A 56107-nucleotide genomic window follows, 5' to 3' on the forward strand; every position below is an offset into this window, starting at 1 on the left:
CATCCACCAACAACCCCTCCAGCGCCAACAGATCCGGCACCTTGGCCACCTGCTCGCCCACCTGCACCGCCGCCTGCTCCAGCGAACACAACGGCACATCAACGTAACTGAGCTGGCTATCGAGCTTGCAGGAGCGCGGAATCCCCTGCACCAACAGCGCGATGAATTTCAGCTCGGGGCGCCCACCGAGAGCATTGAGAATGACGATCCGCGCGCGTTCGCCGATGACGATTTTCTGCGCGCATGCCGACTCGAAACTCAGCAGCGGAATCTGCCGGTCGCGCCATGTCACCAGGCCCAGGTACCACGGCGGTGTGTCGAGGTCGAACGTCCCCGGCTGCTGGTAATCGATCAGCTCGGCAACGGCGACGTTGGGCAGGATCAGGTTGCGGTCGACCAACGGCAGCAGCAGGCCGGTCAGGTTGCTGGTGCGGTGCTCAAGCATGGGTCTTGCTCCACAAGGCAATGCTTTCGAGCAGCACCGATTCCTGGTACGGCTTGCCCAGGTAGTCGTTGACGCCGATGGCCATGGCGCGGTCGCGGTGTTTCTGGCCAGTGCGGGAGGTGATCATGATGATCGGCAGGTGTTGCAGGCGTTCGTCGTTGCGCACCTGGGTCGCGACTTCGAAGCCATCCATGCGCGGCATCTCGATGTCCAGCAGCATCAGGTCGGGCATGTGTTCCTCCAGCAGCAGCATCGCATCAACCCCGTCCTTGGCGGTCAGCACGTTCATGCCGTGGCGTTCGAGCAGGCGGCTGGTGACCTTGCGCACGGTGACCGAGTCGTCGACCACCATCACCAGCAGCGGCCGATGCGGTTCGGCCTCGATCTCTTGCCCCGCCGGACGCTGGGGGACACGGACCTGCATGGCGCGGATCGGCGCCAGCAAATCCAGAATCAGCACCACCCGGCCGTCCCCGAGAATCGTCGCCCCGGACACCCCTTGCACCGCCGCAAACTGCGGTCCCAGGCTCTTGACCACGATTTCGCGAGTGCCGGCCATGGCGTCCACCAGCACCGCGATGTGCCGTTCGTTGCACTGCACCAGCAACACCGGCAATGGCAGGCTCTGGCCTAACAGCTTCGGGCGCGGGCTGGTTTTCAGCAGCTCACCCAGGTAGCACAACTCGTAACGTTGTCCGGCGTATTCGTAGGTCGGCGAATCGAAACGGAAATACCCTTCGAGTTCATTGGGCAGGACGCGCACGATGCCGTCGATGGTATTGAGCGGGATCGCGTATTGGTCTTCACCGCACTGCACCATCAACGCCCGGTTGACCGATACGGTAAACGGCAGGCGAATGCGGAAATGCACGCCCTGCCCAGGCACCGAGTCGATGCTCATGGTGCCGCCCAGTTGCCGCACCTCTTCGTGCACCACGTCCATGCCGACGCCGCGCCCGGAGATCTGGGTGATTTTTTCGGCGGTGGAAAACCCCGGTTGCAGGATGAACTGCAACACGTCGTGATCACTGATGACGCTGTCCGGGGCGAGCAGGCCGCGCTTGATCGCCTTGCGCCGTACCGCGTCCAGCGGCACACCGGCACCGTCGTCGCGGATGTCGAAAATGATGTCGCCGCCTTCGCGCAGCAGATCGAGAGTGATCTTGCCCTTGGCCGGCTTCCCCGCCGCCAGCCGCACGTCAACGGACTCCAGGCCATGGTCGACGGCGTTGCGCAGCATGTGTTCCAGCGGCGCGGCCATGCGCTCGAGAACGTTGCGGTCCATCTCGCCTTCGGCGTTGTCGACGATGAAGTCCACGTCCTTGCCCAGTTCGCTGGACACCTGCCGGACGATGCGCTGCAAACGCGGGAGCATGCGTTCGAACGGCACCATGCGCGTGCGCATCAGGCCTTCCTGCAGTTCGGTATTGATGCGGCCCTGCTGTTGCAGCAGGTTTTCCGTGTCGTGATTGCGTCGCTCGAGGGTTTCCTTGAGGTCGAGCAAGTCAGAGGCCGATTCGAACAGCGCCCGGGACAATTGCTGCAATTGTGAGTGGCGATCCATTTCCAGCGGGTCGAACTCCTCGTAGCCCAGGCGTTCGGCGTCGACTTGCTGGCGGCTGAGGATCCGCCCCTGGGTTTCGGTATCGAGGCGGCGCAACTGGTCGCGCATCCGCTCGATGGTGGTCTCCATCTCATTCAGGGCGATTTGCGCATCGTTGACCTGCTGTTCGATCCGGCCACGGAAGATCGAGGTTTCACCGGCCAGGTTGACCAGATCGTCGAGCAGCTCCGCCGAGACCTTGACCATGTCCGCGCCGGCTTCGGACGGTGGCGCCAGCGGCTCGGCTTTGGGCGTGGCCGGCGTCGCAACCGGCGCGGGCGCTTCAGGCACGACCGGGTGGCTGAAGTTCTTGATCGCATCGATCAAACGGTCGGCCGGCGGCATCGGCTCGCCGGCGCGGGCCGCATCGAGCATCTGCGCCAGGCGGTCATGGCTGCGCTGCAACAGCGCGAACAACGGCTCCGTCGGTTGCAACACACCGGTGGACAGGCCTTCGTAAAGGAACTCCAGTTCGTGGGCCAGATCGCCAATCGCGGCGATTTCCACCATGCGCGCACCGCCCTTGAGGGTGTGCAGGTCGCGCAGCAGGGTTTCCACTTCCTGACGAATCGAAGGCTGGGCCTGCCAGCGCTCCAGCGCCGCCCCGGAGCTTTCGATGATGTCGAAACCTTCCTCGAGGAAGATCTCCAGCAATTCCGGATCGTGCGCAGCCGAGTCGTTGCCAGTTGCCTGCCGGGCCGCCTCGGCGATACCCGCATGCCCTTGACGGTAGGCACGAATGGCTTCGATCAGCTCACGGGCATCGTCCAGCGGCTGGTTGAGCTGCAACTGTTCGAGATACAACGCCAGTCGCTTATGGCTCTGTTGCAGCAGCAGCGCCAGTGAATCGCTGAAGGCATAACGACGGTCCACCAGGCCCTGGTAAAGGCATTCCAGTTCATGGGCCAGATCGCCGACCGGCCCGACCTCGGCCATGCGTGCGCCGCCTTCGAGGGTGTGCAAATCCCGTTGCAGGGATGACAGCGGCGCGGCGTTGTCCGAGTCGCGCAACCAGCGCTGCAAGGCCTGACCGGCGCTTTCGAGGATATCCACCGCTTCTTCAAGGAAGATCGCGACGATTTCATCGTCCAAGTCGACAACGCGGTCCTCTGTAGGAGCTGGCTTGCCAGCGAAGGACTCACCGGCGCCGCGTTTATCCAATGACAATGCGTCATCGTTAACGTCCATCGCGAGCGGGCTCGCTCCTACAGGGGGTAGCGTGTGCTCGAGTTCGGCGGTGGCTGCGCCCAGTTCACGGATGCTCAGGGTGCGGCTGCCATCGCTGCGGATCAGGCCCATGGCCGACGGATCAAGGCTCTCGTCGAGCAGCTCGCGCAAGGCCCTGATCCGTTGCGGTTGCGGGCTGACATCCTGGCCGGCGGCCAGTTCATCGAGCATGTTGATCAGTGCTTCGTGGGCACCCTGTGCTTCATGGAAAAACCGCTCGCTGACCGCCAGGCTGCTTTCCTCCACGGCACCGTACAGATCGAGCAATGCTTCACACAATTCATCCACCGGGTGCAGGTCGGCCAGATGGGCGCCTTCGCCGAGGGTGGTCAATTCGTCCAGCAGCGCGCTGAGCTCCTGACGTTCGCCGGGGTGTTGCTGCCAACGCTGCAACAGGCTTTCGGCGTCCAGCAGGATGTCCATGCCCTGGGCGAGGAAGTTGTTGATCAGTTGCGGGTCGCGTTTGATTCGCAGCCCGGTGTTCGGTGTGCTCAGGAGGTTTTCCAGGCGCTCGGCCAGCAGCGCCCTGGCACGTTCGGTCAAACCCCGGGCACCGGGAATTTCCTCCAGCGGATCTGTCTTGAGCTGACGCAAGCCAAGGCGAAACAGCCCTTCTGCTTCCAGCAGCAATTCGACTTCATCCAGATCCAGCGCGATCAGGTGTGCCTTGTATTCCCGGGCCAGTTGATCCAGCGGCGCGGCCAGTTCGGCAATCGGCAACACACCGGCCATATAAGCGCTGCCCTTGAGGGTGTGCAAGGCGCGCTGCAATTCGTCGCTGGCCTGCAACGGCATATGTTCGGCGGCCTGATCAAGGAAGCGATTGAGGCTGCCCAGGTGGGTTTCGGCTTCTTTGCGAAAGATCTCCAGCAACAGCGGGTCGAGGGCCGCGACATCTTGCGTATCCTCATCGGACACCGGTTCATCGCCCTTGGCCAGGGCATGGGCGCGGGCGGCCAACTGATCGACATCGTTGCGCTGACGCTGGGCATTGGCGGCGTATTCGGCCACCAGCTCCGGCAGCAGCTGCAGCACATCGCCGATCAGTTGCTGCACCGTAGCGCCCGGCTCCACGCTGTCTTCCAGTACGCGATTGAGCAGGTTTTCCACGGCCCAGGCCAGCTCGCCCAACACCAGGGCGCGCACCATCCGGCCACTGCCCTTGAGGGTATGGAAGGCGCGGCGCAACTCACTCAGGGCCGAGCGGTTGTCAGGGTCGGCTGACCAGCGCGGCAAGTACTCGCGCAGGATGTCCAGAACTTCGTCGGTCTCTTCGAGGAACACTTCGCGCAGCTCCTCGTCCACCGGCTCTTCGCCCGCGGGCGGCGGCAGCAGGCTGCCCGGGGTGTTCAGCGCGGGCGGGTTCAGCGTCGAAACCGGGCTGGCGAGCACATCGGCCAGGGTCTGGACGATCTGTGGATCATCCAGCTCCTGCATCATCTGCATGACCTGCGCTTCGCTCGGGTTGAGCACATCATCAAGCACGGGCACATGCTGCTCACTGGGGAAAAACCCGAGGCTCGCCAGGCTTTTTTCCGCGACATCGAGCAGGTTTTCACCCTGCGTTTGCGGGTCATCGCTGAGGCGCTCGAGGTAGTACTCGATGCTGGTGATCACGTCGGCCAGGCTGTCCAGTTCCTGCCAGCCCGGCTGACCCGGCTCGAGCAACAGGTGCTCGCGGATAAAGTGATTGCAGGTTTCGACCAGGCTCGCCACCCGGCTCAGCGGAATCATCGCCAGCGCCCCGCGCACCTGGGTCAGCAAGGCCGGCAGCGCCTGCAAATGCTGGCGGTCCCAATCGGCGTCGATGTAGTCGACGATCATGTCCTTGGCCTGCAGCAAACAGATGCGGGCTTCCTTGATCACGATCTGATGGATCTGCGTCAGGTCGGTAGTCGGCAGGCGGCTGTCGTCCTGGCTCTCCGGCTCCACGGTGCCGACCATGCCGGCCAGCGTCGCTTCGACGTACAACAAGGCTCCGGCAACGTCCATGAGGATCGCATCGTTGGGTTCGCGCTGGCCCTGAGCGAGGCTGAGCACCACCGCCAATTGATCGATGATCACCTTGCGCGGCTGGCCGAAACCCAGCACCGCCAAGGTGTCGGCGATTTGCCGCAGCGGCGCCAGCAGGCTGTCGAGGTCGGAGGTGTGCTGGCGGTCACTGCGCACGAACAGGTCCAGGCGTTCCTTGACCCGCACCAGCTCTTCGCACAGCGCAGCCAGCACCGAGCGCATGGCGTCGCGGTCGGGACCGGCAAGCCGCGCGCGTTCTTCATCGACCATCGCGCTGTCGGGCAGCGCGTCGTCCAGTGAGTAGCGTTCTTTCATGATCAGCATCTGCCCGGTGGGTTGTTCGGCCTTGGCAATGTAGAACAGCAAACTCTTGAGCAGCTCCGGCGGGGCCGGTTGATTGATACCGGGCATGCCTTGTTCGAGCAGGCGCTTGAGTTCCTTGTCGGCCTCCTTGAACAGGCTGCGCAAGGCCGGGCTGTTGGCGATAGCACCGCCCTGCATGCCTTCGACCAGCGCTGATGCCACCTGCCATAACGGGCTCAGGGGTGCGCTGGCGCAGAGTGCTTCGAGGTGGGTGAAGACCTTGGCCAGGTAATCGAGGGTGGTGTCGTGGTCCTGTTCACGCAGGAATCCGACCAGCGCCATTTGCAGCATCTGCCGCAGCTTGCGCAGCACACTGGGCAATTCGGCCGGTTCCAGCTGCGCCAGCGTTTCTGCGTCCAACGGCGGCAATTCGGGCAATTGCGGGCTGAACAGGCTGGTTTCCGACAGCAGGCTTTCGCCACGGGCGCTGCGCAGGTCGTTGATCAGTGGCAACACCACCAGTGGCAAGTCACGACGCGCACCTTGCACCCGGTCGAGGTAGATCGGCAGCTGCCCGAGTGCCTGCATCAACAGGTGCAACGCCTCGTCGCGATGGCTGACGCGGTTGCCCTGCAAGGCCATGGCCAGTTGTTCCATTTCTTCGGCGAGCAACGCCGCGCCGTAAAACTCGACCATCTGCAAACTGCCGTGGACCTGATGGATGCATGCCAGGCAATCATCCAGCGCATGCGTCGCCTGCGGGTCATCGAGCACGGTTTCGATCGCGTGATGAGCCTGCTTCAGCGTTTCGGCAATCTCGCCCTTGACCCACTCGAGGGCCACATAGTCGTGCCGATCACCCATAACCACTCCAATCACAATTCAGATACCCATGGGCGGTTCAAGCTTTGTCCACAACCTGCGCCTTGGCATCCGGCAAGGTGAAACCGGACACCGAACGACGCAACTGACTGGCCATTTTCGCCAGATTGCCGATGCTGTCAGCCGTGGCGGTGGAACCCGACGACGTCTGCGAGGTGATCTGCTGGATCACGTTCATCGTCAGGGAAATCTGACCGGCCGACGACGTCTGCTGTTGCGCTGCATTGGAAATGCTCTGGATCAACGCCGCAAGTGTCTTGGAAACGCCTTCGATTTCTTCCAGGGCCACACCGGCATCCTGCGCCAGACGAGCGCCACGCACCACTTCGGTCGTCGTCTGCTCCATGGAGATGACCGCTTCGTTGGTGTCGGTCTGGATCGCCCGCACCAGGGTTTCGATCTGCCGGGTAGCGGCGGACGAGCGCTCGGCCAGGCGCTGCACTTCATCGGCGACCACGGCGAAACCGCGACCGGCATCACCGGCCATGGACGCCTGGATGGCCGCATTGAGGGCCAGGATGTTGGTCTGGTCGGCAATGTCATCGATCAGGCTGACAATGTCGCCGATTTCCTGTGATGACTCGCCCAGGCGCTTGATGCGTTTGGCGGTGTCCTGAATCTGTTCGCGAATGTTGTCCATGCCGTGGATGGTGTTGTGCACCACCTCGTTGCCCTTGTTGGCGATCTCCACCGAGCGCTCGGCAACCGCCGAAGATTCCGCCGCGTTGGCCGATACCTGGTCGATGGACTCGGCCATGTCGTTGATCGCCATGGAGGCCTCGGAAATCTGCTGAGCCTGATGTTCCGACGCCTGGGCCAAGTGCATGGCGGTGGCCTGGGTTTCCTGCACGGCGGCGGCGACCTGGCCGGCGGTGAGGTTGATGGTCGCGACCAGATCGCGCAGTTGGTCGACGGAGTAATTGATCGAGTCGGCGATGGTGCCGGTAAAGTCTTCGGTCACCGAGGCCGTCACCGTGAGGTCGCCGTCGGCCAGGTCTTCGATTTCGTCGAGCAAGCGCATGATCGCGTTCTGGTTACGCTCGTTTTTCTCGGCGGTTTCTCGCAACTGACGATTGGTTTCGCGCACCATCACCATGCCGATCAGGATGATCGAAGCCAGCGCCAACAAGCCCAGCACATAACCGCCAATGGTGTCCGTGGTGCGCCCACCGACCATGTTTTCGAAACCGCTGGCCAGGTGTGAGGCTTCGTCGAGCAGGGTTTGCGACAGGCTGAAAATGTTCGAGGCCGATTCGCGGACCTTGAACAGCTCCGGCGAGGTTTCGAGGATCTCGTCCACCGAGCCCGAGACGAACTCGAACAGCTCGGAGATTTCCGCGAGTCGCGCACGGGCGTCACGGTCTTCGACCTGGCTGACCTTGAGCGCCGGGTCGCCCTGGAGCATGCCGTTGAGCACCTTGCCGAACTGCGTCGCGTCGCGTCCGAACGCATCGGCGGCCTGCTGTGAATTTTCGTCGCCGGCCAACACCGTGTTGACCGCGCCGAGGATCCGTTCGGCCAGCAGCGACTGGCGCTGGGCCATCGCCACCTGGGCCGCCGGGGCGCCCCGTTGCAGCAGGATCTCGACGACTTTCTCGTACTCGACCTGCAACTGCGGCACGGTTTCGGCCAGGGTCGCGGCGACCTGATGCAGCGACAGTACGGTTTGCTCGCTGGAAAGAATCGCATCGGTGTTTTTCAGCAGGCGTTCCCAGTCCTGTTGCACTGCACGCATCTCTGGACGCACGGTGGCGGGAGCTGGCGGCAGGCCGGTGACCGGGTCACCCTTCTTCAGATAACCCCAGCGCCGGGCAAAATCGTTGCGCGCATCGCTGAGCAACTTGAACGCGGCAGCCTTGCCGGCGGCGGCTTCGGTGGCGTTCTTGGCGATCCGCTGGGACAGCACGCGCAGCTCGCCGGCGTGGCCGATGTACTGTTTGTCGTAGAGAGCCTGGGTGTTGAGGTACGCGAAGTTGGCGAACAGCAGCATGATGAAGACGATCAGCGCGATGAACAGCACGATAATCTGCGACCGGCTGCGCGACCCTTCCAATGGCTTGCCTGCTTTTGCTTTTATCATCGGTCCTCGCCTGTTAACCCATTTCCGGTCCTGCCCGAGACCCTGTGGGAGCGGGCTTGCTCGCGAAAGCGGTAGATCAGCCAATATCAATGTTGAATGGACTGCCGCCTTCGCGAGCAAGTCGGATCGCCGCACCGCCGCTCCCACATTGGATCTCTGTTGTTGCGCTTACACCGCGACGTTCATGAACCCTTGGGACTGCGTCAACGCAAACGGGCTGAACACCTGCCAGCACTGCTCGCGCTGAAACCGGCCTTTGACGAACGCCGCCACCGGCCCCTTCAACTCGTCTGCCGGCACCGGCTCCAGGCTGTCCTGGGCAAAGTGCTGGAGGCCGAAGACTTCATCGACCAGCAACCCGGCAAACACCTCTTCATGTTCCACCACCAACACCCGTCGCTGCCGACGCGCCGCCGAAAGCTCGTGCCCGAAGAAGCCGCACAGGTCCATGACCGGCAGCAGACGCCCGCGCAGGTTGGCGACACCCTTGACCCAGGGCTTGACCCCCGGTAGCTGAGTGGAGCGCGGCTCATGCAAGACTTCGCTGACTTCGCTCATGGGCGCGACGTACCAGTGTTCGCCCAGGCGAAAACCGATACCGCTCCAGCTGTCCCGCCGGGCCGGCTGGGACGGCAAGTCCGCCGCCAGCAGACGACAGCGCTGGTCGATTTGCAGCAGCAGTTCGAAAGCCGTCAGCGACTCGTTCATGACCTGTCGATCAACCGGCCAGCACGTTGTTCAGGGTCTTGATCAGGGTGTCTTCATCGACCGGCTTGGTCAGGTAGTCCTTGGCGCCCTGGCGCGTGCCCCAGACCTTGTCGGTATCCTGATCCTTGGTGGTGATGATGATCACCGGGATGTGCCCGGTTTCCGGGTCCTTGGTCAACTGGCGGGTTGCCTGGAAGCCGTTGAGGCCGGGCATGACGATGTCCATCAGCACCGCATCGGGCTTTTCCTGGCGGGCCAGGGCCACGCCGTCGGCACCGTTTTCGGCTTTCAACACTTCATGACCGTGCTTTTCCAGCATGCCGGTCAGCTTGTACATTTCGGTCGGCGAATCATCGACGATCAGAATACGTGCCATGGTCTTCCCCATTCTTGTCGACGCCGGGCCCGATGGCCGAGCGTCACTGTGCGTGTCCTACTGCGGCAAAACGGCGGCGAAGCCAGGAACATGGGCCTGGATCGCATCAAGCAATTCTTCCTTGCTGAAAGGTTTGGTCAAAAACTGGTCGGAGCCGACGATGCGCCCCTTGGCCTTGTCGAACAGCCCGTCCTTGGACGACAGCATAATCACCGGCGTGGACTTGAACGCACTGTTGTTCTTGATCAGAGCGCAGGTCTGATAGCCATCCAGGCGCGGCATCATGATGTCGACAAAGATGATGCCGGGGTGGTTGTCGACAATCTTGGCCAGGGCATCAAAACCGTCGACGGCCGTGATGACCTCACAACCCACGTTCTTGAGCAGCGTTTCGGCGGTGCGACGGATCGTCTTCGAATCGTCGATTACCATGACCTTCAAGGCGCTGGGGTGCCGTTCCATAAAATGCTCTACCGTCGCCTTTGCGAAACAAATTGTCCGTTTGCCGGTTAACGCGGCTCGAAACCCTTGATGTTCAAGGGCCGGCACGACATGGCAGCCTTTTTAGCACAGTCTCCAAAACCAATCTATCGGCCGACCGGCAAGGTGGTTTTTCCTTGACCGGGAACACACTCAGCGCCACTCTGACGCCACTTTTTTCATACCGATCCGGTAGCCAATTTTCGAGGAAAACCCAATGAGCGTTCGCGTCGGGATTGTCATGGACCCTATCGCCAGCATTTCCTATAAAAAGGATAGCTCGCTGGCCATGCTGCTGGCCGCGCAGAAGCGTGGCTGGGAACTGTTCTACATGGAACAGCGCGACCTGTATCAGGGCGAAGGCCAGGCCCGGGCGCGGATGCGTCCACTGCAGGTTTTCGCCAACCCGGAAAAATGGTTCGAACTGGGTGCCGAAAGTGACGCGCTGCTGAGCGATCTGGACGTGATCCTGATGCGCAAGGATCCGCCGTTCGACATGGAGTTCGTCTACTCCACCTATTTGCTGGAACAGGCCGAGCGCGCTGGTGTGCTGGTGGTCAACAAGCCGCAAAGCCTGCGCGACTGCAACGAGAAGCTGTTCGCCACGCTGTTCCCGCAATGCACTCCGCCGACTATCGTCAGCCGTCGCCCTGACGTGCTGCGCGAATTCGCCGATCATCATGGCGATGTGATCCTCAAACCGCTGGACGGCATGGGCGGTTCTTCGATCTTCCGCCACACCGCAGGGCATCCGAACCTGTCGGTGATCCTCGAAACCCTGACCCTGCATGGTCAGCAGCAAATCATGATCCAGGGTTACCTGCCGGCCATCGTCGATGGCGACAAGCGCATCCTGATGATCGACGGCGAGCCTGTGGATTATTGCCTGGCGCGGATTCCGGCCCAGGGCGAAACCCGTGGCAACCTGGCCGCCGGTGGTCGTGGCGAAGCCCGTCCATTGACCGACAAGGACCGCTGGATCGCCGCGCAAGTCGGCCCGACCCTGCGTGAAAAAGGCCTGTTGTTCGTGGGTCTGGACGTGATCGGCGAGCACCTGACCGAGATCAACGTCACCAGTCCGACCTGCATTCGCGAGATCGATAACGCGTTTGGCACTGACATCGGCGGCATGTTGATGGATGCCATCGATCAGAAGCTCAAGGCACGTTGATTAGCCAAACCAACATTGCGTTATCATGCGCGGCCTGTGAAAACGCGATGTTGGTTTCCTTGTCATGACCCTCCCGTCCGATCTGCCTGTCGAACTCGCCCACCGTGGCGTGCGCCCGGTCGATCGCCTCGGTTTTACCCTGTTTCTGGCAGCGCTGATCCACCTGGCCTTGTTGTTGGGTGTCGGATTTGCAGTGGTCGAGCCCAAGCAGATCAGCAAAACCCTGGAAATCACCCTGGCCACCTTCAAAAGCGAAAAGAAGCCCGAGAAAGCCGATTTCCTGGCCCAGGAGAATCAGCAAGGCAGCGGCACCCTGGATAAAAAGGCGATTCCCAAGACCACCGAGGTCGCGCCATTCCAGGACAACAAGGTGCAAAAGGTCACGCCACCGCCGGCCGCCAAGCCTGAAATTCAGGAAGCTCCACCCAAGGCTGTCGTGACCACCGTGGCGCCGAAGCCGAAAAAGGCCCCCGCCAAGACCGAGGAGCCCAAGACCGAGGTCAAGCCCCAGGTCCAGGCGCCGACCTTCGACAGTGAGCAACTGTCCAGCGACATCGCCAGCCTCGAAGCGGAACTGGCCGCCGAACAACAGCTGTACGCCAAGCGCCCGCGCATTCACCGCTTGAGCGCGGCCTCGACCATGCGCGACAAGGGCGCCTGGTATAAGGACGAATGGCGCAAGAAAGTCGAGCGCATCGGCAACCTCAACTACCCCGATGAAGCGCGGCGCAAACAGATCTACGGCAACTTGCGCTTGATGGTGTCGATCAACCGCGATGGCTCGCTGTATGAAGTGCTGGTGCTGGAGTCTTCCGGGCAACCGCTGCTGGACCAGGCGGCGCAACGGATCGTCCGGCTGGCGGCACCATTTGCACCGTTTACCGGGGATTTATCGGATATCGACCGGCTGGAGATCATCCGCACCTGGAAATTTGCCCGTGGGGATCGACTCTCAAGCAATTGACCACCGCAAATCCCCTGTGGGAGCGGGCTTGCTCGCGAATGCGGTCAGTCATTCAATATAGTTGTCGACTGACACGACGCCTTCGCGAGCAAGCCCGCTCCCACATTTGATCGGTGTCGACTGCCAAATTGCGGCATCCCCAGCTTGTCAGTTCGCCCCTCGAACGCCACACTAGCGGTCATGAAAAACGTCAGCCCCAGCTACCTCAAGCATCAATTCCTGATCGCCATGCCACACATGGCCGACCCGAACTTTGCGCACACCTTGACCTACATCGTCGAGCACACGGCCAATGGCGCCATGGGGCTGGTGGTCAACCGTCCGCAAGATCTGAACCTGGCCGATATCCTTGAGCAATTGCGCCCGGAAATCGAACCGCCAGCGCTCTGCCAGCATGTGCCGATCTTCATCGGTGGCCCGGTGCAGACCGATCGCGGCTTCGTCCTTCACCCCAAGGGTCAGAGCTTCCAGGCGACCGTTGATCTGGAAGACGAGTTGGCCCTGTCGACCTCCCAGGACGTGCTGTTCGCCATCGCTGACGGCGTCGGCCCGGCAAAAAGCCTGATTGCGCTCGGCTATGCCGGTTGGGAAGCCGGGCAACTGGAGGCCGAACTGGCGCAGAACGCCTGGCTGAACTGCCCGTTCGACGCCGATATCCTGTTCAATACCAGCAGTGAGTTGCGCCTGGAAGCGGCGGCCAAGCACCTGGGCGTCAACCTCAGCCTGCTGACCAGCCAGGCGGGGCACGCCTGATGGCTCTGCGGCTGATTCTCGGATTCGACTACGGCACCAAACAGATCGGCGTTGCGGTCGGCCAGGTGATTACCGGCCAGGCCCGCGAGCTGTGCACCCTGAAAGCGCAGAACGGCATTCCCGACTGGAACCAGCTCGAAGCCCTCATCAAAGAGTGGAAACCCGATGCCGTGGTGGTTGGCCTGCCGTTGAACATGGACGGCACGCCCAGCGACATGTGCGCCCGCGCGGAAAAGTTTGCCCGGCGCCTGAACGGTCGCTTCAACCTGCCCTTTTATACCCACGATGAACGCCTCACCACCTTCGAAGCCAAGGGCGAACGCCTGGCTCGTGGCGGCCAGAAAGGCAGTTACCGCGACAACCCGGTCGATGCCATCGCCGCCGCCCTGCTGCTGCAAGGCTGGCTCGACGAAAACACCGCACTGTTTGAATCCTGAAGAGCCGCTGTGCGTCTCTCTTAGCTACAACCCGAGCCACTTCCCGCACAAGCTGGCTCGAACCCAAGAAGGAGCAACCATGAGCCTGCCCAATCCCGCCGAACTGGTCAGCCAGATGGCAACCCGACTTGACGCTTATCTGGCCAAACGAGGCATCAGCGACCCGCGCTTCATTGGCATCCGTACCGGCGGCGTCTGGGTGGCCCAGGCCCTGCTCAAGGAGCTGGGCAGCAATGAGCCCCTCGGCACCCTGGACGTGTCCTTCTACCGCGACGATTTCAGCCAGAACGGCCTGCACCCGCAGGTTCGCCCTTCGGCGCTGCCGTTCGAGATCGAAGGCCAGCACCTGGTGCTGATCGACGACGTGCTGATGAGCGGCCGCACCATCCGCGCTGCCATGAACGAGTTGTTCGACTACGGCCGCCCGGCCAGCGTAACGCTGGTGTGCATGCTGGACCTGGACGCCGGCGAACTGCCGATCCGCCCGAACGTGGTTGGCGCGACCCTGTCGCTGGCGGCCCACGAACGGGTGAAGCTGTCCGGCCCCGAGCTCGCGCTCGAACTGCAAGACCTCGCCCTTTAATTCGCCCTATTGAGAGTCCCCCTCGCGATGACGCCTCTAGAAACCAAGCGCCCGCTGCAGCTCAATGATCAGGGCCAGCTGCGCCATTTCCTCTCGCTCGACGGTTTGCGCCGCGAGCTGCTGACGGAAATCCTCGACACCGCCGACTCCTTCCTTGAAGTCGGCGCCCGGGCCGTGAAGAAAGTCCCGCTGCTGCGCGGCAAGACCGTGTGCAACGTGTTCTTCGAGAACTCGACCCGCACCCGCACCACCTTCGAACTGGCGGCCCAGCGGCTCTCGGCGGACGTGATCACCCTCAACGTGTCCACGTCGTCGGCGAGCAAGGGCGAAACCCTGCTCGACACCCTGCGCAACCTGGAAGCCATGGCCGCCGACATGTTCGTCGTGCGCCACGGTGATTCGGGTGCCGCGCACTTCATCGCCGAACATGTTTGCCCACAAGTGGCGATCATCAACGGCGGTGACGGCCGGCACGCGCACCCGACCCAGGGCATGCTCGACATGCTGACCATCCGCCGGCACAAGGGCGGGTTCGAAAACCTTTCGGTGGCCATCGTCGGCGACATCCTGCACTCGCGGGTCGCGCGCTCGAACATGCTGGCCCTGAAAACCCTCGGTTGCCCGGATATCCGCGTGATCGCGCCGAAAACCCTGCTACCGATCGGCATCGAGCAATACGGCGTGAAGGTCTACACCGACATGACCGAAGGCCTGAAGGACGTGGACGTGGTGATCATGCTGCGCCTGCAGCGTGAACGCATGACCGGCGGCCTGTTGCCGAGCGAGGGCGAGTTCTATCGCCTGTTCGGCCTGACCACCGCGCGCCTGGCCGGTGCCAAGCCCGATGCCATCGTGATGCACCCGGGGCCGATCAACCGTGGGGTGGAAATCGAGTCTGCGGTGGCCGACGGCCCGCATTCGGTGATCCTCAACCAGGTGACCTACGGGATCGCCATTCGTATGGCGGTACTGTCCATGGCCATGAGCGGGCAGACTGCCCAGCGCCAATTCGAGCAGGAGAACGCCCAGTGAAGCTCAGCATTCTCGGTGCCCGCGTGATCGATCCGGCCAGCGGCCTGGATCAAGTGACCGATATCCACATTGAAGCCTGCAAAGTCGTCGCCCTTGGCGCGGCGCCAGCCGGTTTTGTCGCCATCGACACGATCGACGCCAAAGGCCTGGTGGCCGCTCCCGGCCTGGTCGACCTCAACGTTGCCCTGCGCGAGCCGGGCTACAGCCGCAAAGGCTCGATTGTCAGCGAAACCCGCGCGGCGGCGGCTGGCGGCGTGACCAGCCTGTGCTGCCCGCCAAAGACCAAACCGGTGCTGGACACCTCGGCGGTGGCTGAACTGATCCTCGACCGCGCCCGTGAGGCCGGCAACACCAAAGTCTTCCCGATTGGCGCCCTGAGCAAAGGCCTGGACGGCGAACAGCTCGCCGAACTCGTGGCACTGCGCGATGCCGGTTGCGTGGCCTTCGGTAATGGCCTGGAGAGCTTCCGCAACACCCGCACCCTGTGCCGGGCACTGGACTACGCAGCGACTTTCGACCTGACGGTGATTTTCAACTCCCAGGATTACGACCTGGCCGAGGGTGGCCTGGCCCACGAAGGGCCGACCGCCAGCTTCCTGGGCTTGCCGGGCATTCCGGAAAGCGCCGAGACCGTCGCCCTGGCCCGGGATCTGCTGCTGGTTGAACAGACCGGCGTGCGCGCGCACTTCAGCCAACTCACCAGCGCACGCGGTGTGGAGCTGATCGCCCAGGCCCAGGCCCGGGGCCTGAAGGTGACCGCGGATGTTGCCCTGTACCAGTTGATCCTGACCGACGAAGCCCTGATCGGCTTCAGCAGCCTGTATCACGTCCAGCCGCCGCTACGCACCCACGCCGACCGCGAAGGCCTGCGCGCAGCGGTGAAATCCGGCGTGATCTCGGCTATCTCCAGCCATCACCAACCCCATGAGCGTGACGCCAAACTGGCACCGTTCGGCGCGACCGAGCCAGGCATCAGCAGCGTTGAACTGCTATTGCCACTGGCAATGACCTTGGTTGAAGACGGCTTGCTGGACCTGCCGACACTGCTCAAGCGCCTGAGCGCCGGCCCTGCCGAGGCCTTGCGCCTGCCGGCAGGCAAACTGGCGGTGGGTGGTGCGGCGGACATCGTACTGTTCGACCCGACGGCCTCTACAGTGGCGGGTGAAACCTGGCTGTCCAAGGGCGAAAACTGCCCGTTCATTGGCCACAGCTTGCCGGGTGTGGTGCGTTACACCTTGGTGGATGGGCGCATTAGCCACCAGGCTTAAAACCGCATCGCCTGCATTCGCGAGCAAGCCCGCTCCCACATAAATCTCCAGTGACCACATATTGTGTGAACACCAGAGATCAAATGTGGGAGCGGGCTTGCTCGCGAAGACTGACTAAAAGGCGCCGCGACTCTGCGCGTTACGCACAGAAACCTGGTCATTCAACGTCCAGAAGTCATACAGCACCCCGAGAAAGAACAACCCGCCGGTCAGCAGGTACAGCAACCCACTGATCCATTTCCCCTGATACATCCGGTGCACACCGAACACACCGAGAAACGTCAGCAGGATCCACGCCACGTTGTATTCGATGGGACCCGCGGTAAACCGCAGGTCAGCCTCGCGATCCATCGCCGGGATCAGGAAAAGGTCGATCAGCCAACCGATCCCCAGCAAGCCGAAGGTGAAGAACCAGATCGTCCCGGTCACCGGCCTGCCGTAATAGAAGCGGTGAGCGCCGGTAAAACCGAAAATCCACAGCAGGTAACCGATCACTTTGCTGTGGGTATCTTGCTGCTGGACAGCCTGTTGATAGGGGTTCATGAATGACCTCGATTCACACGATAGATAAATATTCTTTAATTCTTTGTGACTTTTTTACAGGCACCCGACGCATGGCAAATGCTACCTTCACGCCTGTCAAAGCCTTGTAACACAAGACTCCTGTCCGACAATTGCGCCATTTTGCCGCTTTTTTGCCACCATTGCCCTCCTGATTGAATCGACCAACGGCCTCGGAAGCGGCAAAAAAGCTGTTATAAAGTTGCGCGCTAACTTATTAAGAGCCTTGCCTAATGCGTTCATTTTTCAAGACATGGCTAACCATTTGCCTTTTGATGCCACTGGCCGCCCACGCCACCAATCGTGAGCAACGTCTTCCAAACGTTAATGGTTACACCCCAAAATCCCATGCCTCTGCTCCTTCGAGCAAAGACAAAAAATCCGCTAAATATGCTCCAAGCCTGGCCAGCAGCAAAAGCGGCCTGGTTCCACCGATGGGCACCAAGGAAAGCAGCGACGTGCTGAGCCGCGCCGTGAACGTCCTCGGCACTCCTTATCGTTGGGGCGGCAGCAGCCCAAGCAAAGGTTTCGATTGCAGCGGCCTGGTGAAATACGCGTTCAACGACGCCACGTTCGACCTGCCACGCACCTCCAACGCCATGGCCAGCGGTCATGGGGAGAAAGTCGATCGCAACGACCTGAAGCCGGGCGACCTGATTTTCTTCAACATCAAGAGCCGTCGGGTCAATCACGTTGCCATTTACCTGGGCAACGACCGTTTCATCCACGCTCCACGTCGCGGCAAGTCGGTGTCCATCGACACTTTGAAGAAACCGTACTGGGAAAACCACTACGTGGTTGCCAAGCGAGTTCTGCCGAAAGAACAGAATGCGTTGCGGGTTGTTCAGCGCTGATTTCAGTGCCCTGAATCTGCATCGAGCATGATGGCCCCATCGCGAGCAAGCCCGCTCCCACAGGATTAATGCAATCCATGTGGGAGCGGGCTTGCTCGCGAAGAGGCCCTTGAAAGCACCACAAATCCTCCTCAAAAGCCATCCGGTGACCGCGCCTTCTCCCGCGCATGGTCGCGACTGACCAACCCCTTGCTCACCAGGTCCTTCAAGCTCATATCCAGCGTCTGCATCCCCAACGACCCTCCCGACTGAATCGCCGAGTACATCTGCGCCACCTTGTCCTCGCGGATCAGGTTGCGGATTGCCGATGTCCCCAGCATGATTTCGTGGGCCGCGATGCGTCCGCCGCCGATTTTCTTCACCAGGGTCTGGGACACCACCGCCAGCAGCGACTCGGAAAGCATTGAGCGCACCATCGACTTCTCGTCCCCCGGAAACACGTCGACCACCCGATCGATGGTTTTCGCTGCCGACGTGGTGTGCAGCGTGCCGAACACCAGATGGCCGGTTTCGGCCGCGGTCAATGCCAGGCGAATGGTCTCCAGATCGCGCATCTCCCCCACCAGGATCACATCCGGGTCTTCCCGCAGCGCCGAACGTAAGGCGGTGGCGAAACTACGGGTATCGCGGTGGACTTCACGCTGATTGATCAGGCATTTGCGCGACTCGTGAACGAACTCGATGGGGTCCTCGATGGTGAGGATGTGGTGATGACGATGGGTATTGAGGTAATCGATCATCGCCGCGAGCGTGGTGGATTTGCCGGAACCGGTCGGGCCGGTCACCAGCACCAGGCCACGGGGAGCGTCGGTCATCTTGTGGAACACGTCGCCCATGCCCAGTTCGTCCATGCTCTGCACTTTTGCCGGGATGGTGCGAAACACGGCACCCGCGCCACGGTTCTGGTTGAACACATTGACCCGAAAGCGCGCCACGCCGGGCACGTCGAAGGAAAAGTCGGTTTCCAGGTGCTTTTCGAAATCCACCCGCTGGGTGTCATTCATGATGGCATGGATCAGTGCCTGCACCTGCTGGTGGTCCAGGGGCGGCAGGTTGATGCGCCGCACATCGCCATCCACCCGAATCATCGGCGGTAGGCCGGCGGACAGGTGCAGGTCGGATGCGCCCTGTTTGGCGCTGAAAGCCAGCAGTTCGGTGATATCCATAGCGTCTCTCAATTCCAGTAGAATGCCGCGAACCTTCAGACCGCTGGCGCCTCTTGATGTCCACCATAGCAGACAACATTCTCGAAGTTAGTTCGCGCATAAACGCCGCAACACTCGCCGCCAACCGTGCCGAAAACAGTGTCCGGTTGCTGGCCGTGAGCAAGACCAAACCCGCTCAAGACCTGCGTGAAGCCTACGCTGCCGGCCTGTGCGACTTTGGCGAGAACTACCTGCAGGAAGCGCTGGGCAAGCAAGTCGAACTGGCCGACTTGCCCTTGATCTGGCACTTCATCGGCCCCATTCAATCGAACAAGACTCGTGCTATCGCCGAGCACTTCGACTGGGTGCATTCCGTGGATCGTCTGAAAGTCGCACAACGCCTGTCCGAACAACGTCCCGCCGATTTGCCACCCCTGAACATCTGCATTCAGGTCAATGTCAGCGGTGAAGCCAGCAAATCCGGCTGCACCCCGGCCGACCTGCCGGCCCTGGCCAACGCCATCAGTAACCTGCCGCGCCTGAAACTGCGCGGGTTGATGGCAATCCCCGAGCCGACTGAAGATCGCGCTGCCCAGGATGCCGCTTTCGCTGCCGTGCAAAACCTGCAAGCCAGCCTGAACCTGCCACTCGACACACTTTCCATGGGCATGAGCCACGACCTTGAGTCAGCCATTGCCCAGGGTGCCACCTGGGTCCGTATTGGTACGGCCCTGTTTGGCGCCCGCGACTACGGCCAGCCGTAAACATGGCTGACACACTTCTGAATAAGGACCTGACATGAGCAAGACACGTATTGCCTTTATCGGTGCCGGCAACATGGCCGCCAGCCTGATCGGCGGCCTGCGGGCCAAAGGTCTGGAAGCCGCACAGATCCGCGCCAGCGATCCGGGCGAAGAAACCCGCGCCCGCGTGAGTGCTGAACACGGCATCGAAACCTTTGCCGACAACGCCCAGGCCATCGATGGCGCCAACGTCGTCGTGCTGGCGGTCAAGCCGCAGGCGATGAAATCCGTGTGCGAAGCCATTCGCCCAAGCCTCAAACCCGATCAACTGGTGGTTTCGATTGCCGCGGGCATCACCTGCGCCAGCATGAACAACTGGCTCGGCGCCCAGCCAATCGTGCGCTGCATGCCCAACACCCCGGCGCTGGTGCGTCAGGGCGCGAGCGGCCTGTTCGCAACAGCCGAAGTATCAGCCGAACAGCGTCAGCAGGCCCAGGAGCTGCTGTCCGCGGTCGGCATCGCCCTTTGGCTGAATGAAGAGCAGCAACTGGATGCCGTCACCGCCGTTTCCGGCTCGGGCCCGGCGTATTTCTTCCTGTTGATCGAGGCCATGACCGCCGCCGGGGTGAAACTCGGCCTGCCGGCGGACATCGCCGCGCAACTGACCCTGCAAACCGCACTGGGCGCCGCACACATGGCGGTCTCCAGCGACGTCGACGCCGCCGAGTTGCGCCGCCGTGTCACCTCGCCCGCGGGCACCACGGAAGCTGCAATCAAGTCGTTCCAGGCCAATGGCTTTGAAGCCCTGGTCGAAAAGGCACTCGGCGCTGCCGCGCATCGCTCGGCCGAGATGGCCGAACAACTGGGTCAATAAGGAGCTTTTCATGATTGGACTGAACACCGCAGCGGTCTACGTGCTGCAAACCCTCGGCAGCCTGTACCTGCTGATCGTGCTGATGCGCTTCGTACTGCAACTGGTGCGGGCGAACTTCTACAACCCGATCTGCCAGTTCATCGTCAAGGCCACTCAGCCACTGCTCAAGCCGCTGCGCCGGATCATCCCGAGCGTGTTCGGCCTGGACATGTCCTCGCTGGTGCTGGCGATCCTGGTGCAACTGGCGCTGATGGCCCTGACCCTGCTGCTGACCTACGGCACCACCGGCAACCCGCTGCAACTGCTGATCTGGTCGGTCATCGGGGTGACCGCGCTGTTCATGAAGATTTTCTTCTTCGCCCTGATCATCAGCGTGATCCTGTCCTGGGTCGCCCCGGGCAGCCATAACCCGGGCGCCGAACTGGTGAACGACGTCTGCGAGCCGGCCCTGGCGCCGTTCCGCAAGTTCCTGCCGAACCTGGGCGGCCTGGACCTGTCGCCGATCTTTGCGTTCCTGGCACTCAAGCTGATCGACATGCTGGTGATCAACAACCTCGCCGCCATGACCATGATGCCGGAAATCCTCCGCGTGTTGATCTGACCCGGTGAGCTGGTTTCGCTGGGACGGTGACGACCTGATTCTGGAGTGTCACCTGCAACCGGCAGCCCGCAGTGATGATTTCTGCGGGCTGCACGGCGATCGCCTGAAGATCCGCCTGACCGCGCCGCCGGTCGAGGGCAAGGCAAACGCGTATCTGATGGCGTTTCTGGCCAAGGCCTTTGGCGTGTCCAAGAGCCAGGTCAGTCTGATCAGTGGCGAGTTGAACAGGCAGAAACGGGTGCGAATCTGCTCGCCGAAGAAGTTGCCGGATTTGCCTGATCTGGTGCGTCCAGCCTGATCCACCGAGGCGCCGCCTTCGCGAGCAAGCCCGCTCCCACATTGGAATGCGTCCCCCTGTGGGAGCGGACTTGCTCGCGAATGGCGCACCTCGATTGTATCGAATGAAATCAGGCCCGGCCTTTGCTTGCCGCTAACCCCAGCGGTCTTTAGACTTACGCCTCATTTCAATGAGAGCAGGGTCGATGCCAGCTGCCTTCCCCCCCGATTCTGTTGGTCTGGTGACGCCGCAAGTGGCGCACTTCAGTGAACCCCTGGCGTTGGCCTGCGGCCGTTCGCTCCCGGCCTATGACCTGATTTACGAAACCTACGGCACGCTCAACGCCACGGCGAGCAACGCCGTGCTGATCTGCCACGCCCTGTCCGGTCACCACCACGCCGCCGGTTTTCACAGCGTCGACGACCGCAAACCCGGTTGGTGGGACAGCTGCATCGGCCCCGGCAAGCCGATCGACACCAGCAAGTTCTTCGTGGTCAGCCTGAACAACCTGGGCGGCTGCAACGGTTCCACCGGCCCGAGCAGCATCAACCCGGACACCGGCAAGCCGTTCGGCGCCGACTTCCCGGTGTTGACCGTCGAGGATTGGGTACACAGCCAGGCGCGTTTGGCGGATCGTCTCGGCATCGCCCAGTTCGCAGCCGTGATCGGCGGCAGCCTCGGCGGCATGCAGGCGATGCAATGGAGCATCACTTACCCTGACCGCATCCGTCACTGCCTGGCCATCGCTTCGGCGCCCAAGCTGTCGGCACAGAACATCGCGTTCAACGAAGTGGCACGCCAAGCGATCCTCACCGATCCGGAATTCCACGGCGGTTCGTTCCAGGAACACAACGTGATCCCCAAGCGCGGCCTGATGCTGGCGCGGATGGTCGGGCACATCACCTATCTGTCCGACGACTCCATGGGCGAGAAATTCGGCCGCGGGCTCAAGAGCGAGAAGCTCAACTACGACTTCCACAGCGTCGAGTTCCAGGTTGAAAGCTACCTGCGCTATCAGGGCGAAGAGTTCTCCGGGCGCTTCGACGCCAACACGTACCTGTTGATGACCAAAGCGCTCGATTACTTCGATCCGGCGGCGAACTTCGACGATAACCTGGCGAAAACCTTTGAAGGTGCCAAGGCCAAGTTCTGCGTGATGTCGTTCACCACCGACTGGCGCTTCTCCCCTGCCCGCTCGCGGGAACTGGTGGATGCGCTGATGGCCGCGCGCAAGGACGTCTGCTACCTCGAGATCGACGCTCCGCAAGGCCACGACGCCTTCCTGATTCCGATCCCGCGCTACCTGCAGGCATTCGGCAATTACATGAACCGCATTACGTTGTGAGAAAGCCATGAGAGCTGATCTGGAAATCATCCAGGAATGGATCCCCGCCGGCAGCCGCGTGCTCGACCTCGGGTGCGGCGATGGCGAACTGCTGACCTGGCTGCGCGATAACAAACAAGTCACCGGTTATGGCCTGGAAAACGACGCCGACAACATCGCCGAGTGCGTGGCCAAGGGCATCAACGTCATAGAACAGGACCTGGACAAGGGCCTGGGCAACTTTGCCAGCAACAGTTTCGACATCGTGGTCATGACCCAGGCGCTGCAAGCGGTGCACTACCCGGACAGGATCCTCGAGGAAATGCTGCGCGTGGGCCGTCAGTGCATCATCACTTTCCCGAATTTCGGTCACTGGCGCTGCCGCTGGTACCTGGCGAGCAAGGGCCGCATGCCGGTTTCCGAGTTCCTGCCGTACACCTGGTACAACACGCCGAACATTCACTTCTGCACCTTCGCCGACTTTGAAGCCTTGTGTCGCGAACGTGAGGCGAAGGTCATTGATCGGCTTGCCGTGGATCAACAGCATCGGCACGGGTGGGCCAGCAAGCTATGGCCTAATCTGTTAGGTGAGATCGGCATCTACCGGGTCAGCAGCCCGGGACTTGCCGACCACAAGGTCGCAGTCTGATCCACACTATTTCAAGGAGAACGATCATGGGTCGTCTAGCGTTGCTTCTACTCACTGCCTGCCTGAGCGTCACCGTCATGGCCGCCGACGCCATCAAGAGCGAACGCAAGGAAACCTTCGGCGACGTGACGGTGCACTACAACACCTTCAACTCCACCTACCTGCTACCGGACGTTGCCAAGGCCGCCCAGCTGACGCGCAGCAAGGATCAGGGCGTGATCAACATTTCGGTGATCAAGGCCGGCACGCCGATGACGGCCGAGGTCAGCGGCACCGTCAAAGACCTGACCAGCCAAAGCTACACACTGAACTTCAAACAGGTCACCGAGCAAGGAGCGATCTACTACATCGCCCAATACCCGGTACCCCAGCAGGAAATCCGCACCTTCAACATCAAGGTGCAGACCGGCGACAAGATCAACACCATCAATTTCAACCAAGAGCTCTTCCCTGGCCAATGATCAACTTCTCGCAACTCGTACTGGCCAGCCATAACGCCGGCAAACTCAAGGAACTCCAGGCCATGCTCGGTGAGTCGGTGCATCTGCGCTCGATTGGCGAGTTCAGCAGCGTCGAGCCTGAAGAGACTGGTTTGTCGTTCGTCGAGAACGCCATCCTCAAGGCCCGCAATGCCGCGCGCATCTCCGGCCTGCCGGCGCTGGCCGACGATTCCGGGCTGGCAGTGGATTTCCTTGGCGGTGCGCCGGGTATCTACTCGGCGCGTTACGCCGACGGCAAGGGCGATGCGGCGAACAACGCCAAGCTGCTCGACGTGCTGAAAGACGTGCCTGAAGCCGAACGTGGTGCGCAGTTCGTGTGCGTGCTGGCATTGGTGCGCCACGCCGATGATCCGTTGCCGATCCTCTGCGAAGGTTTGTGGCACGGGCGAATCCTGACCCAGGCCAGCGGCGAACACGGTTTCGGCTACGACCCGCTGTTCTGGGTGCCGGAGCGTAATTGCTCCAGCGCCGAGCTGAGCCCGAGCGACAAGAACCAGATCAGCCACCGCGCCCGTGCAATGGATCTGCTGCGCCAGCGTCTGGGCTTGAAATGACCCGTGAATCATCCGCGTCGCCGCTGATCTTCGGCGGCGATGCTCAATCGCCTCGGGCGGCCCTGCCTGTGCTGCCGCCGCTGGCGCTGTATATCCACATCCCGTGGTGCGTGCGCAAATGCCCTTATTGCGACTTCAACTCCCACACCGCCAGCCCCGTGCTGCCGGAAGAAGAGTACGTCGACGCATTGCTGGCCGATCTCGATCAGGACCTGCACGCCGTCTATGGTCGTGAGCTGAGCTCGATTTTCTTCGGTGGCGGCACGCCAAGCCTATTCAGCGCTGATTCGCTGGGTCGCTTGCTCAAAGGCGTCGAACAGCGCATCCCGTTTGCCAGCGACATCGAAATCACGCTGGAAGCCAATCCGGGGACGTTCGAGCAAGACAAGTTCGTGGCGTACCGGAAACTGGGGATCAATCGCCTGTCGATCGGTATCCAGAGCTTTCAGCAAGAAAAGCTCGAGGCCCTGGGGCGGATCCACAACGGTGACGAAGCCGTACGCGCCGCCGGCATGGCGCGGCAGGCCGGGTTCGACAACTTCAATCTGGACTTGATGCATGGCTTGCCGAATCAGTCCCTGGACGATGCCTTGGCCGACCTGCGCACAGCCATCGCCCTGAAACCGACACACCTGTCGTGGTATCAACTGACCCTGGAACCGAACACAGTGTTCTGGAACCAGCCGCCGACACTGCCGGAAGACGACACGCTGTGGGACATTCAGGAGGCCGGGCAAGCACTGCTGGCCGAACACGGTTACGCGCAATACGAAGTCTCGGCCTATGCCCTGCCCGGTCGCCCGGCGCGCCACAACCTCAATTACTGGAGTTTTGGCGACTTCATCGGCATCGGTGCCGGTGCCCACGGCAAGCTCAGCCATCCGGACGGGCGCATCGTCCGCACCTGGAAGACCCGCTTGCCAAAGGATTACCTGAATCCGGCGAAAAGCTTCAAGGCTGGCGAGAAAGCGCTGACCAACGATGAAATGCCGTTCGAATTCCTGATGAACGCGCTGCGCCTGACTGAAGGCGTCGAATCGCGGCTGTACCCGGAACGTACCGGCATGACGCTGGAAAGCCTTGCTGAAGGCCGCCGTGAAGCCGAACAAAGCGGCCTGTTGCAGGTCGAACCGTCACGCCTGGTAGCCACCGAGCGCGGACAACTCTTCCTCAACGACTTGCTGCAGAAATTTCTGACATAAGGAAATCGAATGGATTTGGTACTCGACCTGCTTGCCACCATGTCTCGCTGGAGCCGCAGCAACCTCTCGGAAATCGCCCTGGCCCTGGTGGGCTGCCTGCTGGTGCTGTTTGGTGCGGATTTCAAAGGCTGGGTCGAGCAGCGCCTGGGCAGCATCGCCGGCGCCTTGCGCGTACCGCTGATGTCCCTGCTGTGCCTGATCGGCAGCGGCGCGGCGCTGATCTACGCCACACCATGGGTCGTGCGCGGCTTGAGCCAGTTCAACAACTACAGCCTGGCGCCGGTGTTGCTGGTGGTGCTGGTGTTGATTGGCGTAGTCGCTGACCGCCGCTGAATTAAGCCACACCCCAAAACAACTGTGGGAGCGAGCTTGCTCGCGATGAGGCCATCATATCCAACATCTCTGTTGACTGTCAGGCCGCCATCGCGAGCAAGCTCGCTCCCACAGGTTTTACGCCAGTTTTTCGAACTTCAAATCCCAAACCCCATGCCCAAGACGTTCGCCACGGCGTTCGAACTTGGTGATCGGCCGCTCGGCCGGGCGCGGTACGCACTTGCCGTCTTCGGCGAGGTTGCGGTAACCCGGCGCGACGTTCATCACTTCCAGCATGTACTCGGCGTACGGTTCCCAGTCAGTGGCCATGTGCAGAATGCCACCAACCTTCAACTTGCTTCGCACCAATTCGGCGAAGGACGCCTGAACGATACGGCGCTTGTGGTGACGGCTCTTGTGCCACGGGTCCGGGAAAAACAGCATCAGGCGATCGAGGCTGTTGTCGGCGACGCAGCGGTTGAGCACTTCGATCGCATCGCAATCGTAGACCCGCAGGTTGGTCAGGCCTTGAGTCAGCACGCCATTGAGCAGTGCGCCGACACCCGGACGGTGCACCTCGACGCCAATGAAATCCTGCTCCGGCGCAGCCGCTGCCATTTCCAGCAGCGAATGGCCCATGCCGAAACCAATTTCCAGCGAGCGCGGTGCAGAGCGACCGAACACTTGGTCGAAATCCACCGGCGCGTCGGCCAGCGGCAGCACGAACAGCGGAGTGCCCTGCTCCAGGCCCTTTTGCTGGCCTTCGGTCATGCGCCCGGCGCGCATCACGAAACTCTTGATGCGGCGGTGTTGGCGCTCGTCGCCTTCTTCCGTCTGGATTGGCGTGTCGTTCGATTCAGTCATCAATGGCTCTTACTTGATCAGACCATCCAGCGGCGAAGAGGCGCTGGCATAGAGTTTTTTCGGCATACGGCCGGCGAGGTAAGCCAGGCGGCCTGCGACGATCGCATGTTTCATGGCTTCAGCCATCATGACCGGTTGCTGGGCATGTGCGATGGCCGAGTTCATCAGCACCGCATCACAACCCAGTTCCATGGCGATGGTGGCGTCGGAAGCAGTACCGACACCGGCATCCACCAGCACCGGGATCTTGGCTTCTTCGAGGATGATCTGCAGGTTGTACGGATTGCAGATCCCCAGACCGGAGCCGATCAGACCGGCCAGCGGCATGACGGCGATGCAGCCGATTTCCGCCAATTGACGGGCGATGATCGGGTCATCACTGGTATAGACCATCACGTCGAAGCCTTCCTTGACCAGCGTTTCGGCAGCCTTGAGGGTTTCGATCACGTTGGGGAACAGGGTTTTCTGGTCGGCCAGCACTTCCAGCTTGACCAGGTTGTGGCCGTCGAGCAGTTCACGAGCCAGGCGGCAGGTGCGCACGGCTTCGATGGCGTCGTAGCAACCGGCGGTGTTCGGCAGGAAGGTGTAGCGATCCGGCGACAGCACTTCGAGCAGGTTCGGCTCGCCCTCGATCTGGCCAAGGTTGGTGCGGCGCACGGCGAAGGTGACGATCTCGGCACCCGAGGTTTCGATGGCCAGGCGGGTTTCTTCCATGTCACGGTACTTGCCGGTACCGACCAGCAAACGCGACTGGTAAGTACGACCGGCCAGGACGAAAGGCTTGTCGCTGCGAACGATGCTCATGGGAAATCCTCTGTAGGGGTGAGGTTCTTGCAGAATTCCTTATTAACCAAACGCTGTGAAAACGTCGCGAGCGAAGGAAAGACAAGGCAAAAACAGGCGAGGAAGCGGAGTTTACGGGTTGTAAATGAGCATTCCGAGCCTGTTTTTAACGCAGTATTTCCGAGCGCAGCAGTTTTCACAGTGTTTGGGGCTAGCCGCCGCCGATGGCGTGCACCACTTCGACGTTGTCGCCGTCGTTCAACGCGGTGTCTGCGTGCTGACTGCGCGGGACGATATCCAGATTGAGTTCGACCGCCACCCGGCGTCCGGTCAGGTCCAGACGGGTCAGCAGGGCCGCAACGGTTTCACCGTCGGGCAGTTCAAAGGATTCGCCGTTCAACTGAATGCGCATGCCGGATGCCGCCATCATTTTTAGGGGCTGGCATTCTAGCCCGATCAGTCAGGCCGACCCAAGCCATTCGTCATGAAATGGACCGTTAAGTCAGCTCAGGCGCCAGGCGGCAAGTCCAAGGCAAAACCAGCCCACCAGAAAGGCCAAGCCACCGAACGGGGTGACGATGCCGAGCTTGCTGATGCCCGTCAGCGTCAATATATACAGGCTGCCGGAAAACAGCAGGATACCGATGGCAAACGACGCAGCGGCCCAGGTGGCGAGTCGACCAGGAATTTGCGTGGCCAGCGCTGCGACACCGAGCAACGCCAGGGCGTGCACCAGTTGATAGGTGACGCCGGTGTGGAAGATCGCCAGGTACTCGGCGCTCAGGTGGCTCTTCAGGCCATGGGCAGCAAAGGCCCCGAGGCCGACACCGGTGAAGCCGAAAAAAGCGGCCAGCATCAGAAAGCCACGCAGCATGCAGAACTCCAGTCAGTTTCGATCCAAAGGGTCTGTATAATGGCCCGCTCAACGGGTTCGGCCAAGCCATCTCTATGCTGCGTATCTATTTCCGTCATTTCTCCAAGGCCGTACTCTGGTTCATGGGTGGCAGCGTATTGCTGGTGCTGATCTTTCGCGTGGTGCCGCCACCGGGGACGACGCTGATGGTCGAGCGCAAGATCGAATCCTGGTTTGACGGCGAACCCATCGACCTGCAACGGACCTGGAAACCCTGGGACGAGATCTCCGATGACCTGAAAGTCGCGGTGATTGCCGGCGAAGACCAGAAATTCCCGGAGCACTGGGGCTTCGATATCGGCGCGATTCAGGCGGCGTTTGCCCATAACGAGCGCGGCGGTTCGATCCGTGGCGCCAGCACCCTCAGCCAGCAAGTCTCGAAAAACCTGTTCCTGTGGTCTGGCCGCAGCTGGCTGCGCAAAGGCCTGGAAGCCTGGTTCACCGGACTGATCGAAGTGTTCTGGCCCAAGCAGCGGATTCTTGAGGTGTACCTCAACAGTGTCGAGTGGGATGACGGTGTGTTTGGCGCTGAAGCGGCGGCTCGGCATCACTTTGGTGTGAGCGCCAAGAACCTCAGCCGTCAGCAATCGAGCTTGTTGGCCGCCGTGCTGCCTAACCCCCGCGTGTGGAGTGCGAGCCATCCAACCGCTTACGTGGCGCGACGTGCCGGCTGGATTCGGCGACAGATGAGCCAGTTGGGTGGCGACAGCTATCTGGTCGGGCTGAACGACTCGCGTCGGGCGCCTTGGGCCCAATAACTGATCCCAATTTTTCAGACCCTGAAAACCACTGTGGGAGCGGGCTTGCCCGCGATGACGGCCTGACATTCAACTTTTATATTGAATGTTCGGACCTCATCGCGAGCAAGCTCGCTCCCACAGGATCAATGACCGCGGCGTTTTTTATTGCCTGTACAGTGCTTACGCAGCGATCGACACCTTGAGCTTGTTCATCGCGCTCTTCTCAAGCTGACGAATACGCTCGGCCGATACGTTGTACTTCTGCGCCAGGTCATGCAGCGTGGCTTTTTCTTCCGCCAGCCAGCGCTGGTAGAGGATGTCACGGCTGCGATCGTCCAGCACTTCCAGCGCTTCGTGCAGGTTGTGGTTGGAGTTGTCGCTCCAGTCGGCGTCTTCCAGTTGACGCGCCGGGTCATACCGGTGGTCTTCCAGATAGTTGGCCGGCGACTGGAAAGCACTGTCGTCGTCCGCTTCGGCAGCCGGGTCGAAGGCCATATCATGGCCCGTCAGGCGGCTTTCCATCTCGCGCACTTCCCGAGGCTCTACACCGAGGCTTTCCGCCACACGGTGGACTTCCTCGTTGTTCAGCCAGGCCAGGCGTTTCTTCTGGCTGCGCAGGTTGAAGAACAACTTGCGCTGGGCCTTGGTGGTCGCGACTTTCACGATGCGCCAGTTGCGCAGGATGAACTCGTGGATTTCCGCCTTGATCCAGTGCACGGCAAAGGACACCAGGCGCACGCCCATTTCCGGGTTGAAGCGCTTCACGGCCTTCATCAGGCCGACGTTGCCTTCCTGGATCAGGTCAGCCTGGGCCAGGCCGTAGCCGGAATAGCTACGGGCGATATGTACGACAAAACGCAGGTGGGCGAGCACCATCTGCCGAGCCGCCCCCAAATCCTGCTCATAATAGAGACTCTCGGCCAGTTCACGCTCCTGCTCCGGCGACAGCAATGGAATGCTGTTGACGGTGTGCACATAGGCCTCCAGGTTCGCACCCGGGACCAGAGCATATGCAGGTTGCAAAGAATTGGTCATACGAAAAAACCTCCGACTTACAAACTCGTGCAGTTCAGCACTGCGAAAATTGACCGGAAACCGAAAGACAAGTTCCCTAAAACCCAAAAACGCTGAAAGGTCAATACGAGCAAAATGATACTACTTAGGCGCAAGCTCCCTCAGGTGGCGTGCGACTGCAATCCATGCACCGATATACCCCAACAGCACCGCGCCAAGCAAGAGAGACAGACCGTCGGCAACTGGCACTCCAGCCAGCGCAAAATCACTGCCGTACAAACCGGCCAGCCCTACCACCGCGTCGTTCAGCCAATCAAGGCCGAACGCCAGTACCCCCCAGGACAGAATCCCCGCACCGAAGCCATACAGCGCACCCATATATAGAAAGGGCCTGCGTACATAGCTGTCAGTGCCGCCGACCAGTTTAATCACTTCTATCTCTGTGCGGCGGTTTTCAATATGAAGACGAATGGTATTGCCTATCACCAAAAGTAATGCAGAAACCAGAAGCACGGTCAGACCGAAGACAAAACGGTCACCCAGCTTGAGGATGGCTGCCAGACGCTCGACCCAGACTAAATCAAGTTGCGCCTGCTGTACCTTCGGCAGCTCGGATAGTTTTTGTCTTAATGCTTCAAGGGCCGGCTTGTCGACTTCGGCCGGCGTCACCAGGACCACGCCCGGCAGCGGGTTCTCCGGCAACTCCTTGAGCGCCTCGCCCAGACCGGACTGTTGCTGGAACTCTTCCAGCGCCTGCTCGCGGCCAACATATTCGGCATCGGCGACGCCAGGCATGCCCTTGATCTGATCGCGCAGTGATTCGCCTTCGGCCGGTTTGGCCTCAAGATCCAGATACAGGGAAATCTGCGCCGCGCGCTGCCAGGAACCGCCAAGGCGCTCGACGTTACTTAGCAAAAGTGACAGCCCCATGGGCAAACTCAGGGCTACCGCCATCACCATGCAGGTGAAAAAACTGCCGATGGGCTGCTTGCCCAGGCGGCGCAGGCTGTCCACCAGACTGGCACGATGGCTTTCGATCCAGGCGCGGAACAACGTGGCAAAGTCCGGCCCGTCGTCATCGTCGTGTTTTTTCTTTTGCGGCTGCGGATCGGCGGCCTTTGGGGCCACACGTTCGGAAACCTTGGGGCTACGTGTTGCGCTCATACCGCGGCCTCCCCGTCACCGATCAATCGACCGCGTTGCAGCGTCAGCATGCGATGGCGCATGCGGGCGATCAGGGCCAGGTCGTGACTGGCGATCAGCACGCTGGTACCCAGGCGATTGATGTCTTCGAACACACCCATGATCTCGGCGGCCAGACGCGGGTCGAGGTTACCGGTCGGTTCATCCGCCAGCAGCAAGGCCGGACGGTGAACGATGGCGCGGGCGATGCCGACGCGCTGCTGCTGACCGGTGGACAGGTCGCCCGGGTACAGATCGGTTTTATCCGACAGTGCCACGCGCTCCAGTGCCGAGTCCACGCGCTTGGCGATCTCGGCCTTGGACAGGCCCAGAATCTGCAAAGGCAACGCGACGTTATTGAACACCGTGCGATCGAACAGCAACTGGTGATTCTGGAACACCACGCCGATCTGCCGGCGCAAGAAAGGAATCTGCGCGTTGCTGATGGTGCTCAGGTCTTGCCCGGCGAGCAGCAGCTTTCCGCTGGTCGGGCGTTCCATCGCCAGCAACAGGCGCAACAGCGTGGATTTACCGGCGCCGGAATGGCCGGTGACAAACAAGAACTCGCCACGACGGACTCGAAAGCTCAGCTCATGCAAGCCGACGTGACCGTTCGGGTAGCGCTTACCGACCTGTTCGAAACGAATCATGAACGCTCCCGCTCGGCAAACAATGCCTGGACAAAGGGTTCTGCTTCAAAGGTACGCAAATCGTCGATACCTTCGCCGACGCCAATGTAGCGGATCGGCAGGCCGAATTGCTTGGCCAGGGCGAAAATCACCCCGCCCTTGGCGGTGCCGTCGAGCTTGGTCAGCGCCAGGCCGGTCAATTCGACGGTCTGATTGAATTGCTTGGCCTGGTTGATGGCGTTCTGGCCGGTGCCAGCGTCAAGCACCAACAGCACTTCGTGAGGGGCGTCGGCGTCAAGCTTGCCGATCACCCGGCGAACCTTTTTCAGCTCTTCCATCAGGTTGTCTTTGGTGTGCAGGCGGCCGGCGGTGTCGGCGATCAGTACATCAATGCCACGGGCCTTGGCGGCCTGCACGGCATCGAAGATCACCGAGGCCGAGTCGGCGCCAGTGTGCTGCGCGATCACCGGGATCTTGTTGCGCTCACCCCAGACCTGCAATTGCTCCACCGCCGCGGCACGGAAGGTGTCGCCAGCGGCGAGCATGACTTTCTTGCCTTCCAGCTGCAGCTTCTTCGCCAGCTTGCCGATGGTGGTGGTCTTGCCGGCACCGTTGACGCCGACCACCAGAATCACGAACGGCTTGTTCTGCGAGGTGACTTTCAGCGGCTGCTCGACCGGCTTGAGCATCGCTGCCAGCTCGGCTTGCAGGGATTTGTACAGAGCGTCGGCGTCGGCCAGCTCCTTGCGCGCAACCTTCTGCGTCAGACGCTGAATGATCACCGAGGTGGCTTCGACACCAACGTCGGCGGTCAGCAAACGGGTTTCGAGATCTTCGAGCAGTTCGTCATCAATGACCTTTTTGCCCAGGAACAGGCTGGCCATGCCTTCGCCGATACTGGCGCTGGTCTTGGACAGGCCCTGCTTGAGGCGGGCGAAGAAACCGGCTTTGGTTTCTTCGGTGCGTACCGGCTCCGCCAGGGCTTCGACGGGCGCCGCGATCGGCTCAGGAATTGGAGCGGGTGCCGGTGCTTGAGCAACCGGAGCAACCGGAGCAACCGGAGCAACCGGAGCAACCGGAGCAACCGGAGCAACGAATACCGGAACCTCTGGCTGGCTGACAACAGGCACAGGCTCGGCTACGACGACTGGTTCAACAATAGGTTCGACCACAGGCACATGAGCCGGTGCAGGCGTAAACGCTACCGGAGCCGGAATCGGTGGTGTCACGTGAGGAGCCAGGTCATTTTCGACCAATGCCACGGGTTCTTCGGCCACCGGCAGGGTCAACCACGGCTCGGCCGTCGGGGCCAACGGCTGTTCGGTGACGATTTCGCTGACGGGTTCGGGAGCGGCTTCAACCTTGGGTTGCTGCAACGGCTCGGCAATCGGCAAAATAACCGACGCGGGCGCTTCTTCTATTACCGGGACCGGCGTCGGCGCTGGTTCAGGAATGGCTTGTGGCTGTTCGACGACGGGTTCCTGCGGCTTTTTGCGCAGCCATCCGAACAGGCTTTTTTTCTCGCCAGCCGCAGCTGGGGTCTTCTTGTCGTCGTTGGAACCAAACATGGAGGACGGCTATCTCACGGTAGCGACGCGCCAATGGCGCCCCGGCAAATAAATATTCGATGCAGAACAGACTGTGTTTCACCCAGCTTGTTCACGCGCAACATTTTGTCGAGGTGATCAAAAGCACCTCAAAGCTCGACTAATACGAAGGACTGGAACGGCATCGTCGGCGAAAACGCAGAGTTTAGCTGACAAACTCAAAGTTTCTGCCGGTAACCCATACAACCCGCAGGCCAATCAAAGGCCTGATAGGCGTGGCCGCCAGTAAAACGGATCAGTATCCTAGCACCCTCTCGCCCGCTGACGCTAAGAACAAGCGGGCAGCCCCAAAGGTTTGAAAACGAATGAATGCTCTTGCCCGCCGCGCCGCAGGCCTGCTGCTCAGCACAGTTTGCCTGCCCCTTTCGGCCCTGGCTGCCGACCCGCAACCCACCCACGAATTCACTCTCGACAATGGCTTGAAGGTGGTCGTGCGCGAAGACCATCGTGCTCCCGTGGTGGTTTCCCAGGTCTGGTACAAGGTCGGCTCCAGCTACGAGACACCGGGCAATACCGGCCTGTCCCACGCCCTGGAGCACATGATGTTCAAGGGCAGCGAGAAAGTCGGTCCCGGCGAAGCCTCGCTGATCCTGCGCGACCTGGGTGCCGAGGAGAACGCATTCACCAGCGATGATTTCACCGCGTACTACCAGGTGCTGGCTCGGGATCGCTTGGGCGTGGCCTTCGAGCTGGAAGCCGACCGCATGGCCAGCCTGCGCCTGCCACCTGATGAGTTCGCCAAGGAAATCGAGGTCATCAAGGAAGAACGTCGCCTGCGTACCGACGACAAGCCGATGGCCAAGGCCTACGAGCGCTTCAAGGCCATGGCCTACCCGGCCAGCGGCTATCACACGCCGACCATCGGCTGGATGGCCGACCTTGAGCGGATGAAAGTCGAAGAGCTGCGCCACTGGTACGAAACCTGGTACGTGCCCAACAACGCCACGCTGGTGGTGGTTGGCGATGTCACCCCGGACGAAGTCAAAACCCTGGCCCAACGCTATTTCGGCCCGATCGCCAAGCGTGAAGTGCCCGCCGCGAAAAAACCGCTGGAACTGGCCGAACCGGGCGAGCGCCAGATCACCCTGCACGTGCAGACCCAACTGCCTAGCCTGATGCTGGCCTTCAACGTGCCGAGCATCGCCACCACCGACGACAAACGCCTGGTCAATGCCCTGCGGCTGATCTCGGCACTGCTTGACGGCGGCTACAGCGGACGCATCCCGACGCAACTGGAGCGCGGCGAAGAACTGGTGTCCGGCGGTTCGTCGAGTTACGACGCCTACACCCGTGGCGACAGCCTCTTCACCCTGTCGGCATCGCCAAACTCGCAGAAACACAAGACCATCGCCCAGGCGCAATCCGGTTTGTGGAAGCTGCTCGACCAGTTGAAAACCACCGCGCCAACCGCCGAAGAACTGGAACGGGTCCGCGCACAAGTCATCGCCGGCCTGGTCTTCGAGCGCGACTCGATCACCAGTCAGGCCACGGCCATCGGCCAACTGGAAACCGTCGGTCTGTCATGGAAACTGATGGACACCGAATTGGCCGATCTGGAAAGCGTCACGCCGGAAGACATCCAGAAAGCCGCCAAGCTGTATTTCACCCGCGAACGTCTCAGCGTCGCCCATGTACTGCCTCTGGAGACGACTCATGAGTGAGCGTAAACCCTCCCGCCTGGCCCTGATCGGCCTGGTCGCCGTCGCCGTTATCGGCTCCGCCGCGTTCTATCTGTCGCGCTCCGGTGAAACCAATGCCAGCGAAGCCCTGGACAAGGCCAGGGCCAGCCAGAAACTGCAATCGCTGACCGAACTCAACGGCAAGGCACCGGCCCACCGCAAGCTGGATGTGCAGACCTGGAACACCGCCGAAGGCACCAAGGTGCTCTTTGTCGAAGCCCATGAGCTGCCGATGTTCGACATGCGCCTGATCTTCGCTGCCGGCAGCAGCCAGGACGGCGATGCACCGGGCGTGGCGGTGTTGACCAACGCCATGCTCAACGAAGGCGTGGCCGGCAAAGACGTCGGCGCCATTGCCCAGGGCTTCGAAGGCCTGGGCGCCGATTTCGGCAACGGCGCTTTTAAGGACATGGCAATCGCTTCGCTGCGCAGCCTGAGTGCCAAGGACAAGCGCGAGCCGGCCCTGAAGCTGTTCGCCGAAGTCATCGGCAAGCCGACTTTCCCTGCCGATTCGCTGGCCCGCATCAAGAACCAGATGCTCGCCGGTTTCGAATACCAGAAACAGAACCCCGGCAAACTGGCGAGCCTGGAACTGATGAACCGCTTGTACGGTGATCACCCGTACGCACACGCCAGCGACGGCACGGCGAAAACCGTACCGACGATCACCGTGGCCCAACTGCATGCCTTCCACGAGAAGGCCTATGCAGCCGGTAATGTGGTGATCGCGCTGGTCGGCGACCTGTCCCGCGCGGAAGCCGAAGCGATTGCCGCACAGGTTTCCAGTACCTTGCCCAAAGGCCCGGCCTTGGCGAAAATCGCGCAGCCCGTCGAACCCAAGGCCAGCGTCGGCCATATCGAGTTCCCGTCCAAGCAGACCAACCTGATGCTCGCGCAACTGGGCATCGACCGCGACGACCCGGACTACGCGGCGTTGTCCATGGGTAACCAGATTCTCGGTGGCGGCGGCTTCGGCACCCGCCTGATGAGTGAGGTGCGCGAGAAGCGTGGCCTGACTTACGGCGTGTATTCGGGCTTCACCCCGATGCAGGTGCGCGGCCCGTTCATGATCAACCTGCAAACCCGCGCCGAGATGAGCGAGGGCACCCTGAAACTGGTGCAGGATGTACTGGCCGACTACCTTAAAACCGGCCCGACCGAAAAAGAGCTCGACGACGCCAAGCGCGAACTGGCCGGCAGCTTCCCGCTGTCCACCGCGAGCAACGCCGATATCGTCGGCCAACTGGGCGCCATCGGTTTCTATAACCTGCCGTTGAGTCACCTGGAAGACTTCATGCAACAATCCCAGGCCTTGACCGTCGAGCAGGTCAAAGCCGCCATGAACAAACACCTGAGCACGGACAAGATGGTCATCGTCAGCGCTGGCCCGACCGTGCCGCAAAAGCCGTTACCGGCCCCTACTGATAAACCTTCCGAGCAGCCGCTCGGGGTTCCGGAGCATTAATGGCCCATCCTAAAAAACCCGCCAAAAACGTCCACAACGGCGTGAACCAGCTGCGCATCATCGGCGGAGAATGGCGCAGCCGGAAGCTGAGCTTCCCCGACGCCCCGGGCCTGCGCCCGACGCCGGACCGTGTGCGTGAAACCCTGTTCAACTGGCTCGCACCTTACGTGCCGGGCGCCAAGGTACTCGACCCGTTCACCGGCAGCGGCGCGCTGTTCCTCGAAGCCCTGTCCCGCGGCGCGGCCATGGGCCAGGCTCTGGACGCCAGCAGCATCGCGGTGTCCAGCCTGAAAGAGCACCTGGGCACGCTGCGGTGCACCAACGGCCAGGTCCAGACCACCGACGCCCTGCGCTACCTGGAAACCCAGACCGCAACGGCCTACGACCTGGTGTTCCTCGATCCGCCGTTCAACCAGGACCTGCTGCCCGCCGTTTGCAAGTTGCTCGAAGAGCGCCAATGGCTGGCCGAAGACGCCTGGGTGTACACCGAAAGCGAGTCGGCACCGTCGACCCTGGGCCTGCCGGAGAACTGGCGCCTGCACCGGGAGCAGAAATCCGGGCGAGTGTATTACTCGTTGTGGCAGCGCGGCGCTCTCCCTTCCGCATAACCAAGTTCGGGTGGGCATCCCCCCACCCGATATCTCTACAATAGTCGTAACGGGAAACATATTTACCCTAGATAGATTTAATACTTGTGAGCATTGTTGGCGAGCGAAATGACTCGCATAACCGCAAATGGACTCGCAAACCATGCAGATAACATATCCCACCTCTCCGACAAAAGAGCTCACTCTCGACAATGGCCTGAAAATCATTGTTGCCGAACTCAGTCAAGCCACTGACGTCCACATCGAACTTAGCTACAAAGTCAGTCACCGTAACGAACTATCGGAAAATGCGGGTATTAACCTCATGCTGGCCGGCGTATTACTCCAAGACAGTCAAGACACAGTAACATCCGATGTGTACGAGCTTAAATCGTTTCATCGGGATGACTTTACGTCGTATATACAGCGCGTACCACCTTCCTGCCTAGAGGAAGCATTCAGCCAACACGCCACCTTGATGGCAGCACCAAAAATGACCGACGCAACTTTGCAGGCGCAAATACAACAACAAAATAGCTATCGAGTCGAAAGCGATGTTTTTATATCCAACTACAATACATCACAGGAGATCAACGAACTATTTTATCCTTTCAGTGGTTATTCCAACAACGCCAACGGCACTCCAGTCAGCCTTTCAAGACTTGATATCAATCAACTGCGCCAATGGTATCAGCGTTGGTACATGCCCAATAATGCAACGCTGGTCGTTGTCGGCAATGTTAACGCCGTGAACGTTTTCAAGTTGGCAGAACAGCATTTCTCTGCAATCCCGCATAGATCTCTTGAGGCCTTCAACTACATCAAAGAAGCTTCCGAACCAGGCAAGCGACATATCGAACTGCGCAAAAACACTAAAGAGCCTATGGCGGTCATGGCCTTCAATTTGCCCGACCGCAACTTCTTCAATGAAGATCCCAAGGCTTTCGGCGCCTTAGGCATCCTCGCGGAGCTTCTGACCAACTACTTCCTGCTAATGCCAGACGGGTGGGGCGTCGCAGGGGTACGATGCTACGAAAATGCGGGCCTTTTTTCTCTGAGTGTTACGGCCCTGTCGGCGGATCAAACTCCAAGTCAGTTAGAGCAGGGGCTGCACACTTACATAAATGAGCTAAAACGAAATCCAATCGATACCCAAACCTTGGAACAGGCTCGTGAAAAGCGTCTCACCCTATGGGCCAAAAGGGAGCAAGATCCTTTGATTTTACCCGCCATCGTCACCAGATATCATCATTCAAAACTGCCTCTGAGTAACAGGGCGCAGGAATACCAAGCTTTGCTGGGCGTCACCGCCAAGGACATTCAAGACTTCGCCAACACTTACTTCACAGAGCAGCGAATGACAACAGCCCACATTTTCCCATTGGAAGGTTCGCTGGAATAACGCTGTTGTTCAATTTTCAAGCCTGCCGCTGAATTGCAAACAGTGAACCAAGGGGTTGCCGAACCTGCACCGCTCGCAGCCCCACACTGTTCGTGCTCCCAAGCAAGCGAGACACAGTTTCCGTCCAAGCAGACCAACCTGATGCTCGCGCAACTGGGTATCGACCGCAACGACCCGGACTACGCGGTGTTGTCCATGGGCAACCAGATCCTCGGCGGCGGCGGCTTCGGCACCCGCTTGATGAGTGAGGTGCGCGAGAAGCGTGGCCTGACTTACGGCGTGTATTCGGGCTTCACCCCGATGCAGGTGCGCAGCCCGTTCATGATCAACCTGCAAACCCGCGCCGAGATGAGCGAGGGCACCCTGAAACTGGTGCAAGATGTGCTGGCCGACCACCTTAAAACCGGCCCGACCGAAAAAGAGCTCGACGACGCCAAGCCCGAATTGGCCGGCAGCTTCCCGCTGTCCACCGCGAGCAACGCCGATATCGTCGGCCAACTGGGCGCCATCGGTTTCTATAACCTGCCGTTGAGTCACCTGGAAGACTTCATGCAACAATCCCAGGCCTTGACCGTCGAGCAGGTCAAAGCCGCCATGAACAAACACCTGAGCACGGACAAGATGGTCATCGTCAGCGCTGGCCCGACCGTGCCGCAAAAGCCGTTACCGGCCCCTACTGATAAACCTACCGAGCAGCCGCTCGGGGTTCCGGAGCATTAATGGCCCATCCTAAAAAACCCGCCAAAAACGTCCACGGTATGACTCACGGTATGACTCACCCACATAGGTAACAAAACAGTTCAAGCACATAGGTAACAGTCTTTAACTGGCACTGGTCGATTCCGAGGATCTGACCATGCCGTGGCGAGAGCTGAAACCTATGGACCTGAAAGTGATGTTCATTGCCGACTATCTGTCTGGTCGACTCAATTTCAGCCAACTCTGTGCGGCTCACAGCATCAGTCGCAAGACTGGTTACAAGTGGGTGGCCCGCTATAACGCGGACAGCATCAATGGCCTGCCCGGTACGACGGCTGTTTCTTAAAACGCAACACATCTGAGGTGGCTTGTTCCTCTGATCCTGGATCATCGTTGACGTGCGAAATGACTCGCATGGATGCAATGGATGATTAACGGATGAACAAGCTAATGACTGAACGAACTCCAAACCCCACGCATGAATACACTCTCGAAAATGGCCTGAAGATCATCGTACGCGAGGATCATCGAGCGCCAGTAGTGATCTCCCAGCTCTGGTACAAAGTCGGCTCCAGCTATGAACATCCGGGGCAATCAGGGCTGTCCCACGCCCTGGAACACATGGTGTTCAAGGGCAGCAACAAAACCCGCCCGGGTGAAGCATCGATAATATTGCGCAACCTCGGCGCTAAAGAGAACGCCTTTACCAGCAACGACGCTACTGTTTATCACCAGTTGCTGGCCCGCGACTACCTTAGCGTGGCCCTCGAACTCGAAGCCGACCGCATGGTAAACGCACATCTGCCAGCAGGGGAGTTCAATAAAGAGATCGAAGTCATCAAGGAAGAACGCCGCCTGAACACCGACGACAAACCGATGTCCAAGGCCTACGAACGCTTCAATGCCATGGCCTACCCTGCCAGTGGCTATCACACGCCGACCATTGGCTGGATGGCCGATCTTGAGCGCATGAAGCTCGAAGAGCTTCGTCTGTGGTACCAGTCCTGGTATGCACCGAACAATGCCACGCTGGTAGTGGTGGGTGCCGTGACACTGGAAGAGGTCGTCACCCTAGCCCAGCGTTGGTTCGGGCCGATCCCACGTCGTGACATCCCCCCAGTCAAGATTCCGTTGGAACTGGCAGAGCCAGGCGAACGCAGGATTACAGTGCACACACCGATCCAGGTGCCGCAAATATTCATGGCGTTCAACGTGCCCGGTATCGCCACCGCCGAAGACAAACGCCTGGTCAATGCCTTGCGACTGATTGCGTCCCTGCTTGATGGTGGTGATAGCGCCCGTATCCCGGCGCTACTGCAACGTGGTGAAGAGCTTGTTTCCTATGCGTCTTCGGGCTACGCCCCCTACACCCGAGGCGACAGCTTGTTCACCTTGTCAGCGACACCGAACGTCCAGAAACACAAAACCATAGAGCAGGTTGAAGCCGGCCTGTGGCGACTGCTCGAACAGCTCAAAACCACCGCGCCTTCTGCTGAGGAAATGGAGCGGGTACGCGCTCAAGCGATCGCTCAACTGGCCTACCAACGAGACTTGATCAGCCGTCAGGCTCACACTATCGGAAAGCTGGAAACAATCGGCCTATCGTGGAAGCTGATGGATACTGAACTTGCCGGTCTGCAGGAGGTAACCCCCGAAGACATCCGGAAAGCGGCCCACGCATTTTTCACCCGCGCTCGCCTGAGTGTTGCCCATGTCTTGCCCGAGGAAATCACTCATGAGACTGGCGGTCCTGACGGCCCCAACCTGCCTGTGGAGTCACTGGCGGAGCTCGACGGTAAAGCACCGAGCTCCCGCAAGCTGGACGTGCAAACCTGGAACACCTCCGAAGGTGCAAGGGTGTTATTTGTCGCCACGCCGGAAATGCCAATGCTTGACTTGCAACTGACTATTGCCGCCGGCAGTAGCCAGGATGGCGGCCACCCTGGCTTGGCATTGATGGCGAACTGCTTGCTGAACGAAGGTATCGCTGAAAAAAATGCCAACCAGATAGCCGAAGTTTTCGAGGCAGTCGGTGCCGTTTTCAACGCCAGCACCCACAAAGACTTGGCGACTGTCTCGCTGCGCAGTCTGAGTGCAGCTGACAAACGTGGGGCCGCTTTGAAGCTATTCGCTGAAGTGGTCGGAAAACCGGCCTTCCAGCTCGATTCAATCGCCAGGTACAAAAACCAGTTGGCCGTCGCGCTGGAAGATACCCAACAAAGCATCAGTCAACAGGTGAGTCTGGAGGCATTTAAGCGCTTGTACGGTGATCACCCTTACGCTCACTCCAAATATGGCAACGCGCAAAACATTTCGCTGATTACTCCCGAACAGCTTCGAACCTTCCATACAAGAACCCACACAGCAGCAAACGTAGTGATCGCGTTGGTCGGCGACATTTCCCGCGCGGAAGCCGAGATGATCGCGGCACAGGTGTCTAGTGCCCTGCCAAAAGGCCCGGTAACTGAAAAAATCGAGCAACCGGCAGAGCCAGAGTCGGGCATCTTTCACATTGAGACTGCGTCGACACAGACCCATTTGATGCTTGCGCAACTGGGCATCGACCGTAACGACCCGGATTACGCCGCGCTGTCCATGGGCAACCAGATCCTCGGCGGCGGCGGCTTTGGCAGCCGGTTGATGAGTGAAGTGCGCGAGAAACGCGGCCTGACTTATGGCGTGTACTCGAGTTTCACCCCGATGCAGGCGCGTGGCCCATTCAAGATCAAACTGCAAACCCGCGCCGAGATGAGCGAAGGCACCTTGAAATTGGTGAAGGACGTGCTGGCCAACTACCTTGAGACCGGCCCGACCGAAAAAGAGCTCGACGACGCCAAGCGTAAGCTGGTCGGCAGCTTCCCGCTGTCCACCGCGAGCAACGCCGATATCGTCGGCCAATTGGGCGCCATCGGTTTCTACAACTTACCGCTGAGTCATCTGGAAGATTTCATGCAACAGTCCCAGGCCCTGACCGTCGAGCAGGTCAAAACCGCCATGAACAAACACCTGAGCACGGACAAGATGGTCATCATCAGCGCTGGCCCGACCGTGCCGCAAAAAACGTTACCGGCCCCGGCTGATAAACCTTCCGAACAACCGCTGGGAGTTCCGGAGCATTAATAATGGGTCTGACATCAATTATTTCCTGTGCCATGCCATGCCTGGTGTGGCGCGCGGCGCGAGAAGTGTGGCTTGGTCTTTCAAACAAGCTGCGAGCAACGCAGCCCTGACTCCCAGCGAGATGACTACCCCGACGTCGATTCGGGAATGCACTACATAGTTACCGCCTGACGTCCTTTCGGATCATCCACAGTGGTTTGCGCAATTACCTGCAAACCACTGAGGATGAACACGGATGAACATCTCCCGCAGCACATTTATGCTGCCCTTTATCGCCTGTCTGCCGCTCATGGCCAGCGCGGCGCCCCCCCCCTGCGACACAAGACTTCGTACTGGATAACGGCCTCAAGGTTGTCGTGCGCGAGGACCACCGCTCCCCCATCGTCACCGCCCAACTCTGGATCAAGGCCGGTTCAAGCTACGAACCACCCGGCCAGTCGGGCCTGTCCCACGCCCTCGAACATATGGTCTACAAAGGCAGCAGCAAGGCCTGCGCCGGAGAGTTCGCAGCAATACTGGAAAAACTTGGCGCCAATCAAAACGCATTTACCGGCACCGATTACACGGTTTTTTACCAGACACTGCCTTCCGGCCGCACTGGCGTCGCTTTCGAAATACTGGCCGACCTGATGAGTACGGCAAAGCTGGATGCACAGGACTTCACACCCGAGCTCAAGGTCATTCAGGAGGAGCGTCGGATGCGCGTTGATGATGAAATCACCGCGTCGGTTCACGAACGACTGAACAGCATTGCCTACCCGGCCAGCGGCTACCGCACCCCGACAATCGGCTGGATGCACGATCTGCAACGCATGAACACCGTGCAATTGCAGCAGTGGTATCAGGCCTGGTATTCGCCGGACAATGCGACGCTGGTGGTCGTTGGCGATGTTGTACCTGAGCGGATCAAGGCCCTGGCACAGCAGTACTTCGGCCACCTTGAGCGACGTGCGACACCTGTGACGCCCGCCCCCGTCGAGCTGGCGTCTGCCGGTGAACGGTCACTGACCTTGCATGCACCGATAGCATCCCCACGCCTGATCATGAGCTTCAACGCGCCCAGCCTGGCCACGGCACCGGATCGTCGGACCGCCCATGCCCTGCGCTTGCTCGATATGTTACTGGCCGGATCCAGTAGCGCGCGGATCAAACAGCAGCTGCAACTGAGCGAGACGATATTCACCGAGGCCGACTCAGAGTACGACGCCTTCAAACGCGGCGATTCGTTGCTGACCATCACCACACAGCTCAACCCGGACAAGCTCAATGACGCTGACGAGGCCCTCGTCCGTCTGTGGCAAGTGATCGAATCACTGAAGAGCAAGGCACCGGAACCGGCAGAACTGGAGCGCGCGAAAAACCTTGTGATCGCTAACACGGTTTATGCACAGGATGATCTGGAAGGGCAGGCCTATACCTTGGGTCTGCTGGAAACCATCGGCCTGGACTGGCGGCTGGCCGATCAGGATACGGATGAGCTGAACAAGGTCACGCCCCTGGATATTCAACAGGTCGCAAAGACTTACCTGACGCGTGAGCGCCTGAGTACCGCAACAATCTTGCCGGAGAAAAACAATGGATAAGCTCAAAGGCCTCATCAATGGATTGATCCTGGCCGGCATGCTGTTGAGTGCACAGGCCACTGCCACTGCAACCACGGCGCCCCAGAAGCCAGCGCTGCAATCGCTCAATGAACCACAGACTCCGGCGACCCACCGCACACTGCCGATCAAGGGTTACAAAACCCTCAGTGGAACGAAGATCCTGTTCATCCGCACCCCTGGCCTGCCGATGTTCGATGCCCTTGTGAGCTTTGCCGCCGGCAGCGCCCACACATCACATCAACCCGGCCTGGCCGCGGTCACCGTTAGCCTTTTGAATGAGGGCGTAGATGGCAAGGACATCAATGCCATACAGGCGACGTTCGATAATCTGGGAGCAAGGATGAATATGGGCATCAGCCAGGACCGGACCTGGATTTCCCTGCGAAGTCTGAGTGACGAATCACGGCGCACTCCAGCCCTGGAACTGTTTGCCCAGGTACTCGGCAAGCCGCTGTTACCGCAAGAGTCCCTGCCTACGGTGAAATCCCAATTGCAGTACTTTCTGGACCGTGAAGAGCAGTCCCATGCAGCTCAAGCCCAAAAAGCCAATCTCGGCCAGCTGTTTCCCGACCACGGTTATGCCCAGTCCCTCTACGGAACCAGGGCCGGACTGACCGCCATCACCCGCACCCAGGTGCAAGACTTTCATCGCGAGGCTTATGCCGCGGGCAATGCCCAGATCACACTGGTCGGCGACCTCACCGAGGAAGAAGCCCAACGCATCGGTGCGCAGATATCCGCGGCCTTGCCCCTGGGACCGGCCACTGCGGCGATCCAGCCAGTGACAAGTCCAGCCGCTCCAGGTCTGCTGCGCATTGAGCGACCATCGACCCAGGCTTACCTGCGCCTTGCCCAGCCAAGTGCATTGCGAAACAGTCCGGACTACGTCGCGCTACAGATGGCCATGCGGATTTTCACCAACCGACTGACCAAAGAACTGCGTGAACGCCGAGGCCTGGCCTACCGCGTTGAAGCCGACCTCTCGGCCCTTCAGGCGCAAGGATGGCTGACCATTGAATTGCAGACCCGACCTGAGCAGGCCGATGCCGTGCTGGCCCATATCAAGACGATGTTCAGCGACTTCCTCACCCAAGGGCCAACCCAACAGGAACTCGAAGACAGCCAACAGCAACTGACCGGTAGCGCGCCGTTGAACAGCGCTACCAATGCGCAGATTCTGAGACAGTTGTACGCCATCAGCACTCAAAATCTGCCGCTGGACCTCGACTTTGCCACGCAAGCCGCGTTGAAACTGAACCTGGTATCAATCAAAAACGCACTCAACCGGCATTACCACGCCGACCAATGGCGCGCTGTCATCCTGGGGCCGAAGACCGATCAACAACCGCTGCCAGCTCCAGGCGAAAGCGCAACCAATACCATGTGTCGCGTGCCTGGCGAGATTGTGGCAAGTTAGACAACCATGATGACGCGGTCGCGGCACTGTCCCGCCGCGTCTTCGGGCAGACTCATGAACACTCCCACCGAGAATGACTGTGCAACCGCACCCCGCACTGGCCTCACCGCCGTCCTTCACCCCTGCCTTCGGCATCGGCAATCCGCACTTGCAAACCTTGTGGGGGCCGCTGTGGCGTAAAACCGTGCACATCAGTCGCGAACGCGAACGTCTTTGGCTTGAAGACGGCGATTTTCTCGACCTTGACTGGCACGGCCCGCACAGCGCCGACGCACCGTTGGTACTGGTGTTGCACGGGCTCACCGGGTCATCGAATTCGCCTTATGTGGCGGGAATGCAAAAAGCGTTGAGCGACCGAGGCTGGGCCAGCGTCGCGCTGAACTGGCGCGGCTGTTCGGGCGAACCCAACCTGTTGCCGCGCAGCTACCATTCCGGCGCCAGCGAAGACCTGGCCGAAACCATCAGGCACTTGCGGGCCAAACGGCCTCTCGCTCCGCTGTATGCTGTCGGCTACTCATTGGGCGGCAATATCCTGCTCAAGCATTTGGGCGAGACCGGCAGCGACAGCGGCGTGATGGGTGCCGTGGCGGTGTCGGTGCCATTCCGCCTGGACCAGTGCGCCGACCGCATCGACCAAGGCTTCTCAAAAGTCTATCAGGCACATTTCATGCGCGAGATGCTCGCCTACATCAAGAACAAGCAGCGACAGTTCCAGCACGACGGACGCGAGGAGGGCCTGGCAGCCCTGGCGGCGCTTGGCTCGCTGGAAAACATGCGCACGTTCTGGGACTTCGATGGCCGGGTTACCGCACCGCTGAACGGTTTTGTCGATGCCGAGGATTACTATCGTCGCGCTTCAAGCCGCTATTTCCTTGGCGAAATTCGCACGCCGACCTTGATGATTCAGGCCGCCGACGACCCCTTCGTGTTTCCCCACAGCCTGCCGCACGTCGATGAATTGTCCGCTTGCACGCAATTCGAACTGCAAGCCAAGGGCGGGCATGTCGGCTTCGTCGACGGTACGCTCAGGCAACCGGGTTACTACCTGGAGCGGCGCATCCCCGAGTGGCTAGCCGCCATAGGGCGCACTTGAATCATGGACGCTGACCAAGGCGAATCGATCCACTTCTGGCAAACCCCGCCGCTGGCCGGGGTCGAGTTGTTGTCCGCCCGCTACATCGATCATCGTTTCGCCCCCCACGTGCATGACGGCTATGTGATCGGCATGATCATGGCCGGCGCCCAGCGTTATCGCTATCGCGGCGCCGAACACCTGGCGGGCAGCGGCACGCTGGTGCTGATCAACCCTGATGAACTGCACACCGGCCACAAAGGCACCGAGGATGGCTGGCTTTACCGGGCGTTTTATCCGGACAGCGGGCAGATAACCTCGCTGCTGGCTGAACTCGAACTGCCGACCCACCACTTGCCAGCCTTCGGTGCCACGCTGTATCGCGATCAGGATCTGGTGAACGGCTTCTGCCAACTCCACCGCCTGCTGGAAAGCCCCGCCACCGCATTGCAGCAACAAACGGTCTGGCGCGAACTGGTGTTGTCGCTGTTGCAGCGTCATGCGGCGGTGCCCGATGCCGATAAACCTGGCAAGGAACACCGGGCCGTGAGCCTGGCCAAGGAATTGCTGCTCGCGCAATTGGCAGCACCGCCCTCATTGGAGGCGCTGGCCGCGGCGGTCAACCTCTCGCCCTTCCATTTCGCCCGAGTGTTCCGCCGCGCCACCGGCATGCCGCCGCACACCTGGCTGATGCAACAGCGAATCGCCCGGGCACGGGCGTTGCTGCAAAGTGGTTGTCTGCCGCTGGAAGTCGCGATGCAACTGGGGTTTGCCGACCAGAGCCATCTGAGCCGGCAGTTCAAGCAGGTGTATGGGGTTGGACCGGGGGCGTATCGCAGTGCAAAGCGGGGACTTGAGGCTTAACGAGGTCTCAAAAACACCATCCATCCCTGTGGGAGCGAGCTTGCTCGCGATGGCGGCTTAACAATCAACATCAATATTGAATGTAACGGCCCCATCGCGAGCAAGCTCGCTCCCACAAGGTTTCGTGGTGCTTATTCGTCCGTGGCAATGCCCCGCGCAGGCTCGTTGATCCACTCGCTCCACGACCCGGCATACAACGAACCCAACGGATAACCGGCCAGGCACAACGCAAACAGGTTGTGGCACGCCGTCACGCCGGAACCGCAATACGCCACCAGATCATTCGGCGAACGATCGCCCAGTTTTGCGGCAAAACGCTGCCTGAGCTGATCGGCCGGCAGGAAGCGCCCGTCACTGCCCAGGTTCTCGGTAAACGCCGCACACTGGGCGCCAGGAATGTGCCCGGCAATCGGATCGATTGGTTCTACTTCACCCTTGAAACGCGGCAGTGCGCGGGCATCGAGCAGGGTCAGCTCCGGCTGCGCGAGGCGCTTTTGCAACTGCTCGGCACTGATCAGCAACGCCGTGTCAGGACTGCCGGTGAAGGAGCCACGAGTAATCGCCGGCGCATCCAGGCTCAGCGGCAAACCGGCCGCGTGCCAGGCCTTGAGACCGCCATCGAGAATGAATACACCATCGCGTTTGCCCAACCACGCCAGTAACCACCAGGCCCGCGCCGCATAGGCACCCGGGCCGTCGTCATACAGAACCACTTCGCTATCGGCGTTGATTCCCCAGGCTTGCAGGCGCTCGATCAGTTGCGCCGGCTCGGGTAACGGATGACGCCCGGTCACGCCCTTGACCACCGCGCCACTCAGGTCACGCTCAAGGTCGGCATAGCTCGAACCGGCGATGTGCCCTTCGGCATAGCTGCGCTGACCGTAATCCGGGTCTTCGAGGGCAAAACGACAATCCAGAATCACCAGCCCTGGCTGGTCCTTTTTCAGGTCCAGTGCTTGCGGGCTGATCAGTTGCGCAATGGGCATAGCGGACTCCTGTGATTAACTCGGCCTTGATCCTACTGTACTTCTTCCAGTGCCTGGGCGAGGGGTACGTAAAACTCTTCGAACAAGGCGCTGACCGCATCGCGGGCCTCATCCGTGACAAACCCGGCTTCCAGCACCAGCACCTGATACACACCGCGTTTAATGGCCTGCTCACTCAGGTGGCTGGAGTTCTCTCGCGTGGTGCACAGGAAGCGCACCCAAGACGTGAGGATGATCCAGGCATTGAGCGTCAGGGACTCGATCTGCACCTTGTCCATCTTCAGGATGCCGGCGGCGACGAAACCTTCGTAGATCGCCGAACCCTGGATCAGGCAGCGCTGGGAGAAGCGTCGATAGCGGTCGGCCAGGTCCGGATCGCTGTCGAGCAAATGTTCGAGATCGCGATGCAGAAACCGGTAGCGCCACATCGCCGACAGCAGTTCCTTGAGGTAGAAGCGTTTGTCTTCCACCGTGGCGGCACGGCCCAGAGGCGGGCGCAGGAAGCTGTCCACCAGGCTTTCGTACTCGCTGAACAGCACGGCGATGATCGCCTGCTTGTTAGGGAAGTGGTAGTACAGGTTACCCGGGGAAATTTCCATGTGGGCAGCAATGTGGTTGGTGCTGATGCTGCGCTCGCCCTGCTGGTTGAACAGCTCCAGGCTGTTCTGCACGATGCGCTCGCTGGTTTTGATCCGTGGGGCCATGGCTTGAGCTTTAATTCAGAGTGCGTTGACGGGCATCTTAGATCTATCCGCGAGCGGATAAAACAAAGCTGTTCCAGGATGTCATTTGACTTTTTAGAGTATAGACTCTAAAAAGAGCCTCATTACAATAAATCCGGAGCCGACCATGACTGCTGAAATTTCCTACCTGCAGAACCTACAGCAGCCGCTGGAAGAGCTTCAGGCCCTGTTCGACTCCCAGCGTGCCGCCTACGCCGCCAACCCGATGCCACCGGCCGCGCAGCGCCAGCAATGGCTCAAGGCGCTAAAGGATTTATTGAACAATGAACGCCAGGCCCTGATCGATGCGATCAGCCAGGACTTCAGCCATCGCAGCGCCGATGAAACCCTGCTCGCCGAACTGATGCCCAGCCTGCACGGCATCCATTACGCCAGCAAACACCTCAAGGGCTGGATGCGAGCCTCGCGACGCAAGGTAGGCGCAGCCTTCCAGCCGGCTTCGGCCAAAGTGGTTTACCAACCGCTGGGCGTGGTCGGGGTCATCGTGCCGTGGAACTACCCGCTGTACCTGGCCATCGGCCCGTTGGTCGGCGCGCTGTCGGCGGGCAATCGGGTCATGCTCAAGCTCAGTGAGTCGACACCCGCGACCGGCCTGCTGATGAAGCAACTGCTGGCGCGAATCTTCCCCGAAGACCTGGTTTGCGTGGTCCTGGGCGAGGCGGATATGGGCGTGGCGTTTTCACGCCTGCCGTTCGATCACCTGCTGTTCACCGGCGCCACCAGCATCGGCAAACACGTGATGCGCGCCGCTGCGGAAAACCTGACCCCGGTGACCCTGGAACTGGGCGGCAAGTCCCCGGCCATTGTTTCTCACGACGTGCCGCTCAAGGATGCCGCCGAGCGCATCGCCTTCGGCAAGACCCTGAATGCCGGCCAGACCTGCGTGGCCCCGGACTACGTGCTGGTGCCGGAGGATCGCGTCGGAGGTTTCGTCGAAGCCTATCGCGCAGCCGTCCGCGGGTTTTATCCGACGCTGGCCGACAACCCGGACTACACCGCGATCATCAATGAGCGACAACTGGCGCGTCTCAACGGCTACGTCAGCGACGCCACCAGCAAGGGTGCGCTGCTGATGCCGCTGTTCGACCAGGGCCAGGGCCGCCGCATGAGCCATAGCCTGCTGCTCAACGTCACGGACGAGATGACGGTGATGCAGGACGAAATCTTCGGGCCGCTGCTGCCGATCGTGCCGTACAAGGATCTGGACCAGGCATTTGCCTACATCAACCAGCGCCCTCGCCCACTGGCGCTGTATTACTTCGGCTACGACAAACGCGAACAACAGCGCGTGCTGCACGAAACCCATTCCGGCGGCGTGTGCCTGAACGACACCCTGCTGCACGTCGCCCAGGACGACATGCCGTTTGGCGGTATCGGTGCCTCGGGCATGGGCCACTACCACGGCCATGAAGGGTTCCTGACCTTCAGCAAGGCCAAGGGCGTGTTGATCAAACAGCGGTTCAACGCCGCGAAGTTGATCTATCCGCCGTACGGCAAGTCGATTCAGAAGCTGATCCAGAAGCTGTTCATACGCTAACGATCATCACCGTCGGGTAATAACAATAATGAACCCCAGCCTGTCCGATTCACCCGCGCTGTCACGGCGCGGGCTGCTTAAATTCAGCCTCGGCGCCACAGCTTTCCTCGCCACCGCCGGGCTCGGAGCCAGCCTCAGCGGTTGTTCGTCGAGCGTGCCGGCCAATGGTTTCGTCACGTTACGCAGCGGCGACCTGCTGTTTTTACGGGCGTTGATCCCGGTCATGCTCGAGGGTGCCGTGACCGTCGAACGGATGCCCGAGGCTGTCGAGGGCACACTGAAAAGTCTGGACTACAATCTCGCCCACCTGTCGCCGGAAATGCTCAAGCTGACCCAACAATTGTTCGATGTGCTGGGCATGGCCGTGACCCGCGGACCGTTGACCGGGGTCTGGGGCAGCTGGGAGAACGCCAGTGCCAACGACATCCGAGCCTTTCTCGATCGCTGGGAAAACAGCTCGTTGAGCCTATTGCGCATGGGTCACAGTTCCTTGCTGCAACTGGTGATGATGGCCTGGTACGGCCGCAAGGAATCGTGGGCGCATTGCGGTTATCCCGGGCCACCAACGGTCTGAAACCGAGTCGGCCCCTTCGCGGGCAAGCCCGCTCCCACATTGACCGCATGACCCTGTGGGAGCGGGCTTGCTCGCGAAGGCGTCGGTCGTATCACCACAGAACCTAAACCATAATAAAAAGAGAACCCGAAGATGCCCGTACCCGATCCGTTCCGCGAAGGCATGGCCCGAGGCTGGAAAACCTACAACGGCTCGCAACTGACCCAGGACCTGACACTCGAAGCGGACGTGGCGATCATCGGCAGCGGTGCCGGCGGCGGCACCACCGCCGAAATCCTCAGCGCGGCCGGCTACAAGGTGCTGCTGATCGAAGAAGGCCCGCTCAAGACCAGCAGCGACTTCAAGATGCTCGAAGACCAGGCCTACGCCAGCCTTTATCAGGAAGGCATCGGCCGCATGAGCAAAGACGGCGCGATCACCATCCTCCAGGGCCGGGCGGTGGGCGGCACCACGCTGATCAACTGGACCTCCAGTTTCCGCACCCCGGAGCCGACCCTGGAACACTGGGCCAAAGAGCACAACGTCAAGGGCCACAGCCCGGCGGAAATGGCGCCGTGGTTCGAGAAAATGGAGCAGCGCCTGGGCGTCGCGCCGTGGATGGTGCCACCCAACGCCAACAATGATGTGATCCGCAAGGGCTGCGAAGCACTGAATTACTCTTGGCACGTCATCCCGCGCAACGTTCGCGGCTGCTGGAACCTCGGCTACTGCGGCATGGGCTGCCCGACCAATGCCAAGCAATCGATGATGGTCACCACCATTCCAGCAACCCTGGAAAAAGGTGGCGAGCTGCTTTACCTGGCTCGCGCCGAAAAACTTAACATCAGCGGCGACAGGATCACCGGCCTGCAATGTTCGGCGATGGATGAACGCTGCGTCGCACCGACCGGGCGCACCATCACGGTCAAGGCGCGGCATTTCGTGCTGGCCGGTGGCGGCATCAACAGCCCGGCCTTGCTGATGCGCTCCGGGGCACCCGACCCGCACAAGCGCCTGGGCAAACGCACGTTCCTGCACCCGGTGAACATGTCCGCCGCCTTGTTCGACGAAGTGGTCAACCCCTTCTACGGCGCACCGCAGTCGATCTATTCCGACCATTTCCAATGGCAGGACGGCACCACGGGCAAGATGTCCTACAAACTGGAAGTCCCGCCCCTGCACCCGGCGCTGGCCACGACATTGCTCGGTGGTTTCGGCCAGGAAAACTCGCAGCACATGGCCAATCTGGCCCATACCCACGCCATGCTGGCGTTGCTGCGGGACGGTTTTCACCCGGACAGCCCCGGTGGCAGCGTCGAATTGCGCAGCGATGACACGCCAGTGCTGGACTACCAGCTATCACCCTACGCCTGGGATGGATTGCGCCGGGCGTTCCATACCATGGCCGAGATCCAGTTTGCCGGTGGCGCCAAGGCCGTGATGCCGATGCACGCCGACGCCCGCTACGTGAAGACCCTCGCCGAAGCGCGCACGCTGATCGACGGCCTGAGCCTGGAGTTGTATCGCACACGCCTGGGCAGTGCCCATGTGATGGGTGGTTGCGCAATGGGTGAAGACCCGACAATTGCGGTGACCGACAGCCTCGGCCGGCATCATCAACTGGGCAATCTGTCGATCCACGACGGCTCGCTGTTCCCCACCAGCATTGGCGCCAATCCGCAACTGTCGGTCTACGGACTGACGGCGCAATTGGCGACGTCCCTGGCCGAACGTTTAAAAAACCCATGAAAATAACGATAATTCCCATCGTCTATAGTGCTTTCTTACCTAACAGGCGACTTGGCCGACCGGGAAGGCTGCGATACCATCCGACTCCCCAACGGATTCCCGCCAGGACGACGCGATGAACCGAGTGTTGTACCCAGGTACCTTCGACCCTATTACCAAGGGCCATGGCGATCTGGTCGAACGCGCCTCGCGCCTGTTCGATCACGTGATCATCGCCGTCGCCGCGAGCCCGAAGAAAAACCCGTTGTTTCCTCTGGAACAACGGGTAGAACTGGCGCGCGAAGTCACTAAACATCTGCCGAACGTTGAAGTCGTCGGCTTCTCGACGCTGTTGGCGCACTTTGCCAAAGAGAAGAACGCCAATGTGTTCCTGCGTGGTTTGCGTGCGGTGTCGGACTTCGAATACGAATTCCAGCTGGCCAACATGAACCGCCAGTTGGCGCCGGACGTGGAAAGCCTGTTCCTTACCCCGTCCGAGCGTTATTCGTTTATTTCCTCGACGCTGGTCCGTGAAATTGCAGCCCTGGGCGGCGATATCACCAAGTTCGTGCACCCTGTGGTGGCGGACGCACTGACCGAACGTTTCAAGAAATAACCCCCGCAAACTGTAGGAGCGAGCCTGCTCCGGGCGGCGTTCCGACGATGGACGTCAACGATAACGCGGGAAACCTGACACCCCGCGGCGTTCTCGAGTTCATCGCCAGCAGGCTGGCTCCTACAGTACGTCGCACCTGCGTGCAACGCAGGCGCCAATGCGGCACAATTGTGTGCATTGGTTTATTGCGCCCGGGCTTGCCGCCCCGGCTGGAGTTAGCATGTCCCTGATCATCACCGACGATTGCATCAACTGCGACGTCTGCGAACCCGAGTGCCCGAACGCCGCCATTTCCCAAGGCGAAGAGATCTACGTGATCGACCCGAACCTGTGCACTCAGTGTGTCGGCCACTACGACGAACCGCAGTGCCAGCAGGTCTGCCCGGTGGATTGCATTCCACTGGACGAAGCTCATCCGGAGACTGAAGAGCAGTTGATGGAGAAGTACCGGAAGATTACCGGCAAAGCTTAAGCCATTCGGCGCCTGTCAGGCCGCCTTCGCGAGCAAGCCCGCTCCCACATTTGGAATGCATTTCCCCTGTGGGAGCGGGCTTGCTCCGGGCGGCGTTCCGACGAAGACGTCATCAGCCTCACCAAAGCGATAACTGACAATCAGCTCTGACAACGCGGGCAAAAAACGCTGGCGCGCTGCCCGAGCTTCACTTCCCGCAAGCCCGTGCCACAGACCTTGCAGTGTTCACCGCCACGGCCGTACACGAACAACTCCTGCTGGAAATAACCAGGCTGACCGTCACCACCGATAAAGTCCCGCAGCGTGGTACCGCCACGCTCGATGGCGGCCGCCAGGATGCGCTTGATCTCGATGGCCAGCTTCAAGTAACGCGCACGGGAAATGCTCCTGGCTTCGCGGCGCGGATCGATCCCGGCGGCGAACAACGCTTCGGTCGCGTAGATATTGCCGACGCCCACCACCACCGCGTTGTCCATGATGAACGGTTTGACCGCCATCGAACGGCCACGGGACTGCTGGAACAGACGCTCGCCGTCGAACAGGTCAGTCAGCGGTTCCGGCCCCAGGCGGATCAGCAATTCATGATTGAGTGGGTCGAGGCTCCAGAGCATTGCGCCGAAGCGCCGCGGGTCGGTGTAACGCAGGGCCAGGCCCGACTCCAACTCGATGTCCACATGCTCATGCTTGGCCGCCGGCAGCCCGGCCTCCACCAGCCGCAAATTGCCTGACATGCCCAAGTGGCTGATCAAGGTGCCGACTTCGGCATTGATCAGCAGGTACTTGGCACGCCGCTCCACCAGCACGATACGCTGCCCGGACAACCGCACATCGAGGTCTTCGGGAATCGGCCAGCGCAAACGACGATCACGCACGATCACCCGGCTGACCCGCTGGCCTTCCAGGTGCGGCGCGATACCGCGACGGGTGGTTTCGACTTCTGGCAATTCAGGCATGGTGCTCTCGGCTCAGGCGCTTGGCCTGGAAGGTTCCGACACTCAGTGATGAGTGCCGAGGTCGCGGATCGTCTGCTTGAGGGTCTCGAAGTCGTAGTCCGAGAGGCCGACATAATCGAGCACCAGCGGCGCGATGCCGTTCCACTCGTGATCTTCGGTCTGATTGCCCAGCACCCGGTACGACGCGCAAATGTGCTCGGCCATCTTCAGGATCGCCAACAGGTTCTTCAACGAACTGTTGCGCGAAGATTCATCGCTGAATATCGCCAGGGCATTGTGGTGATTGGCAATCGCAGCGCTCACGTGTTCCGGTAGACGCCAGGACTTGGCCGTGTAATACCCAACCACCGAGTGATTGGTATTGAACACCTGATTCTCCGTATCCACCACCCGGCATTCGGCACTGGCGTTGGCATAGGCCTGCTCCAGAACGCCCATGTAGTCGGGGAAACGCTGAAGCATCAAGGGCACGCCGCAGTCGTGGAACAGGCCCAGGGCATACGCTTCATCGCCATTTTCAACGCCGATGCGCTTGGCCAGGGTCAGGCAAGTCATGGCCACGTCCTGCGCGGTGTCCCAGAAACGGTTCAGGGTGACAATGGTGTCGTCATTCATCTCGCCCTTGATCGACTGCGCGTTGATCAGGTTGATGACCGAACGGCTGCCCAGCAGATTTACCGCGCGCTGGATCGAGGCAATCTTGTTGCTCAGCCCGTAATACGGCGAATTGACGATCTTCAGCAGGGAACCGGAAAGTCCCGGGTCCTGGGAGATCAGCTTGGCAATGACTTCCAGATCCGGGTCGGGCATGTACTGCTCCATCTGCAAATCCACCATGATTTGCGGCTGGGCCGGTACGCTGATGCCCTGCAGGGCTTGTTGGATCTGTTCGGAAGTCAGCTCTTGGGACATTTGTGCACACTCTGGGTCAGACGGTGATTCTAACCTTTATGAAGT

51 protein-coding genes and 5 pseudogenes (1 of these 56 cut by a window edge) are annotated in these 56107 nt (G+C 60.5%); 36 read left to right on the forward strand and 20 right to left on the reverse strand.

The genetic code is table 11. The features are described 5' to 3' along the window. From AC3IT9_RS27345 to pilG, 6 genes are all read right to left on the reverse strand, one after another. A protein-coding gene (locus tag AC3IT9_RS27345; RefSeq protein ID WP_489271419.1) for a chemotaxis protein CheW crosses the window boundary here: on the reverse strand, nt 1–445 show its 5' portion. The gene continues 14 nt to the left of window position 1, outside the view; the window shows 445 of its 459 coding nt (coding positions 1–445); the start codon lies at nt 443–445; its stop codon lies beyond the left edge, outside the window. Continuing rightward, nucleotides 438–6455, reverse strand: coding sequence for an Hpt domain-containing protein (locus AC3IT9_RS27350; RefSeq protein ID WP_489271420.1), 6018 nt, complete (start codon nt 6453–6455; stop codon nt 438–440). Before AC3IT9_RS27350 ends, AC3IT9_RS27345 begins: the two co-directional genes overlap by 8 nt. Nucleotides 6456–6492: 37 nt before the next feature. Then, nucleotides 6493–8553, reverse strand: coding sequence for a methyl-accepting chemotaxis protein (locus tag AC3IT9_RS27355; protein WP_489271421.1), 2061 nt, complete (start codon nt 8551–8553; stop codon nt 6493–6495). Between the two features lie 168 nt (nt 8554–8721). Then, a complete protein-coding gene (locus AC3IT9_RS27360; protein ID WP_046039266.1) occupies nt 8722–9261 on the reverse strand; it encodes a chemotaxis protein CheW in 540 nt (179 codons plus the stop codon). A 10-nt stretch (nt 9262–9271) separates the two neighbouring features. Then, the gene (gene pilH, locus AC3IT9_RS27365; RefSeq protein WP_101209186.1) at nt 9272–9637 is read right to left on the reverse strand and encodes a twitching motility response regulator PilH; all 366 of its coding nucleotides are present in this window, start codon (nt 9635–9637) and stop codon (nt 9272–9274) included. 57 nt (nt 9638–9694) lie between these two features. Then, the gene (gene pilG, locus AC3IT9_RS27370) at nt 9695–10099 is read right to left on the reverse strand and encodes a twitching motility response regulator PilG (protein ID WP_150725063.1); all 405 of its coding nucleotides are present in this window, start codon (nt 10097–10099) and stop codon (nt 9695–9697) included. A gap of 235 nt (nt 10100–10334) precedes the next feature. Here pilG and gshB point away from each other — a divergent pair, with 235 nt between their 5' ends. From gshB to AC3IT9_RS27405, 7 genes are all read left to right on the forward strand, one after another. Then, complete coding sequence (gene gshB, locus AC3IT9_RS27375) at nt 10335–11288, forward strand: glutathione synthase (protein WP_057712924.1); 954 nt, start codon at nt 10335–10337, stop codon at nt 11286–11288. A gap of 64 nt (nt 11289–11352) precedes the next feature. Then, nucleotides 11353–12252: an energy transducer TonB gene (locus AC3IT9_RS27380; protein ID WP_489271422.1), complete on the forward strand. Its 900-nt coding sequence runs from the start codon at nt 11353–11355 to the stop codon at nt 12250–12252. A 180-nt stretch (nt 12253–12432) separates the two neighbouring features. Next, a complete protein-coding gene (locus AC3IT9_RS27385; protein WP_057712922.1) occupies nt 12433–13005 on the forward strand; it encodes a YqgE/AlgH family protein in 573 nt (190 codons plus the stop codon). Continuing rightward, the gene (gene ruvX, locus AC3IT9_RS27390) at nt 13005–13442 is read left to right on the forward strand and encodes a Holliday junction resolvase RuvX (protein ID WP_103395762.1); all 438 of its coding nucleotides are present in this window, start codon (nt 13005–13007) and stop codon (nt 13440–13442) included. Before AC3IT9_RS27385 ends, ruvX begins: the two co-directional genes overlap by 1 nt. A gap of 79 nt (nt 13443–13521) precedes the next feature. After that, the gene (gene pyrR, locus AC3IT9_RS27395; protein ID WP_150725061.1) at nt 13522–14025 is read left to right on the forward strand and encodes a bifunctional pyr operon transcriptional regulator/uracil phosphoribosyltransferase PyrR; all 504 of its coding nucleotides are present in this window, start codon (nt 13522–13524) and stop codon (nt 14023–14025) included. A 27-nt stretch (nt 14026–14052) separates the two neighbouring features. Next, a complete protein-coding gene (locus AC3IT9_RS27400; protein WP_007939362.1) occupies nt 14053–15057 on the forward strand; it encodes an aspartate carbamoyltransferase catalytic subunit in 1005 nt (334 codons plus the stop codon). After that, entirely contained in the window at nt 15054–16325 is a 1272-nt protein-coding gene (locus AC3IT9_RS27405) for a dihydroorotase (RefSeq protein WP_489271423.1), read from the forward strand. The genes AC3IT9_RS27400 and AC3IT9_RS27405 overlap by 4 nt, the downstream gene beginning before the upstream one ends. 114 nt (nt 16326–16439) lie before the next feature. On the opposite strand, the gene AC3IT9_RS27410 is transcribed toward AC3IT9_RS27405, so the two are convergent. Further along, a complete protein-coding gene (locus tag AC3IT9_RS27410; protein WP_150755102.1) occupies nt 16440–16868 on the reverse strand; it encodes an NINE protein in 429 nt (142 codons plus the stop codon). A gap of 251 nt (nt 16869–17119) precedes the next feature. On the opposite strand from AC3IT9_RS27410, the gene AC3IT9_RS27415 reads away from it, so the two are divergent. Then, nucleotides 17120–17740: a C40 family peptidase gene (locus tag AC3IT9_RS27415; protein ID WP_057712918.1), complete on the forward strand. Its 621-nt coding sequence runs from the start codon at nt 17120–17122 to the stop codon at nt 17738–17740. 131 nt (nt 17741–17871) lie between these two features. On the opposite strand, the gene AC3IT9_RS27420 is transcribed toward AC3IT9_RS27415, so the two are convergent. Beyond that, nucleotides 17872–18906: a type IV pilus twitching motility protein PilT gene (locus tag AC3IT9_RS27420; protein ID WP_489271424.1), complete on the reverse strand. Its 1035-nt coding sequence runs from the start codon at nt 18904–18906 to the stop codon at nt 17872–17874. A 56-nt stretch (nt 18907–18962) separates the two neighbouring features. Between AC3IT9_RS27420 and AC3IT9_RS27425 the strand changes: the two genes are divergently transcribed. The 10 genes from AC3IT9_RS27425 (at nt 18963) to AC3IT9_RS27470 (ending at nt 25942) form a co-directional block, all read left to right on the forward strand. Next, nucleotides 18963–19649, forward strand: coding sequence for a YggS family pyridoxal phosphate-dependent enzyme (locus AC3IT9_RS27425; RefSeq protein WP_150725057.1), 687 nt, complete (start codon nt 18963–18965; stop codon nt 19647–19649). A 34-nt stretch (nt 19650–19683) separates the two neighbouring features. Further along, complete coding sequence (gene proC, locus AC3IT9_RS27430; RefSeq protein WP_489271425.1) at nt 19684–20502, forward strand: pyrroline-5-carboxylate reductase; 819 nt, start codon at nt 19684–19686, stop codon at nt 20500–20502. 10 nt (nt 20503–20512) lie between these two features. Then, the gene (locus AC3IT9_RS27435) at nt 20513–21103 is read left to right on the forward strand and encodes a YggT family protein (RefSeq protein WP_150725055.1); all 591 of its coding nucleotides are present in this window, start codon (nt 20513–20515) and stop codon (nt 21101–21103) included. A gap of 4 nt (nt 21104–21107) precedes the next feature. Next, nucleotides 21108–21401 carry a DUF167 domain-containing protein gene (locus AC3IT9_RS27440; RefSeq protein ID WP_489271426.1) on the forward strand — a complete coding sequence of 98 codons (294 nt, stop codon included), beginning with the start codon at nt 21108–21110 and terminating at the stop codon, nt 21399–21401. 184 nt (nt 21402–21585) lie between these two features. Then, nucleotides 21586–22725, forward strand: a complete 1140-nt coding sequence (gene metX, locus AC3IT9_RS27445) for a homoserine O-succinyltransferase MetX (RefSeq protein WP_150725054.1) — start codon at nt 21586–21588, stop codon at nt 22723–22725. Between the two features lie 7 nt (nt 22726–22732). Beyond that, nucleotides 22733–23353: a methionine biosynthesis protein MetW gene (gene metW, locus AC3IT9_RS27450; protein WP_150725053.1), complete on the forward strand. Its 621-nt coding sequence runs from the start codon at nt 22733–22735 to the stop codon at nt 23351–23353. Between the two features lie 26 nt (nt 23354–23379). Further along, nucleotides 23380–23814: a DUF4426 domain-containing protein gene (locus AC3IT9_RS27455; protein ID WP_489271427.1), complete on the forward strand. Its 435-nt coding sequence runs from the start codon at nt 23380–23382 to the stop codon at nt 23812–23814. Beyond that, nucleotides 23811–24407 (forward strand): RdgB/HAM1 family non-canonical purine NTP pyrophosphatase, encoded by a 597-nt coding sequence (rdgB, locus tag AC3IT9_RS27460; RefSeq protein ID WP_150755095.1) that lies wholly within the window; start codon nt 23811–23813, stop codon nt 24405–24407. The genes AC3IT9_RS27455 and rdgB overlap by 4 nt, the downstream gene beginning before the upstream one ends. After that, the gene (hemW, locus tag AC3IT9_RS27465) at nt 24404–25609 is read left to right on the forward strand and encodes a radical SAM family heme chaperone HemW (protein ID WP_150725050.1); all 1206 of its coding nucleotides are present in this window, start codon (nt 24404–24406) and stop codon (nt 25607–25609) included. Before rdgB ends, hemW begins: the two co-directional genes overlap by 4 nt. A gap of 9 nt (nt 25610–25618) precedes the next feature. Further along, the gene (locus AC3IT9_RS27470) at nt 25619–25942 is read left to right on the forward strand and encodes a DUF3392 domain-containing protein (RefSeq protein ID WP_223445312.1); all 324 of its coding nucleotides are present in this window, start codon (nt 25619–25621) and stop codon (nt 25940–25942) included. A gap of 117 nt (nt 25943–26059) precedes the next feature. Here AC3IT9_RS27470 and trmB read toward each other — a convergent pair whose 3' ends face one another. From trmB to AC3IT9_RS27490, 4 genes are all read right to left on the reverse strand, one after another. Then, nucleotides 26060–26785, reverse strand: coding sequence for a tRNA (guanosine(46)-N7)-methyltransferase TrmB (gene trmB, locus AC3IT9_RS27475; protein ID WP_489271428.1), 726 nt, complete (start codon nt 26783–26785; stop codon nt 26060–26062). A 9-nt stretch (nt 26786–26794) separates the two neighbouring features. Beyond that, the gene (locus AC3IT9_RS27480) at nt 26795–27589 is read right to left on the reverse strand and encodes a thiazole synthase (protein ID WP_489271429.1); all 795 of its coding nucleotides are present in this window, start codon (nt 27587–27589) and stop codon (nt 26795–26797) included. A 190-nt stretch (nt 27590–27779) separates the two neighbouring features. Then, nucleotides 27780–27980 (reverse strand): sulfur carrier protein ThiS, encoded by a 201-nt coding sequence (gene thiS, locus AC3IT9_RS27485; protein WP_050562648.1) that lies wholly within the window; start codon nt 27978–27980, stop codon nt 27780–27782. 90 nt (nt 27981–28070) lie between these two features. Then, a complete protein-coding gene (locus tag AC3IT9_RS27490) occupies nt 28071–28442 on the reverse strand; it encodes a DUF423 domain-containing protein (protein ID WP_489271430.1) in 372 nt (123 codons plus the stop codon). 74 nt (nt 28443–28516) lie between these two features. Between AC3IT9_RS27490 and mtgA the strand changes: the two genes are divergently transcribed. Next, a complete protein-coding gene (mtgA, locus tag AC3IT9_RS27495; protein WP_150725045.1) occupies nt 28517–29239 on the forward strand; it encodes a monofunctional biosynthetic peptidoglycan transglycosylase in 723 nt (240 codons plus the stop codon). 162 nt (nt 29240–29401) lie between these two features. Here mtgA and rpoH read toward each other — a convergent pair whose 3' ends face one another. From rpoH to ftsY, 4 genes are all read right to left on the reverse strand, one after another. Beyond that, entirely contained in the window at nt 29402–30256 is an 855-nt protein-coding gene (gene rpoH, locus AC3IT9_RS27500; protein WP_150725044.1) for an RNA polymerase sigma factor RpoH, read from the reverse strand. Nucleotides 30257–30376: 120 nt separating this feature from the next. Next, nucleotides 30377–31399, reverse strand: a complete 1023-nt coding sequence (ftsX, locus tag AC3IT9_RS27505) for a permease-like cell division protein FtsX (RefSeq protein ID WP_489271431.1) — start codon at nt 31397–31399, stop codon at nt 30377–30379. Further along, entirely contained in the window at nt 31396–32067 is a 672-nt protein-coding gene (gene ftsE, locus AC3IT9_RS27510) for a cell division ATP-binding protein FtsE (protein ID WP_007975383.1), read from the reverse strand. The genes ftsX and ftsE overlap by 4 nt, the downstream gene beginning before the upstream one ends. Then, nucleotides 32064–33614: a signal recognition particle-docking protein FtsY gene (gene ftsY / locus AC3IT9_RS27515; protein WP_489271432.1), complete on the reverse strand. Its 1551-nt coding sequence runs from the start codon at nt 33612–33614 to the stop codon at nt 32064–32066. Before ftsY ends, ftsE begins: the two co-directional genes overlap by 4 nt. 344 nt (nt 33615–33958) lie before the next feature. On the opposite strand from ftsY, the gene AC3IT9_RS27520 reads away from it, so the two are divergent. From AC3IT9_RS27520 to AC3IT9_RS27575, 12 genes and pseudogenes are all read left to right on the forward strand, one after another. After that, nucleotides 33959–35314 carry a M16 family metallopeptidase gene (locus AC3IT9_RS27520; RefSeq protein WP_489271433.1) on the forward strand — a complete coding sequence of 452 codons (1356 nt, stop codon included), beginning with the start codon at nt 33959–33961 and terminating at the stop codon, nt 35312–35314. Next, nucleotides 35307–36797 carry a M16 family metallopeptidase gene (locus AC3IT9_RS27525; RefSeq protein ID WP_489271434.1) on the forward strand — a complete coding sequence of 497 codons (1491 nt, stop codon included), beginning with the start codon at nt 35307–35309 and terminating at the stop codon, nt 36795–36797. Before AC3IT9_RS27520 ends, AC3IT9_RS27525 begins: the two co-directional genes overlap by 8 nt. After that, nucleotides 36797–37405, forward strand: a complete 609-nt coding sequence (gene rsmD / locus AC3IT9_RS27530; protein WP_489271435.1) for a 16S rRNA (guanine(966)-N(2))-methyltransferase RsmD — start codon at nt 36797–36799, stop codon at nt 37403–37405. Before AC3IT9_RS27525 ends, rsmD begins: the two co-directional genes overlap by 1 nt. A 142-nt stretch (nt 37406–37547) precedes the next feature. Continuing rightward, nucleotides 37548–38786 carry a M16 family metallopeptidase gene (locus AC3IT9_RS27535; protein WP_489271436.1) on the forward strand — a complete coding sequence of 413 codons (1239 nt, stop codon included), beginning with the start codon at nt 37548–37550 and terminating at the stop codon, nt 38784–38786. A gap of 117 nt (nt 38787–38903) precedes the next feature. After that, nucleotides 38904–39506: pseudogene (locus AC3IT9_RS27540) on the forward strand (M16 family metallopeptidase); the annotation flags it as partial. A 136-nt stretch (nt 39507–39642) separates the two neighbouring features. Continuing rightward, nucleotides 39643–39807, forward strand: a pseudogene (locus AC3IT9_RS27545) (helix-turn-helix domain-containing protein); the annotation flags it as partial. Between the two features lie 116 nt (nt 39808–39923). After that, nucleotides 39924–41225 (forward strand): annotated as a pseudogene (locus AC3IT9_RS27550) (M16 family metallopeptidase); the annotation flags it as partial. A 30-nt stretch (nt 41226–41255) separates the two neighbouring features. After that, nucleotides 41256–42605, forward strand: a pseudogene (locus AC3IT9_RS27555) (M16 family metallopeptidase); the annotation flags it as partial. Between the two features lie 235 nt (nt 42606–42840). Beyond that, nucleotides 42841–44188: pseudogene (locus AC3IT9_RS27560) on the forward strand (M16 family metallopeptidase). Continuing rightward, nucleotides 44181–45626, forward strand: coding sequence for a M16 family metallopeptidase (locus AC3IT9_RS27565; RefSeq protein WP_489271437.1), 1446 nt, complete (start codon nt 44181–44183; stop codon nt 45624–45626). The pseudogene AC3IT9_RS27560 and the gene AC3IT9_RS27565 overlap by 8 nt, the downstream one beginning before the upstream one ends. Before the next feature lie 73 nt (nt 45627–45699). Continuing rightward, the gene (locus AC3IT9_RS27570) at nt 45700–46719 is read left to right on the forward strand and encodes a hydrolase (RefSeq protein ID WP_489271438.1); all 1020 of its coding nucleotides are present in this window, start codon (nt 45700–45702) and stop codon (nt 46717–46719) included. 3 nt (nt 46720–46722) lie between these two features. Beyond that, nucleotides 46723–47562, forward strand: coding sequence for a helix-turn-helix domain-containing protein (locus AC3IT9_RS27575; RefSeq protein WP_489271439.1), 840 nt, complete (start codon nt 46723–46725; stop codon nt 47560–47562). Nucleotides 47563–47693: 131 nt separating this feature from the next. On the opposite strand, the gene AC3IT9_RS27580 is transcribed toward AC3IT9_RS27575, so the two are convergent. After that, nucleotides 47694–48548, reverse strand: coding sequence for a sulfurtransferase (locus tag AC3IT9_RS27580; RefSeq protein WP_150755083.1), 855 nt, complete (start codon nt 48546–48548; stop codon nt 47694–47696). A gap of 32 nt (nt 48549–48580) precedes the next feature. After that, a complete protein-coding gene (locus AC3IT9_RS27585) occupies nt 48581–49252 on the reverse strand; it encodes a TetR/AcrR family transcriptional regulator (protein WP_150725032.1) in 672 nt (223 codons plus the stop codon). Nucleotides 49253–49397: 145 nt separating this feature from the next. Here AC3IT9_RS27585 and AC3IT9_RS27590 point away from each other — a divergent pair, with 145 nt between their 5' ends. The 5 genes from AC3IT9_RS27590 to AC3IT9_RS27610 all read left to right on the forward strand — a co-directional run bounded on the left by AC3IT9_RS27590 (nt 49398) and on the right by AC3IT9_RS27610 (nt 54197). Further along, on the forward strand, nt 49398–50828 hold the full coding sequence (locus AC3IT9_RS27590) for a coniferyl aldehyde dehydrogenase (RefSeq protein WP_150755082.1): 1431 nt from the start codon (nt 49398–49400) through the stop codon (nt 50826–50828). Nucleotides 50829–50856: 28 nt separating this feature from the next. After that, nucleotides 50857–51402, forward strand: coding sequence for a twin-arginine translocation pathway signal protein (locus AC3IT9_RS27595; protein ID WP_150755081.1), 546 nt, complete (start codon nt 50857–50859; stop codon nt 51400–51402). A gap of 132 nt (nt 51403–51534) precedes the next feature. Then, nucleotides 51535–53130: a GMC family oxidoreductase gene (locus AC3IT9_RS27600; RefSeq protein WP_489271440.1), complete on the forward strand. Its 1596-nt coding sequence runs from the start codon at nt 51535–51537 to the stop codon at nt 53128–53130. Between the two features lie 115 nt (nt 53131–53245). Then, nucleotides 53246–53725 (forward strand): pantetheine-phosphate adenylyltransferase, encoded by a 480-nt coding sequence (gene coaD / locus AC3IT9_RS27605; protein ID WP_046039203.1) that lies wholly within the window; start codon nt 53246–53248, stop codon nt 53723–53725. A gap of 220 nt (nt 53726–53945) precedes the next feature. Beyond that, the gene (locus AC3IT9_RS27610) at nt 53946–54197 is read left to right on the forward strand and encodes a YfhL family 4Fe-4S dicluster ferredoxin (RefSeq protein ID WP_003195146.1); all 252 of its coding nucleotides are present in this window, start codon (nt 53946–53948) and stop codon (nt 54195–54197) included. 140 nt (nt 54198–54337) lie between these two features. On the opposite strand, the gene mutM is transcribed toward AC3IT9_RS27610, so the two are convergent. Beyond that, on the reverse strand, nt 54338–55150 hold the full coding sequence (mutM, locus tag AC3IT9_RS27615) for a bifunctional DNA-formamidopyrimidine glycosylase/DNA-(apurinic or apyrimidinic site) lyase (protein ID WP_150755078.1): 813 nt from the start codon (nt 55148–55150) through the stop codon (nt 54338–54340). A gap of 42 nt (nt 55151–55192) precedes the next feature. Next, entirely contained in the window at nt 55193–56062 is an 870-nt protein-coding gene (locus tag AC3IT9_RS27620; RefSeq protein WP_150755077.1) for an HDOD domain-containing protein, read from the reverse strand. Nucleotides 56063–56107 lie beyond the last annotated feature (45 nt).

Source organism: Pseudomonas sp. KH_046_1 (assembly GCF_057839025.1).

What these genes read in the sequence shown, in the direction of transcription:
- AC3IT9_RS27350 (WP_489271420.1), bottom strand. Translation starts at nt 6,455, where the DNA reads ATGGGTGATCGGCACGACTATGTGGCCCTCGAGTGGGTCAAGGGCGAG.
- AC3IT9_RS27355 (WP_489271421.1), bottom strand. Translation starts at nt 8,553, where the DNA reads ATGATAAAAGCAAAAGCAGGCAAGCCATTGGAAGGGTCGCGCAGCCGG.
- AC3IT9_RS27360 (WP_046039266.1), bottom strand. Translation starts at nt 9,261, where the DNA reads ATGAACGAGTCGCTGACGGCTTTCGAACTGCTGCTGCAAATCGACCAG.
- pilH (WP_101209186.1), bottom strand. Translation starts at nt 9,637, where the DNA reads ATGGCACGTATTCTGATCGTCGATGATTCGCCGACCGAAATGTACAAG.
- pilG (WP_150725063.1), bottom strand. Translation starts at nt 10,099, where the DNA reads ATGGAACGGCACCCCAGCGCCTTGAAGGTCATGGTAATCGACGATTCG.
- gshB (WP_057712924.1), top strand. Translation starts at nt 10,335, where the DNA reads ATGAGCGTTCGCGTCGGGATTGTCATGGACCCTATCGCCAGCATTTCC.
- AC3IT9_RS27380 (WP_489271422.1), top strand. Translation starts at nt 11,353, where the DNA reads ATGACCCTCCCGTCCGATCTGCCTGTCGAACTCGCCCACCGTGGCGTG.
- AC3IT9_RS27385 (WP_057712922.1), top strand. Translation starts at nt 12,433, where the DNA reads ATGAAAAACGTCAGCCCCAGCTACCTCAAGCATCAATTCCTGATCGCC.
- ruvX (WP_103395762.1), top strand. Translation starts at nt 13,005, where the DNA reads ATGGCTCTGCGGCTGATTCTCGGATTCGACTACGGCACCAAACAGATC.
- pyrR (WP_150725061.1), top strand. Translation starts at nt 13,522, where the DNA reads ATGAGCCTGCCCAATCCCGCCGAACTGGTCAGCCAGATGGCAACCCGA.
- AC3IT9_RS27400 (WP_007939362.1), top strand. Translation starts at nt 14,053, where the DNA reads ATGACGCCTCTAGAAACCAAGCGCCCGCTGCAGCTCAATGATCAGGGC.
- AC3IT9_RS27410 (WP_150755102.1), bottom strand. Translation starts at nt 16,868, where the DNA reads ATGAACCCCTATCAACAGGCTGTCCAGCAGCAAGATACCCACAGCAAA.
- AC3IT9_RS27415 (WP_057712918.1), top strand. Translation starts at nt 17,120, where the DNA reads ATGCGTTCATTTTTCAAGACATGGCTAACCATTTGCCTTTTGATGCCA.
- AC3IT9_RS27420 (WP_489271424.1), bottom strand. Translation starts at nt 18,906, where the DNA reads ATGGATATCACCGAACTGCTGGCTTTCAGCGCCAAACAGGGCGCATCC.
- AC3IT9_RS27425 (WP_150725057.1), top strand. Translation starts at nt 18,963, where the DNA reads ATGTCCACCATAGCAGACAACATTCTCGAAGTTAGTTCGCGCATAAAC.
- proC (WP_489271425.1), top strand. Translation starts at nt 19,684, where the DNA reads ATGAGCAAGACACGTATTGCCTTTATCGGTGCCGGCAACATGGCCGCC.
- AC3IT9_RS27435 (WP_150725055.1), top strand. Translation starts at nt 20,513, where the DNA reads ATGATTGGACTGAACACCGCAGCGGTCTACGTGCTGCAAACCCTCGGC.
- metX (WP_150725054.1), top strand. Translation starts at nt 21,586, where the DNA reads ATGCCAGCTGCCTTCCCCCCCGATTCTGTTGGTCTGGTGACGCCGCAA.
- metW (WP_150725053.1), top strand. Translation starts at nt 22,733, where the DNA reads ATGAGAGCTGATCTGGAAATCATCCAGGAATGGATCCCCGCCGGCAGC.
- AC3IT9_RS27455 (WP_489271427.1), top strand. Translation starts at nt 23,380, where the DNA reads ATGGGTCGTCTAGCGTTGCTTCTACTCACTGCCTGCCTGAGCGTCACC.
- rdgB (WP_150755095.1), top strand. Translation starts at nt 23,811, where the DNA reads ATGATCAACTTCTCGCAACTCGTACTGGCCAGCCATAACGCCGGCAAA.
- hemW (WP_150725050.1), top strand. Translation starts at nt 24,404, where the DNA reads ATGACCCGTGAATCATCCGCGTCGCCGCTGATCTTCGGCGGCGATGCT.
- AC3IT9_RS27470 (WP_223445312.1), top strand. Translation starts at nt 25,619, where the DNA reads ATGGATTTGGTACTCGACCTGCTTGCCACCATGTCTCGCTGGAGCCGC.
- trmB (WP_489271428.1), bottom strand. Translation starts at nt 26,785, where the DNA reads ATGACTGAATCGAACGACACGCCAATCCAGACGGAAGAAGGCGACGAG.
- AC3IT9_RS27480 (WP_489271429.1), bottom strand. Translation starts at nt 27,589, where the DNA reads ATGAGCATCGTTCGCAGCGACAAGCCTTTCGTCCTGGCCGGTCGTACT.
- thiS (WP_050562648.1), bottom strand. Translation starts at nt 27,980, where the DNA reads ATGCGCATTCAGTTGAACGGCGAATCCTTTGAACTGCCCGACGGTGAA.
- AC3IT9_RS27490 (WP_489271430.1), bottom strand. Translation starts at nt 28,442, where the DNA reads ATGCTGCGTGGCTTTCTGATGCTGGCCGCTTTTTTCGGCTTCACCGGT.
- mtgA (WP_150725045.1), top strand. Translation starts at nt 28,517, where the DNA reads ATGCTGCGTATCTATTTCCGTCATTTCTCCAAGGCCGTACTCTGGTTC.
- rpoH (WP_150725044.1), bottom strand. Translation starts at nt 30,256, where the DNA reads ATGACCAATTCTTTGCAACCTGCATATGCTCTGGTCCCGGGTGCGAAC.
- ftsX (WP_489271431.1), bottom strand. Translation starts at nt 31,399, where the DNA reads ATGAGCGCAACACGTAGCCCCAAGGTTTCCGAACGTGTGGCCCCAAAG.
- ftsE (WP_007975383.1), bottom strand. Translation starts at nt 32,067, where the DNA reads ATGATTCGTTTCGAACAGGTCGGTAAGCGCTACCCGAACGGTCACGTC.
- ftsY (WP_489271432.1), bottom strand. Translation starts at nt 33,614, where the DNA reads ATGTTTGGTTCCAACGACGACAAGAAGACCCCAGCTGCGGCTGGCGAG.
- AC3IT9_RS27520 (WP_489271433.1), top strand. Translation starts at nt 33,959, where the DNA reads ATGAATGCTCTTGCCCGCCGCGCCGCAGGCCTGCTGCTCAGCACAGTT.
- AC3IT9_RS27525 (WP_489271434.1), top strand. Translation starts at nt 35,307, where the DNA reads ATGAGTGAGCGTAAACCCTCCCGCCTGGCCCTGATCGGCCTGGTCGCC.
- rsmD (WP_489271435.1), top strand. Translation starts at nt 36,797, where the DNA reads ATGGCCCATCCTAAAAAACCCGCCAAAAACGTCCACAACGGCGTGAAC.
- AC3IT9_RS27535 (WP_489271436.1), top strand. Translation starts at nt 37,548, where the DNA reads ATGCAGATAACATATCCCACCTCTCCGACAAAAGAGCTCACTCTCGAC.
- AC3IT9_RS27565 (WP_489271437.1), top strand. Translation starts at nt 44,181, where the DNA reads ATGGATAAGCTCAAAGGCCTCATCAATGGATTGATCCTGGCCGGCATG.
- AC3IT9_RS27570 (WP_489271438.1), top strand. Translation starts at nt 45,700, where the DNA reads ATGACTGTGCAACCGCACCCCGCACTGGCCTCACCGCCGTCCTTCACC.
- AC3IT9_RS27575 (WP_489271439.1), top strand. Translation starts at nt 46,723, where the DNA reads ATGGACGCTGACCAAGGCGAATCGATCCACTTCTGGCAAACCCCGCCG.
- AC3IT9_RS27580 (WP_150755083.1), bottom strand. Translation starts at nt 48,548, where the DNA reads ATGCCCATTGCGCAACTGATCAGCCCGCAAGCACTGGACCTGAAAAAG.
- AC3IT9_RS27585 (WP_150725032.1), bottom strand. Translation starts at nt 49,252, where the DNA reads ATGGCCCCACGGATCAAAACCAGCGAGCGCATCGTGCAGAACAGCCTG.
- AC3IT9_RS27590 (WP_150755082.1), top strand. Translation starts at nt 49,398, where the DNA reads ATGACTGCTGAAATTTCCTACCTGCAGAACCTACAGCAGCCGCTGGAA.
- AC3IT9_RS27595 (WP_150755081.1), top strand. Translation starts at nt 50,857, where the DNA reads ATGAACCCCAGCCTGTCCGATTCACCCGCGCTGTCACGGCGCGGGCTG.
- AC3IT9_RS27600 (WP_489271440.1), top strand. Translation starts at nt 51,535, where the DNA reads ATGCCCGTACCCGATCCGTTCCGCGAAGGCATGGCCCGAGGCTGGAAA.
- coaD (WP_046039203.1), top strand. Translation starts at nt 53,246, where the DNA reads ATGAACCGAGTGTTGTACCCAGGTACCTTCGACCCTATTACCAAGGGC.
- AC3IT9_RS27610 (WP_003195146.1), top strand. Translation starts at nt 53,946, where the DNA reads ATGTCCCTGATCATCACCGACGATTGCATCAACTGCGACGTCTGCGAA.
- mutM (WP_150755078.1), bottom strand. Translation starts at nt 55,150, where the DNA reads ATGCCTGAATTGCCAGAAGTCGAAACCACCCGTCGCGGTATCGCGCCG.
- AC3IT9_RS27620 (WP_150755077.1), bottom strand. Translation starts at nt 56,062, where the DNA reads ATGTCCCAAGAGCTGACTTCCGAACAGATCCAACAAGCCCTGCAGGGC.